At 72.0% G+C, this 57671-nt stretch carries 46 protein-coding genes and 2 pseudogenes (1 of these 48 running past the window's edge); 25 read left to right on the top strand and 23 right to left on the bottom strand.

The window, feature by feature from the left end:
* Window positions 1–267, bottom strand: partial view of an SUF system Fe-S cluster assembly regulator gene (locus AABA78_RS34480; RefSeq protein ID WP_338269731.1) — the 5' portion only. The gene continues 231 nt to the left of window position 1, outside the view; only the first 267 of its 498 coding nucleotides appear in the window; its start codon is at window positions 265–267; its stop codon lies beyond the left edge, outside the window.
* Between the two features lie 158 nt (window positions 268–425).
* Here AABA78_RS34480 and AABA78_RS34475 point away from each other — a divergent pair, with 158 nt between their 5' ends.
* Window positions 426–1625: an ABC transporter substrate-binding protein gene (locus AABA78_RS34475; protein ID WP_338269730.1), complete on the top strand. Its 1200-nt coding sequence runs from the start codon at window positions 426–428 to the stop codon at window positions 1623–1625.
* A 34-nt stretch (window positions 1626–1659) separates the two neighbouring features.
* On the opposite strand, the gene AABA78_RS34470 is transcribed toward AABA78_RS34475, so the two are convergent.
* The 6 genes from AABA78_RS34470 to AABA78_RS34445 are packed head-to-tail and all read right to left on the bottom strand — an operon-like array spanning window position 1660 to window position 6372.
* Complete coding sequence (locus tag AABA78_RS34470; RefSeq protein ID WP_253895178.1) at window positions 1660–1845, bottom strand: hypothetical protein; 186 nt, start codon at window positions 1843–1845, stop codon at window positions 1660–1662.
* The gene (locus AABA78_RS34465) at window positions 1838–2110 is read right to left on the bottom strand and encodes a hypothetical protein (RefSeq protein ID WP_338269729.1); all 273 of its coding nucleotides are present in this window, start codon (window positions 2108–2110) and stop codon (window positions 1838–1840) included. Before AABA78_RS34465 ends, AABA78_RS34470 begins: the two co-directional genes overlap by 8 nt.
* Window positions 2111–2133: 23 nt before the next feature.
* Window positions 2134–2997 (bottom strand): hypothetical protein, encoded by an 864-nt coding sequence (locus AABA78_RS34460; RefSeq protein ID WP_338269728.1) that lies wholly within the window; start codon window positions 2995–2997, stop codon window positions 2134–2136.
* Window positions 2991–4070, bottom strand: a complete 1080-nt coding sequence (locus AABA78_RS34455; RefSeq protein WP_338269727.1) for a hypothetical protein — start codon at window positions 4068–4070, stop codon at window positions 2991–2993. Before AABA78_RS34455 ends, AABA78_RS34460 begins: the two co-directional genes overlap by 7 nt.
* Window positions 4067–5605 carry a hypothetical protein gene (locus tag AABA78_RS34450; protein ID WP_338269726.1) on the bottom strand — a complete coding sequence of 513 codons (1539 nt, stop codon included), beginning with the start codon at window positions 5603–5605 and terminating at the stop codon, window positions 4067–4069. The genes AABA78_RS34455 and AABA78_RS34450 overlap by 4 nt, the downstream gene beginning before the upstream one ends.
* Entirely contained in the window at window positions 5602–6372 is a 771-nt protein-coding gene (locus AABA78_RS34445; protein WP_338269725.1) for a TadE/TadG family type IV pilus assembly protein, read from the bottom strand. Before AABA78_RS34445 ends, AABA78_RS34450 begins: the two co-directional genes overlap by 4 nt.
* A 243-nt stretch (window positions 6373–6615) precedes the next feature.
* Between AABA78_RS34445 and AABA78_RS34440 the strand changes: the two genes are divergently transcribed.
* Entirely contained in the window at window positions 6616–7269 is a 654-nt protein-coding gene (locus AABA78_RS34440; protein ID WP_338269724.1) for a hypothetical protein, read from the top strand.
* 30 nt (window positions 7270–7299) lie between these two features.
* Here the strand turns inward: AABA78_RS34440 and AABA78_RS34435 are convergent, their stop codons facing one another.
* Genes AABA78_RS34435 through AABA78_RS34420 form a run of 4 tightly spaced genes read right to left on the bottom strand, consistent with a single transcriptional unit; the run spans window position 7300 to window position 13421 of the window.
* Window positions 7300–8850: a DUF4388 domain-containing protein gene (locus AABA78_RS34435; protein WP_338269723.1), complete on the bottom strand. Its 1551-nt coding sequence runs from the start codon at window positions 8848–8850 to the stop codon at window positions 7300–7302.
* Between the two features lie 14 nt (window positions 8851–8864).
* Window positions 8865–9683 (bottom strand): tetratricopeptide repeat protein, encoded by an 819-nt coding sequence (locus AABA78_RS34430; protein WP_338269873.1) that lies wholly within the window; start codon window positions 9681–9683, stop codon window positions 8865–8867.
* A gap of 29 nt (window positions 9684–9712) precedes the next feature.
* Window positions 9713–10918 (bottom strand): radical SAM family heme chaperone HemW, encoded by a 1206-nt coding sequence (hemW, locus tag AABA78_RS34425; protein WP_338269722.1) that lies wholly within the window; start codon window positions 10916–10918, stop codon window positions 9713–9715.
* Between the two features lie 13 nt (window positions 10919–10931).
* Window positions 10932–13421, bottom strand: a complete 2490-nt coding sequence (locus tag AABA78_RS34420) for a coiled-coil domain-containing protein (RefSeq protein WP_338269721.1) — start codon at window positions 13419–13421, stop codon at window positions 10932–10934.
* Between the two features lie 195 nt (window positions 13422–13616).
* Here AABA78_RS34420 and AABA78_RS34415 point away from each other — a divergent pair, with 195 nt between their 5' ends.
* The gene (locus AABA78_RS34415) at window positions 13617–16217 is read left to right on the top strand and encodes a M16 family metallopeptidase (protein ID WP_338269720.1); all 2601 of its coding nucleotides are present in this window, start codon (window positions 13617–13619) and stop codon (window positions 16215–16217) included.
* A 78-nt stretch (window positions 16218–16295) separates the two neighbouring features.
* Window positions 16296–17162, top strand: coding sequence for a 50S ribosomal protein L11 methyltransferase (locus tag AABA78_RS34410; protein ID WP_338269719.1), 867 nt, complete (start codon window positions 16296–16298; stop codon window positions 17160–17162).
* Window positions 17163–17400: 238 nt separating this feature from the next.
* Here AABA78_RS34410 and AABA78_RS34405 read toward each other — a convergent pair whose 3' ends face one another.
* Window positions 17401–18396, bottom strand: a complete 996-nt coding sequence (locus tag AABA78_RS34405) for an asparaginase (protein WP_338269718.1) — start codon at window positions 18394–18396, stop codon at window positions 17401–17403.
* Between the two features lie 120 nt (window positions 18397–18516).
* On the opposite strand from AABA78_RS34405, the gene AABA78_RS34400 reads away from it, so the two are divergent.
* From AABA78_RS34400 to AABA78_RS34370, 7 genes are all read left to right on the top strand, one after another.
* Window positions 18517–19251, top strand: coding sequence for a 16S rRNA (uracil(1498)-N(3))-methyltransferase (locus tag AABA78_RS34400; protein WP_338269717.1), 735 nt, complete (start codon window positions 18517–18519; stop codon window positions 19249–19251).
* Window positions 19252–19360: 109 nt separating this feature from the next.
* Window positions 19361–19627 carry a GlsB/YeaQ/YmgE family stress response membrane protein gene (locus AABA78_RS34395; protein WP_120608174.1) on the top strand — a complete coding sequence of 89 codons (267 nt, stop codon included), beginning with the start codon at window positions 19361–19363 and terminating at the stop codon, window positions 19625–19627.
* A 254-nt stretch (window positions 19628–19881) separates the two neighbouring features.
* A complete protein-coding gene (locus tag AABA78_RS34390) occupies window positions 19882–21924 on the top strand; it encodes an RDD family protein (protein WP_338269716.1) in 2043 nt (680 codons plus the stop codon).
* Window positions 21925–21974: 50 nt separating this feature from the next.
* Window positions 21975–25160, top strand: coding sequence for a GspE/PulE/PilB domain-containing protein (locus AABA78_RS34385; protein WP_338269715.1), 3186 nt, complete (start codon window positions 21975–21977; stop codon window positions 25158–25160).
* 114 nt (window positions 25161–25274) lie between these two features.
* The gene (locus tag AABA78_RS34380; protein WP_338269714.1) at window positions 25275–26807 is read left to right on the top strand and encodes a sensor histidine kinase; all 1533 of its coding nucleotides are present in this window, start codon (window positions 25275–25277) and stop codon (window positions 26805–26807) included.
* A complete protein-coding gene (locus AABA78_RS34375; protein WP_338269713.1) occupies window positions 26804–28180 on the top strand; it encodes a sigma-54-dependent transcriptional regulator in 1377 nt (458 codons plus the stop codon). Before AABA78_RS34380 ends, AABA78_RS34375 begins: the two co-directional genes overlap by 4 nt.
* A 181-nt stretch (window positions 28181–28361) precedes the next feature.
* Window positions 28362–29699, top strand: coding sequence for an FAD-binding oxidoreductase (locus AABA78_RS34370; RefSeq protein ID WP_338269712.1), 1338 nt, complete (start codon window positions 28362–28364; stop codon window positions 29697–29699).
* A 3-nt stretch (window positions 29700–29702) separates the two neighbouring features.
* Here the strand turns inward: AABA78_RS34370 and AABA78_RS34365 are convergent, their stop codons facing one another.
* The 3 genes from AABA78_RS34365 to AABA78_RS34355 all read right to left on the bottom strand — a co-directional run bounded on the left by AABA78_RS34365 (window position 29703) and on the right by AABA78_RS34355 (window position 33037).
* A complete protein-coding gene (locus tag AABA78_RS34365; RefSeq protein WP_338269711.1) occupies window positions 29703–31091 on the bottom strand; it encodes a WS/DGAT/MGAT family O-acyltransferase in 1389 nt (462 codons plus the stop codon).
* 43 nt (window positions 31092–31134) lie between these two features.
* Window positions 31135–31947: a hypothetical protein gene (locus AABA78_RS34360; protein ID WP_338269710.1), complete on the bottom strand. Its 813-nt coding sequence runs from the start codon at window positions 31945–31947 to the stop codon at window positions 31135–31137.
* A gap of 94 nt (window positions 31948–32041) precedes the next feature.
* Window positions 32042–33037: a class I SAM-dependent methyltransferase gene (locus AABA78_RS34355; protein WP_338269709.1), complete on the bottom strand. Its 996-nt coding sequence runs from the start codon at window positions 33035–33037 to the stop codon at window positions 32042–32044.
* A 375-nt stretch (window positions 33038–33412) separates the two neighbouring features.
* On the opposite strand from AABA78_RS34355, the gene AABA78_RS34350 reads away from it, so the two are divergent.
* Window positions 33413–33799: a hypothetical protein gene (locus tag AABA78_RS34350; protein WP_338269708.1), complete on the top strand. Its 387-nt coding sequence runs from the start codon at window positions 33413–33415 to the stop codon at window positions 33797–33799.
* Window positions 33800–33888: 89 nt separating this feature from the next.
* Window positions 33889–35268 carry a hypothetical protein gene (locus tag AABA78_RS34345; protein ID WP_338269706.1) on the top strand — a complete coding sequence of 460 codons (1380 nt, stop codon included), beginning with the start codon at window positions 33889–33891 and terminating at the stop codon, window positions 35266–35268.
* Between the two features lie 16 nt (window positions 35269–35284).
* On the opposite strand, the gene AABA78_RS34340 is transcribed toward AABA78_RS34345, so the two are convergent.
* The 3 genes from AABA78_RS34340 to AABA78_RS34330 are packed head-to-tail and all read right to left on the bottom strand — an operon-like array spanning window position 35285 to window position 38945.
* Window positions 35285–36775, bottom strand: coding sequence for an FAD-dependent monooxygenase (locus tag AABA78_RS34340; RefSeq protein ID WP_338269704.1), 1491 nt, complete (start codon window positions 36773–36775; stop codon window positions 35285–35287).
* 1 nt (window position 36776) lies between these two features.
* Window positions 36777–37808 carry a hypothetical protein gene (locus AABA78_RS34335; RefSeq protein ID WP_338269702.1) on the bottom strand — a complete coding sequence of 344 codons (1032 nt, stop codon included), beginning with the start codon at window positions 37806–37808 and terminating at the stop codon, window positions 36777–36779.
* A gap of 30 nt (window positions 37809–37838) precedes the next feature.
* Window positions 37839–38945 carry a site-2 protease family protein gene (locus tag AABA78_RS34330; protein WP_338269700.1) on the bottom strand — a complete coding sequence of 369 codons (1107 nt, stop codon included), beginning with the start codon at window positions 38943–38945 and terminating at the stop codon, window positions 37839–37841.
* A gap of 210 nt (window positions 38946–39155) precedes the next feature.
* Here AABA78_RS34330 and AABA78_RS34325 point away from each other — a divergent pair.
* From AABA78_RS34325 to AABA78_RS34305, 5 genes and pseudogenes are all read left to right on the top strand, one after another.
* Window positions 39156–40720: pseudogene (locus tag AABA78_RS34325) on the top strand (acyl-CoA carboxylase subunit beta).
* Window positions 40721–40851: 131 nt separating this feature from the next.
* On the top strand, window positions 40852–41466 hold the full coding sequence (locus tag AABA78_RS34320) for a hypothetical protein (RefSeq protein WP_171420459.1): 615 nt from the start codon (window positions 40852–40854) through the stop codon (window positions 41464–41466).
* Between the two features lie 40 nt (window positions 41467–41506).
* Window positions 41507–43024, top strand: coding sequence for an acetyl-CoA carboxylase biotin carboxylase subunit (gene accC / locus AABA78_RS34315; RefSeq protein ID WP_338269698.1), 1518 nt, complete (start codon window positions 41507–41509; stop codon window positions 43022–43024).
* Between the two features lie 39 nt (window positions 43025–43063).
* Window positions 43064–43573: a DUF2118 domain-containing protein gene (locus tag AABA78_RS34310; RefSeq protein WP_338269697.1), complete on the top strand. Its 510-nt coding sequence runs from the start codon at window positions 43064–43066 to the stop codon at window positions 43571–43573.
* Between the two features lie 8 nt (window positions 43574–43581).
* The gene (locus AABA78_RS34305) at window positions 43582–44103 is read left to right on the top strand and encodes a YfbM family protein (RefSeq protein ID WP_338269695.1); all 522 of its coding nucleotides are present in this window, start codon (window positions 43582–43584) and stop codon (window positions 44101–44103) included.
* 23 nt (window positions 44104–44126) lie between these two features.
* On the opposite strand, the gene AABA78_RS34300 is transcribed toward AABA78_RS34305, so the two are convergent.
* A complete protein-coding gene (locus AABA78_RS34300; RefSeq protein WP_338269693.1) occupies window positions 44127–44912 on the bottom strand; it encodes a TSUP family transporter in 786 nt (261 codons plus the stop codon).
* Window positions 44913–45020: 108 nt separating this feature from the next.
* Here AABA78_RS34300 and AABA78_RS34295 point away from each other — a divergent pair, with 108 nt between their 5' ends.
* The 6 genes from AABA78_RS34295 (at window position 45021) to AABA78_RS34270 (ending at window position 51364) form a co-directional block, all read left to right on the top strand.
* Window positions 45021–45833 (top strand): hypothetical protein, encoded by an 813-nt coding sequence (locus AABA78_RS34295; RefSeq protein WP_338269691.1) that lies wholly within the window; start codon window positions 45021–45023, stop codon window positions 45831–45833.
* Window positions 45834–45939: 106 nt separating this feature from the next.
* Entirely contained in the window at window positions 45940–48699 is a 2760-nt protein-coding gene (locus tag AABA78_RS34290; protein WP_338269690.1) for a DnaJ domain-containing protein, read from the top strand.
* 27 nt (window positions 48700–48726) lie between these two features.
* Entirely contained in the window at window positions 48727–49083 is a 357-nt protein-coding gene (gene yhbY / locus AABA78_RS34285) for a ribosome assembly RNA-binding protein YhbY (protein WP_171420452.1), read from the top strand.
* Window positions 49084–49216: 133 nt separating this feature from the next.
* Window positions 49217–49489, top strand: coding sequence for a hypothetical protein (locus tag AABA78_RS34280; protein ID WP_338269687.1), 273 nt, complete (start codon window positions 49217–49219; stop codon window positions 49487–49489).
* Entirely contained in the window at window positions 49486–50376 is an 891-nt protein-coding gene (locus tag AABA78_RS34275) for a hypothetical protein (protein ID WP_338269685.1), read from the top strand. The genes AABA78_RS34280 and AABA78_RS34275 overlap by 4 nt, the downstream gene beginning before the upstream one ends.
* A gap of 130 nt (window positions 50377–50506) precedes the next feature.
* Window positions 50507–51364, top strand: a complete 858-nt coding sequence (locus AABA78_RS34270; RefSeq protein ID WP_338269684.1) for a hypothetical protein — start codon at window positions 50507–50509, stop codon at window positions 51362–51364.
* Window positions 51365–51574: 210 nt separating this feature from the next.
* On the opposite strand, the gene AABA78_RS34265 is transcribed toward AABA78_RS34270, so the two are convergent.
* Entirely contained in the window at window positions 51575–53968 is a 2394-nt protein-coding gene (locus AABA78_RS34265) for a YfhO family protein (protein WP_338269682.1), read from the bottom strand.
* 139 nt (window positions 53969–54107) lie between these two features.
* Here AABA78_RS34265 and AABA78_RS34260 point away from each other — a divergent pair, with 139 nt between their 5' ends.
* Complete coding sequence (locus AABA78_RS34260) at window positions 54108–55226, top strand: alpha/beta fold hydrolase (protein ID WP_338269680.1); 1119 nt, start codon at window positions 54108–54110, stop codon at window positions 55224–55226.
* Here AABA78_RS34260 and AABA78_RS34255 read toward each other — a convergent pair.
* From AABA78_RS34255 to AABA78_RS34245, 3 genes and pseudogenes are all read right to left on the bottom strand, one after another.
* On the bottom strand, window positions 55204–56373 hold the full coding sequence (locus tag AABA78_RS34255; RefSeq protein WP_338269679.1) for a metallophosphoesterase: 1170 nt from the start codon (window positions 56371–56373) through the stop codon (window positions 55204–55206). The two genes, AABA78_RS34260 and AABA78_RS34255, sit on opposite strands and share 23 nt — an antisense overlap.
* 96 nt (window positions 56374–56469) lie before the next feature.
* Entirely contained in the window at window positions 56470–57027 is a 558-nt protein-coding gene (locus AABA78_RS34250) for a Uma2 family endonuclease (protein WP_338269676.1), read from the bottom strand.
* Between the two features lie 66 nt (window positions 57028–57093).
* A pseudogene (locus tag AABA78_RS34245) lies at window positions 57094–57549 on the bottom strand (Uma2 family endonuclease); the annotation flags it as partial.
* Window positions 57550–57671 lie beyond the last annotated feature (122 nt).

The following is a 57671-nucleotide window of genomic DNA, read 5'->3' as shown; positions in this document are numbered from 1 at the left end:
GAGGGACACCGGCCCCTCCAGCGCGGACACCAGCTCCGCCAGCGAGATGGCCTCCGCCGGACGCGACAGGCCGTAGCCGCCGTTCGCCCCCCGGTGTGACACCACCAGCCCCGCCTGCAACAGGCCCTTGAGGACCTTGCTCGCGGAGGGAAGGGCGACATGCGTGCGCGCCGCCAGCTCTCGCGTGGTGCGGGTTTCCCCGTCCGCGCGCGCCAGCTCGGTCATCAGCACGATGCCGTAGTCGGTCATCTTGCTCATCCGGAGCATGTGGGGGGTATCTCCTCAGGGCTGTCCGCGGGCCCCATGCCCGCGACGGCCTCTTATGTAATGTGGACCTGTCCAGTCCACATTCAAATCCGGGGGCGACGGGTTAGGGTGGAGCCGTCCGCTTTCCGAGCCTGTCTCCCCCTCGAGGAGCCCTACCGATGCGCCGTCCCCTCCCCCTCCTGCTCACCGCGCTGGCCCTGGCCCTGGTGGGTTGTGAGAAGAAGTCCGCCCCGGCCCCCGCGCCCTCGCCCACCACGCAGGGTGGCAGCGCCACGGCCGCCCCGCCGGGGCCTCCGCCGGAAGGCACCATCCTCATTGGCGAGGTGGGCAGCCTCACCGGCTCCGAGGCCACCTTCGGCATCTCCGCGCGCAACGGCATCGACCTGGCGCTCCAGGAGGCCAACGCGGCGGGCGGCGTGCGCGGCCAGAAGCTGGTGGTGCGCGTCTACGACAGCCAGGGCCGTCCGGAGGAAGGCGCCCAGGCGGCCACGCGGCTCATCGCGCAGGACAAGGTGGTGGCGCTGCTGGGTGAGGCCGCGTCGTCCGTGTCCATGGCCATGGCGGACAAGGCGCAGGCGGGCAAGGTGCCCATGATTACGCCCACCTCCACCAGCCCGGAGGTGACGAAGAAGGGCGACTACATCTTCCGCGTCTGCTTCATCGACCCGTTCCAGGGCCTGGTGATGGCGAAGTTCGCGCGGGAGAACCTCAAGCTCAACAAGGTGGCGGTGCTCACCGACAACAAGAGCGCCTTCTCCGTGGGCCTGGCGGACGTCTTCAACCAGAAGTTCAAGGAGTTCGGCGGCACCATCGTCGGCAACGAGAGCTACTCCAAGGGCGACACGGACTTCCGCGCGCAGCTCACGTCCATCAAGAACATGAAGCCGGAGGCGGTGTTCGTCCCGGGCTACTACACGGACGTGGGCATCATCGCGCGGCAGGCGCGCGAGGTGGGCCTGCGCGTGCCGCTCCTGGGCGGTGACGGCTGGGACTCCGACAAGCTGTACGAGCTGGGCGGCTCCGCGCTGGAGGGCAGCTACTTCTCCAACCACTACTCGCCGGACAACCCGGACCCCGTCGTCCAGAACTTCCTCAAGAAGTACAAGGCCGCCTACGGCAGCGTGCCGGACAGCGTGGCGGTGCTGGCGTACGACGCCGGGCGCCTGCTGGTGGATGCGATGAAGCGCGCGCCGGATACGTCCGGCCCAGCGCTGCGCGACGCCATCGCGGCCACGAAGGACTTCCCGGGCGTGGCGGGCACCATCAACCTGGACGCCAACCGCGACGCGGTGAAGCAGGCCGTGGTGATGAAGGTGGAGGGCGGCAAGGCGGTGTTCGTCACCACCGTGAAGCCTTAAGCGCTCCACCCGTCCCGGCCGCCCGTCCCCGACGTCAGGGGATGGGCGACTGGATGATGTAGTAGATGGACTGGAAGTAGGTGTTGAGGGCCCGCAGCAGCTGGATGAGGAACGGCCAGCTCAGCACGGTGAAGCCGAAGAACGCCGCCGTGATGACGCCGTACTCCGACATGGCCTGCCCGCGCTGGAGGGCCTGCTTCAGACGCCTGCGCTTACTCACCGGGCGCCTCCATCGTCGGCGTGTCATCACCGCCGCCCTTCTTGCCGTTGCGGCACTGGTTCACGCACTTGTCCTTCGCCTGGCCGGCGACCTTGGTGCAGTAGGGCTGCGCGTTCTTCGCGCGCTCCTTGCACACCTTCTCGAACTTCACCTTGTCCTCCGCGCAGCGGCGCTCGCAGCTGGCGGCGGCCAGGACCGGCGTGCTCCACAGCAGCGCGCCCACACCCAGGGACAGGACCAGGACCTGCTTCTTGAAACGGCTCATCGTTCGCTCTCCACGCGCGCGACTCATGGCGCGCCCTGGGCCCGCATCAGCGACAGGTGGAACTCCACGTCGCGCTGCGCGGAAGGTTGCCGCAAGGTGGCCTGTCCGCGCAGGCCCGTGCGCGTCAGGGTCAGCTCGGTTTCCTGGAAGCCCGCCTGGCGGGCCTCGGACACGCTCCATCCCTGGTCGCGCAGGAGGGCCGCGTAGGCCTGCTCGGCGTCGGGGAGCGCGGTGTCGGGCAGCCGGCCCGTCACGGTGACGTTCGTGGCGCCCTCCATCTTGAGGGACAGGGACGCCGCGTCCTGCAGGCCCCTGGGCACCGGCACGCCCGCGGGGATGCGGCTCCCGGCGCGCTCCAGGTAGTTGCGCATGCGCGCGGAGGAGACGAAGACGATGGTCTCATCGCCCTGGCGCAGCGTGGACATCAGCCGGACCTCGTCGTCCTTCGGGACCCAGTAGCCCACGTAGCCCGCGTTGTCGTTGAAGCGCAGGCCCACCACGGGCAGGCCCTCGTCCAGGAGGAACTTGCGGTAGTGGTTCAGCACCACATCCGACGAGTCCTTCGTGGCGAACCACGACACCGCGATGGGCGTGCCCGGCCCCAGGTAGTCCGCGGCCAGCGCCTCCGGACGTCCGCCGTTGGGATAGGGCGGGAAGTACGACAGCGTGCGCGCCAGGATGGCCTCGTCCTGCTTCGAGCGCCCCGAGCCGCGCGGCGTCTCCTGGTCCAGTTCGTCCGCGGCGGCCTCCGCCCGCTCCAGCTCCGTGCGGGTGCCGCCGTAGCGCGCCTCCTCCCAGCCCATCCCGATGAGCGTGCCCGCCACCGCCACCGACACCAGCACCGCGGCGGTGCGGAAGGCGGGGTGCGTGGCCAGCGACTTCAGCACGACTCCGCGTCCTTGCAGCCCATGTACCAGTCACCGCGCTGGCCGTGCTTGTACGTGTTCTGGTTCTTGTCCTGGTCCCAGTCACGCCACTCCTGGTTGAAGTAGCGGGTGCTGCCCTCCTGGTCCACCGTGTTGGCCGGGGTCTGCATGTTGGCCAGGTGCGGGTGGATGGAGATGTACGGGTCCGAGGGCGAGTCCTCGAACATGTAGAGCATGGTGCCGTCCAGCAGGTCCTCCGTGATCTTCTGCCGGAAGTCCATCATCTGGCTGCGCATGAGGTTGTACGCGGTGACGTTCGTGTACGTGTTCTTCATGCGGTCGTACATCTCACCGCTGGAGTCGGAGGGGGAGATGTCCGCGTCCTGGGTGAGCGCCCAGGTGTCGGTGAGGATGCTCATGGTCTGCTTCTTGAGGAAGTAGGCGTTGCCGTTCTCGCCGCCGACGCCCGCCTGGGCGTTGTCGTGGACCTTCGCCACGCCTTCCTTCTTCCAATTCTCCTTGCTCAGCTTCTCCTTGCTGAACTCCGGCAGGAACTGTTCGGGCAACAGGTAGTTCTCCACCACGGCGCGGGCCTCGCAGACGATGTAGCCGCCGTTGGTGAACTCGTCCTGGTAGTCGTCCGCCAGACTGCCCAGCTTCGCGGCGCCCGTCTCTGGCGCGGTGCACGTCACCTGCTGGGCATCGTCGTTCATCCAGCAGACGTGGGCGACGAGCGCCGTGTGGTGGTCCGTGTCCTCGCAGTCCGCGTAGTTGCTGCCGGACATGACGTCCGGCCGGTCGATGCCGGACTCGTGGTCGCAGTACGTGAGGCGGGCGTTGTGCTGCACGTTGGAGTTGCCGCCCTGGGGGCCCGTACCGCCGCCGCCGCCCGGCTTGAGCCCCTTCGTGTAGTCCTGCGTGGTGAAGTCCCAGATGGTCGTCACCGCGGCCTCCTGGTTGTCCAGCGAGTAGCGCAGGAGGTCGTCCAGGAAGAGCGCGTACATGAAGATGGGGATGAGCGCGATCATGGAGAGCGCCATCTCCACGGAGGCGGCGCCCCGGCGCGCGCGGCGGGACGAAGTGAAGGGGCTCATAGGGCCAGGTCCTTGGCGCCCGCCAGCGTGGCGGCGTCCGAGTTGCCCGCGCGGTTGAGCACCTGCGAGGCCTCCTGCGCGCTGAACGGGTGCAGCTTCACGCGCCAGTAGGGGTTGAAGAGGCCCGGGGCCTCCTTCCAGCCGTTGGGGCCCAGGCGGTGGTAGTAGACGAGCGCCTTGCTGAGCGCCGCGCCCTCGCCGGGCGCGAGCCGCAGCTGCCCGTCGCCCTGGGCGCCGTGCGTGAGCGTGAAGGAGCCGGAGTCGTTGAGCTCCCAGGGCGCCTTCTTGGCGTCACCCACGAAGAACTGCTTGGTGACGTAGCTGTAGACGCGCGGCTGGCCCCAGTCGCGGTCCGGGTCGTCGCTGGCGCGGAACTTCATGAAGCAGTTGCCGCTGGCCGAGCAGCCCATCAGGTCCTTGGTGTTGATGCCCTTGAACATGTCGTGCTGGCCGGAGTGGGCACCGGAGGGCTCGTGGCTGCCGCCGTTCTCGCTGCTCTCCACCAGGGCCTTGTACGTGCCCACGCCGAAGCCGTGGCGCCACTGCGAGATGAGGGTGCCGTGCTCGTCCGCGACGACGACCTTGCCCTCGTTGCCGGTGACCTGGCCGGGGCCGTGGATGTTGCTCTTGGTCTGGGCCACCTTGGCCGTGCCCTGGTGCCCCACGATCATGTGGGTGCCTTCCTGGGGGATGTCCTTGAGCAGGTCCTTGATGAAGTCGCTTTTGTAGTAGGTGGGCAGCCCGTTCATGATGACGGGCAGGCTGCGGTTGGCCGCCCAGCCAGGACGGGACGCGTTGGAGATCTCCGTCATCACCTGCGCGCGGGCCTTGTTGCTGGAGTTGCCGGCGCGCGTGCAGTTCATCCCGTCCACCGCGCAGTCGAACTCATCCGCGTTCATCCCGCCCACGCTGGAGTTCAGCTCGCTGGCGCCGGGGACGTTCTTCTCCGTCAGCTGGGACAGGTCCGCGGACTGGCCGTCGCGCAGCGCGTTCTTGGCGGCCCGGTGGACCGTCTGCTGGGAGGTGTGGATCTGGTTCGCCATGCGATCCAGTTCCTGGATGACCTTGTTGAAGGCGGACTCGACGCCCTGGACCTTCTGGTCGTACTCGCTGGCCTTGGAGCTGTAGTCCATGGCGATCATCACCGCTTCCAGCGCGTCGAAGCAGTGCTGGAAGTTGTACGGCGGGCACTGCGCCACCTCCAGGGCGGCGATGATGAAGAAGCTCATCTGCCCGGCGCGCATCATGTCGCCGGTGGCGCTGGCCGCGGCCATGTAGCCGTGCGCGGACGTCATGCCCACGTAGGTGGACGCGATGGCCCGGTTGCTGGCCGCGTAGTAGTTGAACGCTCTCGCCTCCACGACGCCCATGGAGTACGCGAGCGCGTCGCTGTGCTGCTGCAGGCTCATCTTCTCCCGCAGGGCGTGGCTCAGGTTGAAGCTCAGCGTCGTCATCAGCGCGAGCAAGAGGAACGACAGGCACGCGAGCACCAGGGCCTGGCCCCGCTGACGCCTTGGCCGGGAGGCGGACCTCACGGTTCGAACGGGAAGATGCATTCGTTCTCCTCCGGAAGTTCCTTCTGGGTGAGGTAGAGGTTGGAGTGCATCCGCATGATGTACGTGGCGCGGATGGGCAGGATGTAGAGCTTGTTGTCCGCGGCGGAGTCGTACTTGGACATCTTCTTGACGATGAACTCGTCCCGGTCCGAGTCCTTGCCCAGCCGCAGCACGTACGGCAGGTCGCGGCCGCGCGCGATGTTGTAGATGACGACGTCCGCGAACGGGATGGGCAGGCGGTAGTTGAACGTCACCTGCACGCTCAGCTTGGTGCGCAGGCTGTCCGCCCAGCCGCCTTCACCGGAGGCGACCTTCGGATCATCGAAGTCCATCTCCTTGTTGGAGTGGGAGCCGGAGCCCAGGTCCCCCTTCAGGGGGTTGCAGATGGTGACCTCCGCGAACTTCAGGCCGGAGGCGTCGCTCATCTTGTTCTTGCCGATGTCGCCGGACTCGAACTTGGACTTGAAGTCGCTGCCGCTGGTGATGGGCGTGATGATCTCCGCGCCCCCGCTGGCGGCCGTGCTCACCATGGGCAGCAGCACCGCCAGGGCGGCCTTCTCCATGGTGGGGATGTCCGCGTTGTGGATGGAGCCGGCGCGCACGGCCTTGTAGGCCGCGTACTTCGTGAGGAGCCGGGCCTGGTGCATCAGCCCCAGCTGGAGGATGCCCAGCAGCATGAACACGAACAGGGGCAAGACGATGGCCGTCTCCACCGCCACCTGGCCTGATTCGCCGCCGCGCCTCATGCTTCGCCCCTGTACTGAAAATACCCCAAGGTGGGAGCCTTCCCGACCCATTGTGCCGCTACCTTAACGCCAGGAGACGGCCTGGCGGGAATCCGCCAAGTGGCCGGGACCGCGGGCCTGGCCACCGTGCTTGCGGACATTATCGGGAGCTCCTGGCTCCGGGGTGCTTGACGCTGTGCGCCGCCCGTGGTTGGCACGGCCATCCGCCGCAAAGGCGCATGGAGGCGAATGATGAACTGGCACGTGGCGAAGCGAATGGGCGTGGTGCTGGCGGTGGCGTTGCTGGCGGCCTGCAAGGACGACGGCGGCGACGGCGGCGGTCCCGACGGCGGCACGACCACGGCGTCCGCCGGTCCGGGGACGGGGACGTCCAAGGCGCAGCCGGAGGGCACGCCCTTCACGCTGCCGGCGGGCATCACCCTGGAGACGCCGCTGAAGAGCTTCTACGTCGAGGACCCGCGGGACTGCGACGACAAGGACAGGGACGACGCCAAGGGCAGCGGTGGCGCCGTGACCCTGTGCCTCATCTTCCGCAACACCACCGGCGGCCCCATCACGGTCACGCTGCCGCCCGGCCTCATCATCGTCTCCAAGGACGGGAGCATCCAGAACGGCCTGCTGGCGCAGCGGGTCTCCATCGAGGTGCCGCCGGGCGAGCGCTACTTCACGCCCCTGTTCCTGTACTGCGCCAACCAGGACCGCGCGACCAGCGGCGTCGGCGACGAGTACGCGCTGGGCCCCATCATCGGGTACGAGGGCTTCCAGGAGCTGTACACGCTGCTGGAGGGCAAGCAGCTGACGCGCCAGGCCGTCACGCCCATCCAGCTGGCCATCACCCACCTGACGAACGGCGAGGGGCTGTCCGACTCCGACCGCGCCGCCCTGAAGGCGCTGTAGCCGTCCCGGCCGTGCGCCCCCGGCGGGGCCTCACCTCCGCCGGGCGATCTCCTGGATGAGCGCCACGTAGCGGCGCTGCTGGGGGTTCAGCTTGAAGGCCTTGCGCAGGGCGTCCTCCGCGAGCGCCCACTGGCCCTCGCCGCGGGCCACGTCGCCCAGGAAGGCCCAGCCCTCCTCCAGGCCGGGCTCCTGGCGCACCAGCTCCTGGAGCTCCTGGAGCACGAGCCGTCCGTGCGCCTCCGGCTTCATCAGGTAGCGCGCCCAGGCGCGGTGGACCTGGTGCAGCGGCCGCGGGTCGATGTCGCAGGCGTATTCGAAGTACTCGAAGGCGCCCGCGAAGTTGCGCGCCTCCAGGCGCCGCTTGCCCTCGTCGAACTGGGTGGTGGCGTCCAGCAGGTCCGTGCGGATGCGGAACTGCTCCGCGGTGGAGGGCCGGCCGGTGTTGCTGCGCGCCTTCTCCCGCTGGGCCTGCCGGCGCTTCTTCCACAGCGCGTTCTGCTCCGGCTCCGACAGCGCGCCGTAGGCCCGCGCGTACGCGGCCAGCATCCCTTCCGCCTTCTCCTTCAGCTCCGCGGTCTGGAAGCGCAAGGGGGCGAAGCGGTCCGCGGCGGCGAGGAACGCCTTGCGCAGCGCCACCGGCTGCACGTCCTCCGGCACGTCCAGCAGCGCGAACGGATCCAGGCTGCGGTGGTTGAGGAACGCGCCCACCAGCGCGTTGCGCGCGGCCTCGTCCTCGTCCGCGAAGGGCGTGCCTGACGGCGCCTGCGACGGCACGGGCACCGGTGTGGGGACGGGCTCCGGCACGTGCGCGGGCACGGCGGGGGCCTTCTGGGCCAGCTCCTGGGTGCGCGCGTCCACGTCCTCCGCGAAGCCCGCCACGCCCAGCAGGCACAGCGCGTAGAGCCGGCGCAGCACGGCGTCCATGTCGAAGCCGGTGCGCTCCAGCAACTCGTTGAAGGTGGGCCGCTGGCGCAGGGCCTGGAACAGGCGCGCGTCCTTGGAGGACAGCTTGGGGGCGGACTCCACGCCGGGCATCTGTCCGAAGCGGCGCTCGTCGGTGAAGGTGAAGTGCGTGGCGACGGTGTCGAAGGGCAGCTGCGTGGAGACGCCGGTGAGGATGAGCTGCGCGGTGTTGGCGCGCACCGTGGCGTCCGGGCTCTCCACGTCCGCGATGAGGCGGTACTTCGCGTCCGTCCAGCGGAAGCAGTCCAAGAGCTTGTGCGCCAGGTTCGCCTGGAGCTGCTTGTAGAGGTCGAAGGGGCTGATGAGCCCCTTCTGCACGAGCAGCGCGCCCAGCTGCAGGCCCGAGGACACGCTCTCCGCCAGGGCCTTCTGGTAGTCCGCCTCCGCCAGGCGGCCCTTCTCCACCAGGTACTTGCCCAGCGTCTCGTGCAGGAGGTTGGAGTTGCACGCCACCGGCGCGCCGTCCTCGAAGGTGATGCGCTTCTCGCGCTGGCGCACCTTGAGTTCCAGCGTGCAGGTGCGCTCCTCCACCATCAGCGCGTGCAGGAGCAGCGGGAAGGGCGTGTCCGCCAGCAGGCCCTCGCGCTGGCGCAGCACCTGGGACGGCGGGGGGAACATGCGCGGAAAGCCTACTACTCCGCGTCGTCGCCGCCCATGTCGTCCGCGGCGTAGGGCTCATCGGAGTAGGCGCCGTAGGGGCCGGAGGTGTCGTGCGTGGGCAGGTAGCGGGTCAGGTACGCCCCCACGCCCATCATCACCAGGGCCACGGCGGCGTACGTGAGCGGGCGGGACGGGCGCGCCCGGTAAGCCCACCAGCGGTCGCGGCGCTTCTGGAAGCGGGGGGCGATGGCGTACTCGCGCCAGGCGGCGTCGCGGGCCTCCTTCGCCTCCACGTCCAGCCCCTGCTTGTCCAGCACGCGGGACAGGAGCACGCGGCCCTCCACGGAGCCCTGGCGTACCTGGAGGAAGCGCCCCAGGGCCTCCTGCGCGCCCTTCAGCTCGCCGCGCTGGAGGCGGAAGCGGCCGCGCTCCAGGTCGATGGAGCCCTGCCGGTAGTCGGCGTCCAGGCGCTCGGCCTCGGTGAGCAGCAGCTCCCCCCGGGGGGCGTCGCCCGCGCCCAGGTAGGCCACGCCCAGCAGGTAGAGGGTGTCCACGTCGTCGTCGCCCGCGTCCAGGTTGGGGCGCAGGAGGTCCACCGCCTCCTGGTAGCGCTTCTGTCCCACGCGGATGTCCGCCAGCTCCGCGCGGGCGCGGCGGTCGTGGGTGTTGGTGAGGATGGTGCCCGCGAGCTCGCCCGCGCGCTGCCAGCGCTTGAAGGCGCGCACGGGGCTGGGGAACAACTGGAGGGTGAAGCGGTCCGCCGCGAACATCAGCACGGCCAGCAACACCAACGACAGCAGCGGGCTGCCCGTCAGCATCGTGAGGCCCATCCACAAGAACCACTTGGTCAGCACGGTCGACTCGTCCTTCCTGGAAACGGCTACAGCAGCCGCGCGCAGATGGCGCTGTGCACGTCCGCCCCCCGCTCCGTCAGGGCCAGCCTGCGGCCGTGGCGTGTGGCGAAGCCATGGGCCACCAGCCGCTCCACTTCCGCGCGCCGGGGCTCCACGGGCTGGCCGTATCGCTCACAGACGGCCTCCCAGTCCACCCCCGACACCAGGCGCAGGCCCATGCTCAGCCGCTCGGCGAAGAGCTCCTCGGGGCCCAGGGCCTCGCGGCTGGCCTCCGGGAGCCTCCCCTCCTCCACCGTGCGCAGGTAGGCCTCCGGGCTGCGGAGGTTCACGTAGCGGTGGGCTTCCGGGGACAGCAGCATGCCGGTGGCGCCCACGCCCAGCGCCAGGTACTCGCCGCCGGTCCAGTACAGCGCGTTGTGCCGGGAGCTGAGGCCTTCGCGCGCGTGGTTGGACACCTCGTAGCGGGTGAGGCCGTGGGCGCCGTACACGTCGCGCACCACGCGGGCCATGGCCACCACGTCGTCGTCCTCCGGCAGGGAGAGCTCTCCGCGCTCCAGCTGCTTGGACAGCGGCGTGGACTCCGCCAGCACCTCGCGCTCCACCGTCAGCGCGTAGGTGGACAGGTGCTCCGGCTCCAGCGCCACCGCGCGGCGCGCGTCCGCCTCCACCTGCGCGAGCGTCTGGCCGTGCACGCCGTAGATGAAGTCCAGCGCCACCACGGGGAAGCCCGCCTCGCGCGCCGCCGCCACCGCGCCCTCCACCATGGCCGCGTCGTGCGCGCGGCCCAGCGCCTTCAGCGTCTCCGGCTGGAAGGACTGCACTCCCAACGACAGGCGGTTGATGCCCGCGGCGCGGTAGCCGGCGAAGCGCTCCGCGTCCGCGCGCTCCGGGTTGCCCTCCAGGGACACCTCCAGGCCGGGGGCGAGCGACAGGCGCGCGGCGATGCCCTCCAGCACGCGCGCCACGTAGCGGGGGTGCCACAGGGACGGCGTGCCGCCGCCCAGGAAGAGGGACTCCAGCGGCTTCGTGCGCAGCGACGGGTCCGCGGCGAGCCGCGCGTCCAGCTCCGCCAGCACCGCGTTGGCGTAGCGCTCCTCCGGCACCTGGCGCGCCACCGCCACCGCGAAGTCGCAGTAGGGGCACTTGGCCAGGCAATAGGGGAAGTGCAGGTAGAGCCCGAAGCGGGCCGCCTGCATCCCCGTCAACGGGTCCGTGGGCGCGGCGAAGGACATGGAGGTCCAACCTCTACTTCAGGGCCTTCAATTGCGCTTCCAGCCGCGCCACCTTCGCCTTGGCGCTGGCGGCCGATTCGAGCGCTGCCTCGGCCGCCATCAGCTTGCGCTTCATGGAGGCCACGTCCGCCTTGAGCTGGTCGCGCTCGGCGACCACGTCCGCGGGCGCACCCGCGCCCGTAGCAGGGGCCGCCGCGAGCTTCGCTTCGAGCGCCTGACGGGCGGCCTGCTCGGCCTTGAGCGAGGCCTGGGCCTGGGCGAGCATCGCCTCCAGCGCGGCCTTCGCCGCGTCCCCGGCCTGCGCGGCGGATCCGCCGGCCTTCGCCTCCAGCGCGGCCCGCTCCGCCTGCTCCGCTTCGAGCGCGGCGCGAAGCTCCTCGAGCTGCGCCTCCAGCGCCGCCTTCACGCCCTGCTCCTCCAGGAGCGTGACGTCGGACTGCGCGAGCTTCGCCTCCAGCAACGCCTTCGCGTTCTGCTCCGACTGGAGCGTGGCGTTGGCCTGCGCGAGCTTCGCTTCGAGCGCGGCCTTCGCGGCGTCCAGGTCCTTCACGCGGGCCGCCTGGGCCTCGGCGATGCGCCGCTTGGACTCGGAGGCCTCCAGCGCGCCCTCCACCATCTTCACGCGCTGCTGGAGCCGGTCCACCTTGTCCGCTTCCGCGCGGGCGGCCTCCAGCTGCTCGTTGAGCGCGGCCAGCTCCTCGCGCTGGCCTTCATGTCCGGAGCTCAGCGCCTCGGCGCGGCCCTCGGCCTCGGCGATGGCCAGCCGGGCGTCCGCGGCCTCGGCTTCCACCGCCTCGCGGCGGGCGCGCTCCAGCGTCAGCTCCTCCTGGGCCTTGGCGACCAGGGCCTGCTGGCGCTGCAGCTCCGCCTCGCGCTGGCCCGAGGCCGTCTCCAGCATGGACACGCGCGCGGAGTAACCCACGCGCTCCGCCTGCGTGGTGGCGAGCTTGCGCTCCACGGCGGCGAGCTGCTGCTGGTGCTCTTCCCGCGCGGCCGTGGCCTGGGCGGTGAGCTCCGCCAGCTGGGCCTCCAGCGCCGCCACCTTCGCCTCGGCCGCGTGCACCCGGCCCTCGGCCTCGTGCACCGCCTCGCCGAGCGCCGCCGCGTCCGACTCCATCCGGTCGCGCAGCGAGACCTGCTCGACCTCCGCGGCCTCCAGCACCTCGCGCAGCGAGGCCAGCTCCGACTCGGCCATGCGCGCGCGGACTTCCGCCGCCTCGACCTCGGCGCGCGCGGCTTCGCGCGCCTGGGCCACCTCTGCCTCCAGCTCGCGCACGCGCGCCTGGAGCCGGGCGGCCTCCGCGGCGCGGCCCTCCAGGGCGCTCCTGAGCGAGGGCAGCTCCGCGGCCTCCGCCGTGCGCGCGGTGAGCGCGGCGCGCAGGCCCACCGCGTCCGCGTCCTTCAGCGCGAGCGTGCGCTCCAGCTCCGTCACGTGCGTCTGGAGCGTCTTGAGCCCGTCCTCCACCACCGCGAGCTGCCGGCGCGCGGCGTCCCGCTCGCCCTCCAGCCCCTTCGCGTGGGCGTGCGCCTCCTCCAGCGAGCTGCGCGACCAGTCGCTCTCGCTCTCCAGGGCGCCCATCGCGCCCTTCGCCTCCGCGAGCGCCGTCTCCAGCTGGCTGATGGCCAGGGCCTGCGCGTCGCGCTCGGCGGTCAGCCGCTCCACGTCCGCGAGCACCGACTGGTACTGCTCCTGGACCGCCTCCAGCGCGCCCTGCGCCTCGGACTTGCCGGAGGCCAGCTCCGCCACGCGGTCCTGCGCGAGCCCCAGCGCCTCCTTCGCGCCGACCAGCTCCTCCGCCATCGCCCCGCGCGACTCGCGCTCCGCCTGGAGCTCCTCCGTCAGCCGGGGGAGCTCCGACTCCACCTCCGCCAGCGCGCGCGTGAGGTCCTTGCGGTCCGCCTCCGACGCGGCGAGCTCCGCCTCCAGCGAGGCGAGCTTCGCCTGGGCCAGCTGCAGCCGCTGCTCGTCCTGTGGAGAGCGCGCCGGAGCGCCCGCGCCGCCGCCTTCCTTGCGCGCCTTCTCCAGCGCGGCCTTGAGCTGTGTCACCTCGCCCTCGCGCTCGGCGTACAGCGCGCGCGCCCGGGCCAGGGTCTCCGTCTTCTGCTTCAGGATGCCCCGGAAGAACTCCAGCTTGTCCTCGGCCGAACCGCCCATGGGCAGCCGGGGCTCGGCGGGCTCCGCGAAGGGGTCCCCCTTGCCGGGGCTGCGCGCCGCGGCCGCCGGGGACGGCGGCGTGGTCGTGGGCAACCCGCCACCAGCGATGGGCGCGGGGGTCGCCGGCACCCGGGCGGCCGCAGCGGCGGCGGGCCTGGAGATCGGGTCAGCGGGCAAGCCTGCGGCGGGCCGGCGGGGCGGCAGGGGGGGAGGCGCGGAGGGGGGAGGCTTGGGAACCGTGAGCGGCCTGGTGGGCGCCGGAGCGGGCGTCGCCATGGGGGCGTCGCCGTCATCCAGCAGTTCCTTCAGGTCCGCGAGCGGATCCGCCTCGTCCGGGGGAGACGGCATGTGCGCGTCCCAGGTTACCGGCCACGGGGGCTTTCCACCAGTTACGCGACGGGGACCGCGCCGCTTCGCCTGCCTGGTGGGAGGCGGACGGCACGGTCCGCTCGACGTGGGAGGGGTGGGACGTTAGCCAATGGAGCAAACATCACACCTTGCCTTGCCTCCCCTCGGGAGGGCTGACAGCTTCGGACCACTTCTATGGCCATCCGCTACACCCTGCCCAACGGGCTCACCGTCGTCTTCGAAGAGCAGCACGCCGCCAAGGTCGCGGCCTTCCAGGTCTGGGTCAAGGCCGGCAGCGCGGACGAAAGGCCGGACCAGGCGGGCCTCGCCCACCTGCACGAGCACATGCTCTTCAAGGGGACGGAGCGCCGGGGGCCGGGTGAGATTGCCCGGGACATCGAGGCGCATGGCGGAGAGATCAACGCCTGGACGTCCTTCGACCAGACCGTCTACCACATCGTCATCGCCAGCCAGTTCGCCCGCACGGGCCTGGACATCCTGGGGGACGCGGTGCGCCGCTCCGCGTTCGACAAGGACGAGCTGGCGCGCGAAATCGAGGTGGTGTGCGAGGAGATCAAGCGCAGCTACGACTCGCCGTCGCGCCGCGCGTCCCGCGGGCTGTTCACCGCCGCGTTCCAGACGCACCCCTACCGGCTGCCCGTCATCGGCACCGAGGAGAGCGTGCGCAGCTTCACCCGCGAGAAGGTGCTGGAGTTCTACCACCGGCACTACACGCCGAAGAACCTGGTGCTGTCCGTCGCGGGCGACCTGAACGAGGCGGAGCTGCGCCAGTGGGTGGAGGAGATCTTCGGCGGTGACTGGGGCCGGCCCTACGCGGGCCCGGTGCAGCGCCCCCGCGACGCGGCGCCCACGGGCCGCCGCGTGCTCATCCAGACGGAGGACGTGAAGGAGGCCTACCTGCACCTGTCCTTCGCCATCCCGGAGCTGGAGCACCCGGACGTGCCCGCGCTGGACGTGCTGGCCATGATCGCAGGCCAGGGCAATTCGTCATGGCTGGTGCGCGAGGTGAAGCGCCGCCAGCACCTGGTGAACGACGTGCACGCGTCCGCGTACACGCCCAAGGACCCGGGCATCTTCTCCGTGTCGCTGACGCTGCCGCCCGCGCAGTCGCAGAAGGCGCTCACGCAGACGGCGCGCGTGCTGGAGGCGCTGCGCACCACGCTGGTGCCGGAGGACGAGCTGCGCACGGTGCAGGCCGGGGTGGAGGCGGAGTCCGTCTACCGCAAGGAGACGGTGCAGGGCACCGCGCGCAACCTGGGCTCGTACCAGACGTCCCCGGGCGGCCTGGAGTCCGAGGCCCGCTACCTGGAGGACATCCGCAACCTCAAGCCGGAGGACCTGCGCCGCGTGGCCCAGAAGTACCTGCGGCTGGAGCACGCCGTCGTCACCGCGCTGGTGCCGCCCTCGGCGGAGCTGACGGAGGCGCAGGTGCACGCCGCGCTGGATGAAGCGGCGAAGAGCCCCGGCCTCACGCCCCCGGCGCGCGCCACCCGGACGCCCCCGGACGCCCCGGTGCGTCCGTCCCGGAGCCAGGCCGCGTCCGCGCGGTCGGAGGTGGTGCAGGAGAAGCTGCCCTCCGGCGCGACCCTCATCATCCGGGTGGAGCCGCACATCCCGCTGTTCTCCATGCGCGCGGCCTTCATCGGCGGCGCGCGCTACGAGACGCCCGAGGACAACGGCATCACCACGCTGCTCAGCCGCGCCCTCACCAAGGGCACCACGACGCTCAGCGCGGATGACATCTCCCACCTGGGGGACCTGTACGCGGGCAACGTCAGCGGCCAGGGCGGCCGCAACTCCGTGAGCCTGAAGGCGGACTTCCTGTCGCGCTACTTCGAGCCCGGCTTCCGGCTGTTCGCGGACGTGCTGCTCAACCCGGCCTTCCGCGAGGAGGAGGTCGCGCGCGAGCGCTCGCTGCTGCTCCAGGACATCCTCACCCGCGAGGACAAGCCGTCGAGCCTGGCGTTCGAGCTGTTCTCACGCACGCTCTACAAGGAGCACCCGTACCGGCTGTCGCTCGCGGGCGAGAAGGCGTCCGTGGAGGCGCTGGGGCCCGAGCAACTGCGCGCGTACCACCGCGCGCACATGGACCCGTCGCAGATGACGCTCAGCGTGGTGGGCGACGTGGACGTGGCGCAGGTGCGGGCGCTGGCGAACGAGTACTTCGGTAGGTCGCGCGGCGGCGCGGTGGCCCCGAAGCAGGTGAAGCCAGAGGCGCCGCCGTCCTCGCCGCGCACGGAGAAGAAGGTGCTGGCGCGCGCGCAGACGCACCTGGTGATGGGCTTCCAGGCGGCGCGGATGACCGACCCGTGGCGCGTGGTGCTGGACGTGCTGTCCACGGTGCTGTCGGGCCAGGGCGGGCGGCTCTTCATCGAGCTGCGCGACAAGCGCTCCATGGCCTACAGCGTGAGCAGCTTCTCCATGGACGGGTTGGACCCCGGCTACTTCGCCGTCTACATAGGCACCAGCCCGGAGAAGGTGGACGCGGCGGTGGAGGGCATGCGCCGCGAGCTGGAGCGCATCCGCGACGAGCCCATCCCCGCCGAGGAGCTGGAGCGCGCCAAGCAGCACATCATCGGGACGTACGAAATCGACCTGCAGCGCAACAGCGCCCGCGCGACGCTGCTGGCGCTGGACACCTGCTACGGCATCGGGCTGGACAACTTCCTGCACTACTCCGAGCGCGTGGCGAAGGTCACGGCGGCGGACGTGCAGGAGGTGGCCCGCCGGGTCATCGACTTCGACCGCATGGCCATGGCCGTCGTCGGGCCGTAGGGCGCCCCCTTTCGCGAGCGTGGAAGCGTCACGACGACGACGCTTCCACGCCGCACCGGGTGCGGTAGAAGGGGCGCCATGTCCCAGACCTATCTGTCACTCACCGTGGATATCGCGGAGGAAGCCTCGGAGATCCTCCAGGACCTCCTCCATGAGGCCGGCGCCCTGGGCCTGGAGGTCCGCGACGCGGAGACGCCCACCATGCCGGGCGTGCGCGCCCCCGCGAAGGGTGAGTCCATCGTCGTCGCCTACTTCGAGGACCGGGAGAGCGCCGAGGAAGCCCGCGACGCCGTGGCGGAGAGCCACCCCACCGCGCGCCTGTCCCTGGACGAGCAGCCCCAGCAGGACTGGAGCAACGAGTGGAAGTCGCTCATCAAGTCCGTGCAGGTGGGCCGCCTGTGGGTGGGCCCGCCCTGGGACGCGGCGAACGCGCCCGAAGGCAAGCTGAAGGTCGTCATCGAGCCGAAGATGGCCTTCGGCACGGGGGACCACCCCACCACGTCGCTGTGCCTGGCGGCGGTGGATGACTTCATGGCCACGCACCCGGGCGCGAGCGTCCTGGACGTGGGCACCGGCACGGGCGTGCTCGCCATCGCGGCGAAGAAGCTGGGCGCGGGCCACGTCGTGGGCACCGACAACGACCCCACCTCCGTGGAGCTGGCCCAGGAGAACTGCGCCGACAACGGGACGCCCGACCTGGACATCTCCGGGCGCGAGCTGACGGAAGTTGCCGGCACCTTCGACCTGGTGCTCGCGAACATCCTGGCCAACACGCTCATCGAGCTGGCGCCCCTCATCGTGCCCAAGGCGAAGGACCGGCTGGTGCTGGCCGGAGTGCTCGCGCACCAGCGCGTGGACGTGGAGGCCGCGTACCGCAAGCTCGGGTGCACCGTGCTGGAGGGCGCGCAGCAGGGCGAGTGGGTGCGCATCGACTTGAAGCGCTAGGAACAAGAGGGGGTCGGGCCGCGAACGCGTGCGCTCGCCAACCCGACCCCATCTGGACTCGCGAGGCTTTCCCCCTTGGCGTCAGGACCCCGCGAGTCCCGCCGTGTGCGGACCTTCCCTGGTGCAGTCCGCGTGCCTGCCGCCGCGGGCCGCGTTCCCCTCGGGGCACCGGCGCGGTTGTAGCGGAGCCGGTTACGAGAGGCGTGGCGCGTGTGACCTTCCGCGCTACAGCCTGGCTTCAGGCGAACGCGAGCGTCCCGGCCGCGCGCAGGGAGCCCACGACTTCGTTGCGCGTGTTGAGGATGCGCGGCTCCGCGTGGTGCTCCAGGCCCGTCATGGGCAGGGACAGGCCCTGCTGCTCCGCGACGAGGCGCAGGACGGCGAGGAGCGCGGGCGGGGCGCAGCGGGCGTCGCCGTCCTCCACCTTGAGGGCCACGCCCAGGCGGGCCCGGGGCAGCGCGGCACAGTAGACGCCCTCCGCGCCAATCTTCACCACGGCCTCGCCCTGGAACGCGGTCATCAACTCCGTGCACGCGCGGCCCTTGCCGCCGACGAGCTCCGGGTGCGCGAGCATGGCTTCACGCAGGCGGCGCGCGGCGGGCGCCTCCGACACGCCGAAGCGGGCCCACGCGGTGGCCATGGCGCTGAGCGGCAGGCCGAAGCAGACGGCGAGGCAGCCATCCACGGCCTTCACCAGCGCGTCGCGCGGCAGGCCCGTCCACTTGGCGACTTCATCCTGGATGCGCTCCTGCACCGGGTGGCCGTCGCTGGCGTAGCCGTGCACGTCCCAGCCCTGGTGCCGGGCCAGCGCGAGCATCCCCGCGTGCTTGCCGGAGCAGTTGTTCCACCGGGGCGTGAGCACCACGCCCGCCTTGAGTGCTTCTTCCGCGACCGCGGGCGACAGCGACGGATGCGGGCCGCACGCGAGGTGACGCTCCTCGCAGCCGGACGCGCTCAGCATCTGCATGGCGAGGGCGCGGTGCACGGGCTCGCTGGAGTGGGACGCGCAGGAGAGCGCCAGCTCGCGCGGGCCGAAGCCGTAGCGGTCCGCCGCGCCGTCCTGGACCATGGGCAGGGACTGGAAGGGCTTCGCCGCCGAGCGCCAGAAGGTGACGAGCTCCGGGTTGCCCGCGAACGCGACGCGCGTGCCCTCCGCGCTCACCACCGCGACGGACACGGTGTGGAGGGATTCGACGAAGCCGGAGCGGGTGGACTCGATGACGAGGGTGGACATGGGCGTTTCGCGCGCCATAGCAGGAACGGGACGCGGCCGGGCGCTCGTGGAGCGCGGAAAGGGAACCTCTGGACGCATGGAGGGCTATCCTCCGGGCGCCCTCCCTTCAAGGAAGCCGCCGTGGTCCGCCTCTTCGTTCCCCTGCCCGACCCCGCCCCCGCCGACGTGACGCTCACGGGCGAGCGCCGCCACTACCTCGTCCACGTGCTGCGGCTGGAGGATGGCGACGCGCTGGAGGTGTTCGACGGCAAGGGCCGCGCCTTCGAGGCGCGCGTCACGGGGCTCACCGCGGAGGCCGTGCGGCTGGTGCTGGGGGCCGTGCGCGTGACGCCGCCCGCGCGCGAGATGCACGTGCTCCAGGGGCTGCCCAAGGGGGACAAGCTGGAGCTGGTGCTGCAGAAGGGCACGGAGCTGGGCGCCACCGCGTTCCACCCGGTGGCCACGGCGCGCAGCGTGGTGAAGCTGGAGCCGAAGCGCGCCGAGGAGCGCACCCAGCGGTGGGCCAAGATTGTCGAGGAGGCCGCTCGCCAGTGCCGCCGCGATGACGTGCCGCACGTGCACCCGCCCCGGCCGCTCTTGGACGCGGCGCGCTCGCTGACGCCGGGCACGCTGCTGCTGGTGCTGGACGAGGAGGAGTCCGCGGTGCCGCTGGGCGAGGCGTTCCGAAGTGTGGCGCCGGGGACGCCGGTGGCGCTGGTGATTGGCCCCGAGGGGGGGCTCGCGCGTGAGGAGGTGGACGGACTGCGGGGGCTGGGCGCGCGGCCGGTGACGCTGGGCTCGCGCATCCTGCGCACGGAGACGGCGGCGCTCGCGGCGCTCGCGGTGATGCAGCACCTGGACGGGTCGCTCGGTTAGCAGGCGGGCGGACAGTCCCTCCTCGCATCCCAGGTCACGGATCCGTGTGGGCATTCCTACGTTTCTGCCATTCGGGACCTCGCGGGTCCCTCACACGGGAGAGACTCTCATGGGGATCATCGCATTCATCATCATCGGCCTCATCGCGGGCCTCATTGCTCGAGCCATCCTGCCGGGCAAGCAGAGCATGGGCCTGGTGGCCACGACCTTGCTGGGCATGGTGGGCTCTCTGGTGGGCGGCCTCATCGGTTCGCTGTTCCAGCGCAACGGACGCCTTTTCGACCTGCACGCGTCGGGCATCATCATGTCCGTCGTAGGCTCCATCATCGTGCTCCTCCTGGTGGGAGCAGCGGGACGGCGCCGCGTCCACGCCTAGCGTGAGGCGCCCCACACGCACCGTCCCCAAAGGGCGGGTTGCCGTGGCGCCGACGAGCCCCTGACGGTTCCTCGGGCGAGGGACCAGCAGGGGCTTGTCCTTTTCTTGCTACAGGCCTGAATGCGGCCTTTCATGGCGACGGTTGTCCGCGTCACCGGGAGGATCCGTTGTCCAAGTGCCTGAAGTGCGGCGCCTCGCTGCCGCCGGTCGGAGATTGCCCCGCTTGCGCCGCGAACGCCGCGCGCCCACCAGCGGTGGCTCCCGTCCCGAGCCTGCTTGACCGCGACATCCACATTGATCGCCGCAGGCCGGGGGAACGCACTGCCCAGGACGCGGGTGGCGACCCCATCACCCTGAACAATGAACCGCTGGAGCCGGAGACGCTGCGCGGCACGCCGGCCTTCGCGATGGAGCCGCCTCGCAGCCCCGTCACTCCGCCGGGAATGACGCCTTCGGTCCGGCCGGGGATGGCACCCGTTCCGCCCGCCGCGCCGCGCGCCGCCGCGCCCCGCCCGCCCGCGCAGGCTCCGGCCGCCGCGCCGCGCGCCGCCGTGCCTCCGACGGATGGGCCCACGGTGCGCGCGTCCGCACCCGATGCGACGGTTCGTGCGCAGGCTCCGGCCGCCGATGCGAGCGTGCGCGCGCCCCATGCGGATCCAGCGGCCCGCGCCGCAGTGCCCAACGCGGCCCGTTCCGCCGTGCCTGCCGACGTGATGGGTCGTGCCTCCGCGTCCCACGCGGATCCAGCGGCTCGCGCCGTGACGGCCCCGGCTTCGCACGCGGATGCGACGATTCGCGCGGCGGCCCCGGCTTCACACGCCGATCCAGCGGCTCGCGCCATGGCGGCCCCGGCTTCGCACGCGGATGCGACGATTCGCGCGGCGGCCCCCACGGCGCGCCCTGCCTCACCGCAGGCCGATGCGACGGCCCGCGCTCCCGCGCAGCACGCGGAGGGTCAGGCGGTCCGGGCTCCCGCGCCCCATGCGGATCCGGCGGCCCGCGCTCCCGCGCCCCATGCGGATCCGGCGGCCCGCGCTCCCGCGCAGCAGGCGCCCCGGGCGGCTGCTCCTGCCCCGGTGCCTCCTCGCGCCACGCCTCCAGCCGGGAACGTGCCTTCCGGCGCCGTGCTTCCTCCGCGCCCCGCGGCACCGCCTCCGGCCGTGACGCCGATGGCCTCCGTGCCTCCGCGCGCCGCGCCCACCACGGCCCTGTCGGAGCCGGGCTTCCAGAATCCTGGCGTCGCCGTGCCTCGCGCCGCGCAGGCCCCGGCGAACCCCATGGAGCTCCGCCCGGGCTCCGCGCCCACGCCCGCCTACGGCACGGAGCCGCACATCCCGCGCCCCCACGCGCAGGCCGCCTCGGGTCAGCCGCGTGGCAATGCCGCCCCGGGTTCTCCCGGCCTGCCCCGCATGGACGCGCCCTCGCAGGCCTCCGCACGCGCCGCGCAGCCCCAGTCTTCGGGCCTGCCGCGCATGGACGCGCCCTCGCAGCCGTCCGGGCTGCCCCGCATGGACGCGCCCGCGCAGGCGGCCCAGGGCTCCGGTCTTCCCCACCCGGAGCCCGCCTCCGGACCGTCGGCCGCCGAGCATTGGGGTGCATCCCAGGCGCCCTCGGGCCTGCCGTTGATGGATGCTCGCCGGGACGCCGCTCCGGGCCTGCCTGTCATGGAGGACCCGGCCATCCTGCCCCCTCTGGAGACGCCGGCCTTCGCCGCGGCCTCCGCGCCTGCCCCGGGAGTGTCCCGCATGGAAGCCTCGCCCTCCCCCGCCGCCCCCGCGAAGTCGAAGGTCTCCGCCCCCGCCGTGGCCCCGGTCCCGGCCGCGGGCGAGGTCCACGCGCGGCCCGCCTCGCTGTGGCGCCGGCTGCTGTCCTTCACCGTCGACACCGCGGCCATCAGCGCCGTGGCGGCGGCCTACATCACCCTGGCCTCGTCGGTCGCGGGCGTGAAGGGTCCGCAGCCGGGGCTGACCGGGCTGGACGCGTTCGTCGCCTGGCTGCGCGCGCTGCACACCGTGCTGCTGCCGGGCGTGGTGCTGGTGCTGGTGCTCGCCACGGTGTACTGCGCGGTCGCGGCCTTCCTGTGGAATGGCAGGACCCTGGGACGCTTGCTCCTGGGGCTGCGGCTGGTGGATACCCACGGCATGGCGCCCACCCCGGGCCGGGCCATCTTCCGGGCACTGCTCGCCGGGCTTTCCTTCGTTCTCTTCCTGGGCGGCTTCTGGATGGCGCTGTTCGACCGACGCGGACAGACGCTCCATGACAAGCTGACGTCCACCTTCGTCGTCCAACCGAGCTGAATCAGGCTCATTGTGCCTTGCGGCCGCGGCCGTAAGATGCCGCGGCCTTCATGCCTTCGCGTCTTGCCCAGCACCTCGTCTCACGCGCCCTCCTGACCCAGGAGCAGGCCGGGGAGTTGTTGCGTCTGCATCAGGCCCAGGGCGGCCACCTGGACAGCGCGCTCCTGGAGCGCGGCTTCACCGAAGCGGACGTCCTCGCGATGCTGGGCGAGGTCTCCGGCTTCCGGCCCGTGAACCTGGTGGACTTCGAGCCCAACCTCGACGTCGCCAGCTTCATCCCCCCGAAAATCGCCGAGCGCCTGAGCGTCGTCCCCCTGTCGCTGGACGGGAACACGCTGCACGTGGCGTGCGCCTACCCGGTGCCCAAGAAGGAGCTGGACGAAGTCGGCTTCCTCCTGGGCAAGCCGCTGGAGCTGTGGGTCGCCATCGAGCTGCGGGTGCGCGAGTGGATCTCCATCATCTACCGCCAGCCGCTGCCGCCCCGCTTCGTCCAGCTGGCGGAGGCCGTCGCCCAGCAGGCCGGAGCGCTCACGCCGCCCCCGCCTCCGCCGCCGGATGACGAGTCGATGTCGGTGGACATGGTGGAGCAGCTGGCGCGCTCCGTGGCCCAGGAGCCCATGCCCGCGGCAGGCCGTCCCGCCGCCTCGAGGGAGCCCGAGCCCGCGGACATCCCGCCCCCGGCGTACGTGCGCGAACCGCTGCGCCTGAACACCTCCGCGGGTCCGGTGACGACGGCCCGCGCGGTCCAGCGTCCGACCCCGCCTCCGGCGCCCACCGACATCCCGCCCCCCGCGTACACGCGCGAGCCCCTGCGGCTGAACATGCCGGGCACGCCCGCGCGCGCCACGCCTCCCGCGCAGGCCCCGAACCCCGCTCCGCCGGGTGCCGCCGCGCCGCCGACGCTCTACCCGCCGGGAGAGCGTCCCCTGCCGCCGCCGCAGACCGCGCCGGTGCTGTTGCCCGTCGACGGTGGCCCGGCATCGCAGGGCGGTCGCCCCGCCGCGCCGGGTGCGTACGCCCAGCCGCCGCAGGCAGGCCGTCCCGGAACCACCGTGCAGGCCTCGTCCAACACGGGTGCGCAGGGCTTCGGCGGACCCGGGCCCGCGACCCAGGGCTTCGGCGGACCGGCGCCCACCGCGACGACGGTCCAGGGGGCTCGACCGGGGCCCCCCGCGCAGGCGTCGGCGCAGGGGACCCGCCCAGGCGCGCCCGCGACGGGAGCCACCGCACCGTCCACGCAGGGCACGGCGACGACGGGCGCCCAGGGAAACACCGCCTCCGTGCAAGGCAGGTCCGCCCCCGGAGCACAGGGCGCCACCGCCCCCGCGCAGGGCCCCGGCCGACCGGGAGCCACGCAGGGCGCATCCGCTCCGGGCACGTTCCCCCCGGCCCCCCAGCCCGCGCAGGGCGGGACCGCCACATCGCCTCAGCCCGCGAACCGGACTGGCGCCCCCGCCCAGCCTCCGGGAGCCCGTCCCGCCGTGTGGCCTCCCGCGCCCGAGCAGCAGGCCCGCGAGGCCCGGACCAGCACGCCGACCCCGCCGCCCGTTCCCCCGGCGCCGCGGGGCGAGCCGTCGTTCATCATCTTCAGCAACCCCGCGTCCAACCCGGGCGCGAACCGCCTTCGCGCGTCGGAGCCCGCGCCCGTCCCGGGTGCCTCCAGCGCGCCGGATGCCGCCGTGCCGGAGTGGACGCTGCCCCAGGCGCGCTCCGCGCTGCGTGAGGCGACGCGGGACCTGGACCGCCTGCTGGACGTGGCGCTGCGCTTCGGCCGCCGCACGTTCGACTACGTGGCCGCCTTCGCCGTGGTGCGCGGCGCCGCCGGCGGCTGGGACGCGCGCGGCGAGGGCCTGGACGCGAACGCGCTGTCCCTCGTCTCCATCCCGCTGGACGCGAGCAGCGTCTTCCGCACCGTCGCCGTCACGCGCGGCAGCTACGCGGGCCCGCTGCCTCCGGACGCGCTCACGCGGCACTACCTGGAGCTCTTCGGCCGCCAGGCCCCGCGCACCGTCTTCCTGTACCCGGTGGAGGTGAAGGGCCGCCTCGTGGCCATCCTCTACGGCGACTGCGGCCAGAAGCCGATGAGCCAGCGCCGGCTGAGCGACTACATCCTGTTCTGCCAGGACCTCCCGGCCGCCTTCCAGGAGCTCATCCTCTTCCGCAAGCAGCGCGTGTCCGAGCTGCGCGCGCCGGAAGAGGACATCACCATCGACGTGGACGTGCCCGGCTTCCCGGCCCCCGTCCCCCCCGCGCCCGCGCCCGCCGTGGTCGCGGGCCTGGGCTGGAACCCCGTGTTCGGCCGGGGTGGCGTGGCCAACCTGGGCCGCGCCGCCGCCCTGCCCCCGCGCGTGATGTCGCCGGAGGAGCGCCCGCCCCCGGACTTCGCGCCCCTGCTGCGCCGGCTCACCGGCCCAGACGCGTCCCAGCGCTCCAGCGCCATCGCGGAGCTGGCGCGCTCGCCGGAGGCCAGCGCCCGGGTGCTCGCGCAGCACTTCCCCGGCCCCACCGCCTGGAGCCGCCTGCCCGTCGTGGAGCTGCCAGAGGCGGACGAGCTGGGCCCCATCCCCGCCGCGATGTCGCGCCTGGGCCGTCCCGCGGCCCTCGCGCTGGCGCCGCTCCTGGACTCGAACGACGCGGACACGCGCTACCTGGCGCTGCTCACCGCGGGCAACCTGCCCTACGCGGAGCTGGTGGACGGCGTGCTGCGCGGCCTGTTCGACATGGAGCCGGACATCTCCAGCGCCGCGCGGGTCGCCGCCGCCGCCCTCAAGCACCTGCCGCGCCTGGACGCGTCGTTGCGCGACCTGCGCCAGGAGCTGGCCAGCCGGGACGCCCTGCGCCGCTCGCTGGCGGCCCGCGCCCTGGGCACGCTGCACGACCGCGACGCCATCGAGGGCCTCATCAACCTCACCGGCAGCGACGACGCGATGTGCGCGCAGGCCGCGGCGGAGGCGCTGCGCGAAGTGACCCGCGCCACGCTGGGCCTCCAGCCTCGCCAGTGGTCGGCGTGGTGGGCGGAGAACCGCAGCCGCCGCCGCGCGGACTGGCTGGTGGCCGCGCTGCGCCATCGTGAGCTGGACGTGCGGCTCGCCGCCATCGAGGAGCTCAGCCGCGCCCTGCACGACACGCTGGGCTACTACGCGGACGCGCCCGACGCGGAGCGCGAGGCCGCGGTGCGGCGCTGGGAGTCCGCGGCGGTGGACCCCGCCAATGCCCGCCGGCTGGGCATGCTCTGAGCCACGGAGGCGCGCGATGACGGGCGCCATGTGGCCGAGCCGGCGGACATGCGCGGGGCAGCGGCCCCTCGCCGGCATCGCACCTACCCGGGTGCCGAGCCACGAAGGCTCGCGATGACGGGCGCCATGTGGGTCAGCCTGCTGGCTTGCGCGGGGCAGCTTGCCCTTGCCGGCATCGCGCTCGCCCGAGTGGGAAAGAGCCCCCTCGCGCTGCCGCTGTCGCTCCTGTCCATCGCGCTGTCCTCCTGGAACTTCTCCGCCTTCGGGCTGGCGCGCTCTGGAGATTCCGGCTGGCGGTTGATGGGCTTCGCCGCGGCGCTGATGACGCTGCCGTGCGCGGTGCACTTCATCCTCGCGTTCGTGGGCCGCCGCCGCCGCTCCGCCTGGGCCATGTACGGCACCTACGCGGTGATGGGCGCGCTCGCGCTGACCATGCTCGTCGCCATGGGCGTGCCCGCGCTGGAGGAGCGCATCAACACCTTCGGCTTCGGGCTCGCGGTCGCCGTCGGCGTCATCCCCATCCTCACCACGGGCTTCGTGCTGCTCACGCGGCACCTGCGCCGCACGGGCTCGCAGGAGGAGCGGGCGCGAGCGGGCCTGGTGGTGCTGGGGCTCACGCTGCTCGTCGCGCTGCTGCTCACGGACCTGGCGGCGGACATGGCCCTGCCCGTGCCGAAGCTGGGCAACGTGGGCACGCTGCTGGGCCTGCCGGTGATGGCCATCGTGTCCCTGCGCTTCCAGCTCTTCGGACAGGACGCGCGCGCCACGAGCGCGGCCATGCACGCCGTCGTGCTCGCGCTGGTGGGCGTGCTGGCCTACCTCACCCTCTTCCGCGTCTTCGCCGCCGAGTCCGGGGCGCTCGTCGTGGGCACCACCGCCATCACCTTCGCGCTGCTCGCGGCGGCCCGGCGCGTCGTCACCGGCTTCGTCACCCAGCGCGAGCGCCTGGAGCAGCTGGCCACGCTGGGGCGCTTCTCCGCGCAGATGGCGCACGACCTGAAGAACCCCATCGCCGCGCTCAAGGGCGCCGCGCAGTACTTGAAAGAAGAGCACGCGCGCGGCCACTCCTGGGACGCGCACGGGGACTTCCTGGACCTGCTGCTGGAGCAGGTGGAGCGCCTGGACCGCGTGGCGGGCACGTACCAGCGCCTCGCGCGCGTGGAGCCGCTGCGCCGGCCGTTGGATTTGAACCGGCTGGTGGAGGGCGTGCTGTCGCTCCAGGCCTTCGCGACCCCGGGCGCGGTGGAGCTCCAGAAGGACCTCGCCCTCGGCTTGCCCGAGTGCGCGGGCGACGAGGACCTGCTCGCCAACGCGCTGGAGAACCTGGTGCGCAACGCCTTCGAGGCCATGCCCGCGGGCGGCACCCTCACCGTGCGCACGCGGCAGGACGGCGACGCGGTGGTGGTGGAGGTGCAGGACACCGGCAGCGGCATGGACGCGCGCACGCGCGAGCGCGCCTTCGACGACTTCTACACCACCAAGGCCACGGGCAGCGGCCTGGGCCTGGCCTTCGTGCGGCGCGTGGCGGAGGCGCACGGCGGCACCGCGTCCCTGACGAGCGGCGAGGGCCGTGGCACCATCCTCCGCCTGCGCCTGCCGGCAACGCCCGCCCCGGCGGCGCAGTCATCCGAGGGAGAAGCCGCGTGAGCGACGCACTGAAGGGCCACGTCCTGGTGGTCGACGATGATCCCGCGCTGCTCAAGGTGCTGGGCGCGCTGCTCACCCAGGCGGGCCTCACCCCGCACCCGGCGTCCAGCGCGAAGGACGCCCTGGCCCTGCTCGCGCGCCGGCCCATCGACGTGGTGCTGAGCGACGTGCGCATGCCGGGCATGAGCGGCATGGAGCTGCTCGCGGAGGTGGGGCGCGGCTGGCCGGACGTGCCCGTGCTGCTGATGACCGCGCACGGCACCGTGCCGCTGGCCGTGGAGGCGATGAAGGCGGGCGCGGCGGACTTCGTGCTCAAGCCCTTCGACCGCGAGGAGCTCCTCTTCACGCTGAAGAAGGCGCTGCTCCAGGCGAGCCACACGCCCGAACCCGCGCGCGCCGGGGGCAAGGCGCTGGACGGCCTGCTGATGGGCTCAAGCCGCGCGATGACGGAGGTGAAGGCCCTGCTGGTGAAGGCCGCCCAGGGCACCGCCACGGTGCTGCTCCGCGGCGAGTCCGGCACCGGCAAGGAGCTGGCCGCGCGCGCCCTGCACGAGGGCAGCCCCCGGCGCGCGGGGCCGTTCGTGAAGCTGCACTGCGCGGCGCTCCCGGACACGCTCCTGGAGAGCGAGCTGTTCGGCTACGAGAAGGGCGCCTTCACCGGCGCGGCGACGCGCAAGCCCGGCCGCGTGGAGCTGGCGCACGGCGGCACGCTGTTCCTGGACGAGATTGGCGACGTGTCCCCCGCCGTGCAGGTGAAGCTCCTGCGCGTGCTCCAGGAGCGCGAGTTCGAACGGCTGGGCGGCACGCAGACCGTGAAGGTCGACGTGCGCTTCGTCGCGGCCACGCACCAGGCGCTGGAGGACGGCGTGCGCCGGGGCACCTTCCGCGAGGACCTCTTCTACCGGCTCAACGTGGTGCCCCTCTGGCTGCCCACGCTGCGTGAGCGGCCGGAGGACATCGCGCTGCTCGCCCGCCACTTCCTGGACGTGCACGCCAGGACCAACGGCCGGCCGCCCTTCAGCTTGAGCGACGACGGGCTGCGCGCGCTCCAGGCCCAGCCGTGGCCCGGCAACGTGCGCCAATTGCAGAACTTCCTGGAGCGGCTGGTGGTGCTCTCCGACGGGCCCGTGCTCACCGGCGCGGACGTGGCGCGGGAGCTGTCGCGCCAGCCGGGAATCGCGCCGCCGCCCGTCGCCGCGCCGCTGCCTCCGTCCGACTCCGTCACGCTGGAGTCACGGCGCAAGGACGTGGAGAAGGAGGCGCTGGTGGATGCGCTGAAGCGCGCGGGCGACAACCGCACGCTGGCGGCGCGGCTGCTCGGGGTCAGCCGGCGCACGCTCTACAACAAGCTGGAGGAGCACGGCCTGTCGTAGGGGTGGCGGGAGGCCGGCCCTCTGAAGCCCGGGCCGTGTCTTCACGGAGCGCTTCCGTGTACGAACCGGACTTCCAGGTTTATGCTGCTTCGCGCTCGTACTCCCTCGACGTGGCACCGCACCTCACTCGAGTCCCCCTCCCGACCCGCAAGGGTTGGCTGACACGAAGGAGCAACGCCCCATGACCCAGACCCTCGCCAGCCGCGTGAGCGGCCCCGTCTACACCCCCAGCGACGCGGGCTATGGCCCGGAGTGCGCCGGCTTCAACGTGCTGGTCCAGCACACGCCGCAGTACGTGGTGGCGGTGAAGTCCACGCAGGACGTGGCGGAGGCCCTCCGCTTCGCGCGGGAGAACCGCCTGCCCGTCGCGGTGCAGGCCACGGGGCACGGGACGTACGCGTCCGTCACCTCCGGCGTGCTCCTCTCCACGAAGGCGCTGAACCAGGTGAGCATCGACGCGGCGGCGCGCACGGCCACCATCGGCGCGGGCGCGCGCTGGGAGCCGGTCATCGCGGAGGCCGCGAAGCACGGCCTGGCGCCCGTCGCCGGCTCGTCCACGAACGTGGGCGTGGTGGGCTACCTGCTGGGCGGCGGCCTGGGGCCCCTCGTCCGCAGCCACGGCGTCAGCTCCGACTACGTCGTGGGCTACACGGTCGTCACCAGCGACGGAGAGACGGTCCAGGCGAGCGCCGCGCACCACCCGGACCTGTTCTGGGCGCTGCGCGGCGGCAAGGGCGGCTTCGGCATCGTGACGGAGGTGAAGCTCAAGCTGGTGGAGCTGCGCTCGCTGTACGCGGGCAGCCTCTTCTTCGAGGAGCAGCACATCGAGGCCGTGCTGCGCGGCTGGGTGAAGTGGACGTCGGAGGCGGACGCGCGCGTGTCCACGAGCATCGCCGTCATGCGCTTCCCGCCGTTCGACTTCATCCCGCCCCCGCTGCGCGGCCGCACGGTCATCAACCTGCGCTTCGCGTACCCGGGCTCCGTCGAGGACGGCGCGAAGCTCGCGGCGCCCCTGCGCGCGCTGGCCCCTGTCTACCTGGACATGCTGGGCGAGTTGCCCGCGTCCCAGATGGCGCGCATCCACAATGAGCCGGATCAGCCCACCCCCGTGTGGACCAACGGCATGATGCTGACCCACGTGGACCAGGACTTCGCGGCCACGGTGCTGCGCCACGTGGGCGCGGGCGTGCAGACGCCGTACTTCATGCTGGAGATCCGCCACCTGGGCGGCGCCAGCTGGAGGGACGTGGCGGGCGGCTCGGCGGTGGGCGGCCGCGGCGGCAACTTCATCATCGGCCTGGTGGGCATGCACCCGCCGCTGTTCGACACGGTGCTCCCCGGCGCCACGCAGGGCCTGCGCGCGGAGCTGAAGCCGTGGCTGTCGCCGGAGATGACCATCAACTTCATGGGCAAGGTCCAGTCCGCGGAGCACTTCGACAGCGCGTGGCCGGACGCCATCCGCGCGAAGCTCAAGGACGTGCGCGGCAAGTACGACCCGAGCAAGCTCTTCGCGAAGTAGGGCTCAGGGGACCGTCGTCTCCAGCGCGGCCAGCTCCTCCTGGAACGCGGAGACGAGGGCCCCCGGGTCCGGGACGCGTGACGCATCCGAGGCCACGCCCACGGTCACCTGCCCCGCGTAGCTGAAGAGGCTCACCCCCAGGCCCACGTGGCCGGCCTGGGGGACCCAGAACGTGAGTCCCTCCAGCCGGGTGCCCGCGAGCGCCACCGGCTGGCGGGGCCCGGGCACGTTGGTGGCGACGAGCGACGCCTTGGTGCCCATCACGTCCACGACGGCGCGCTCCAGCGCCGCGGGCGTGTGGCCCAAGAGCTCCAGCATGCCCGACGTCAGCACGGCCTCCGGCGAGCGCTTGAGGTGCTCCATCCGCTTGGCCACCTCGCGGAGCCGGCGGCGGGGCTCCGCCAGGTGCACGGGGAGCCGCAGGAACACCACGCCGAAGCGGTTGCCCAGCTCGCGCGGCACCGGCGCGTCCAGCGGCCGCAGGTTCACCGGCACCAGCGCGTGCACGTCCTCCAGCGGCGCGTCCCGCGTGGCCAGGTAGCGCCGCAGCGCGCCCGTCACCGCCGTGAGCAGCACGTCGTTCACCGTGCCGCCCAGGGCGCGGCCCACCGCCTTCACCCGCTCCAGCGCGATGGGCTCCGACCACGCGGCCCGCTTCCGGGTGCCCAGCGGTCCGCGCAGCGGAGAGCGCGGGTCGGGAGGCAGCACCAGCAGCTTGCCCAGCGCCGCCGCGCCCTTCGCGCCCTCGCGCACGAGGTCCCCCGCGAGGATGGGCTCGCGCACCAACTCCGCGCCCTTGCGCAGCGCCGAGCGTGCGCTCCGGGCGAGCCGCATCCATCCCGGAGCCTGGGGCTGCCGAGCCGCTTCGGCCGGAGCGCCTTCACTCCAGACCTCCGGGGCCTCCGTGCTCTCGGGGGTCCCCGCCGCGTCCACCGGATCCGTGAGCGACAGCAGCACCCGCGCCAGCGCGATGCCGTCCGCCATGCAGTGGTGCAGCCGCGCGAGCAGCACGTCGCCGCCCCGCGCGCCGTGCACCAGGTGGAACTGCCACAGCGGACGCGAGCGCTCCAGCGGCACGCCCATCCAGTCCCCGACGAGCGCCTCCAGCCCCGCGAGTCCCGTCGACGCCGGCACGCGCAGCGTGGACAGGTGCTCCTCCAGCTTGAAGTCCGGAGCGTCCTCCCAGTGCGGCGCGCCCAGGGGCCCGGGCACCACCCGCTGCCGGAAGCGCGGGTAGCGCTCCACCAGCCGCTCCCGCAGCACCGTGAGCAGCCGCTCGCGGTCCACGGCGCCGTCGAACCACAGCACCGCGGTGATCATCATCAAATTCGCGGGCTCCTCCATCTGGAGCCACGCCGCGTCCATGCTCGCCATCCGCTCGCGGCCTGCCATGGCGTCCTTCTCACCCGTGCGCCCCGTGGGGGCAAGGTCCTCCTCAAGGCTTGGGTTGAGGCTCCGGCGCTTCCTGCTTCTCCCGTTCGAACTGGAACGTCTGCCGCGTGGCGCCCGGCACCGTGAGCACCAGCGAGTCCTTCTCCTCGATGGCGTACGTGAACTCGCCACCCTTGAACTTGCCGCTGGCCAGGGGCACCACGCGCTCCTTGCCGCACACCGGGCCCACGGCCTGCCCGTCCTGCGTGCGCAGCGCCAGGTGCTTCTTGTCCTTCACCTCCTTCACCTCCACCCTGCCCCACGCGCGCACGTCCAGCGTGCTGCCGCGCCCGAGCGTCGCGTCATCCAGCTTCGTGCGCAGCACGAAGCACCCGTCGGGGGTCAACTGGAGCGCCCGCGCGTAGTCGGACCGGGGCTGCACGTCGATGCGCTCCTCCCGGCCCTGGTCCACGTCCGGGATGCTCGCCGCGGACAGCACCCACGTGCCCACCAGCTCCTTGGGGACCGGGGTGCCCCTGGGGGCCTTGTCGCCCTCGCACGGGTTGGCCACCAGCTTCTCCGGGCTCTTGGGCGCGGGCTCGAAGGACTTCTGGCAGGTGAGCCCGCACGACTTCGCCGCGCACGCCGTGTCGTCCGGCGCGCAGGCCGCCTTGCTGGTGCAGGCCTTCAGCCGCTTGAGCGCGTCCTCGCACCCTTCGCGCAGGCACTTGTCGACGCACTCCGCGTCGATGCACTCCGACACGCAGACCCAGTTGGTGCGGCCGCACACGCCCGCCACGGTGCGCGGAGCCTGGGCCGCCGCGGGCAGCGCGGCGGCGGACACGAGGAGCAGGACGAGGAGCCGGTACGGTCGCATGTGGAGTGCAAGCTAGGCAGTGCGCCCACCTGCGGCGACACCCGGCGGCGGCAAGGCTGTCCACCGGGCATCACTCCAGGCTCCGGCACTGCCGTCAGGTGAACTGCCACCGCCAGGTGCGCGGGTCGGACGGATTGGGCAGCTCCAGTTCGAAGTCCAGCGTGTCGTAGCGGCTGAACTCGCGGGGCTCCACGCGCAGCAGCGTCATCGCCGTGGTGTTGCGCTCGCGCAGCGGGGACACGTCGAAGGCCAGCTCCGCGTCGAAGGCGACCTTGTAGAACAGGCAGAAGCCGTCCACCCGCCCGTCCTCCTCCACCGGCCGCCGGATGTGCACGCGCGAAGGCAGCGCGTCCGCGCGCATCGTCTCCAGGTCGAACCCGAACGCGGGCTCCGGCTCGCACAGCAGGTGGTCCACCTCGTAGGAGCGGACCAGGCGCGTGAAGTACGACGGGCTCATCGCCTCGCGCAGGGACTGGAGGCAGCGGAAGTCCACGTGGGGCAGGTGCTGCGTCCAGATGAACGGGACGCACGCCTCCTCGCGAAGCTGCACCGGCTCCACGAAGACCTCGAAGCGGTTGGGGAGGATGCGGCCCCCCGGCTTGAGCAGCCGCGAGCGCAAATCCAGCATCCGCGGCACCAGCCCCGCGTCCAGCAGCGCATCCCCCAGAAGCTCGTGAAGCAGCACGTCCGCCTTCTCCGGCGGCTGGAAGTGCCAGGTGGGCTCGCGCACGAAGGCGATGCGGTCCAGGCCGTTGCGGCGGGCCACCCACTGCGTGGTGTCCAGCAGGCGCGAGTCATCCACCGCGTACAGCTTGCGAGGCTGCTGGTGCGCGGCCAGGAAGGTGCGCAGGCCGGTGCCGGTCTTCACGTCCACCACCACCTGGTTGGGGCGCACGTAGCGCTCCACCGCGCGGCGCCACATCTCCACGCGCTGCGGGTCCGCCAGCACCGAGTCCTGCGGCGCGGGGCTGGACAGGGCCAGGCTGTTGGGCGCGTGCCGCCGGTGCAGGTGGGACACGAGCGGCAGGTGGCTGAGACGCGAGCGCAAATCCATCAACGCCTGACGCGGCAGGTCGAGCAGGTTCGACATGGATGGCTTCCCCCCGGAAGGCCGTGACGGTTCCGGCAAGGACGCGGCCGACGACCCCGCCCCCCGGAACCAGGACTCCGAACGATGCGGGAAATCCGGGGTCCGGCCCAATCCGTCCCCGGGGCCACCCACTGTCCCCGGGAAGACATCCGCCCCCGCCCCCCGTCCCCGAGCCACGCGGGACCCCTTCCGACAATTCCCTCAAAGCAGACCTGACGGAGGTGTCCGCGCATGACAGTTCGAACGTCCCTCGGGGCCGTCAAGAAAGCAGGACCAAGGCGTTTTTCCAGCAAAGCCTCCAGCCCGCGCGGGGTGCGGAGGCCCGACGCCGGTCATGCCCGAGGACGGACCCTGGTCCTGGAAGAGGGGGCGCTGATGCTGCAAGCGATGGAGTCGCGGACACAGGGTGGGCCCGAGCCCGTGGGCACCGGCGGGGCGCGGTGGGAGGCGCAGCCGTGGCGGCGCCAGCTCCAGGACGGGCGGTCGCGCGAGCACCGGGTGCCCAGGTCCGCGCTGGTGGCGGCGCTGCTGGCGGAGGGCTGCGCGGTGGAGGCTGACGTGGCGCGCTTCGCGGGGGTGCTGGAGGACCGGGCGTCGCTGAGCATCGGGCAGGTGCTGCGCTTCGTGGACAGCGTGCGGGTGCGCATGGCGCTGGCGTGCACGGACGACGAGGTGCTGCAGCTGGCCTACCTGCGCCGCAACGCGGAGGAGCTGGCGGAGCGGATGATTGACTGGGCCAACACGGGGCGGCTGCCCGCGTAGGGCGGGCGGGGCGCCTTGCGGACGTTGGTGGTGGGCGTCCCGGGTGGGAGTGCCTTGACAGGGACGGTGGGGCGCTTTCAGGTGGGGGCATGCTCGCCCTCGCTCTTGCCGCCACGCTGGCGGCCGCACCCGCGCCTCGCGTCGCCGCCTCGACGGTGACGGTCCTCCACATCCCCCAGCTCGACCAGGTGCAGGGGTTGAACGCGTTCCTGACGCGGGCGGGGGCGTACTCGCAGATGCTGAGCCCGGCGTCGTGGAGCGGCGAGCTGCACCCCATCCTCCAGCTGGACCTCTCGAAGCCGGAGGCGCTGGAGGCGCTGGGCATCGACGCGACGGGGCCGCTGTCCGTGTCCATGCGGCAGGACGGCCGCATCGCGTGCACGCGGGTGAAGGACCCGAAGGTGTTCCAGGAAGCGGCCGCGAACGTGCTCGCGCGCAACGGCGACGTGAGGGCGGGCACGGTGAAGGGCGTGACGACGCTGCGCGCACCCAGCGCCACGGGAGGCTTCGGGGGCTACGTCATCAAGGGCCAGGAGGCCTGCGCCTTCCTGAGCACGGACTCCGACGAAGCGCTCCGCAAGGAGGCCGCGAAGCTGGTGGCGCTCAAGGCTCCGGCGGCGGACGCGCGGATGGCCACGCTGCCGGGGGTGCTGTTCGTGTCCACGAAGGACGGCGTGGTGGCGCTGGACGGCACGGCGACGGGGCTGAAGGTGGAGGGCACGGCGACGAAGCTGCCCCTGCCGCCCTTCCAGGCCAGGGGCACCAGCCCCTACGGCGCCATGGCACCCGCGGGACTGCTGTTCGCGCGCGCGCAGGTGGCGCCGACGGGCGTGGCGCAGGCGGTGGAGTCCGTGGCGGGCGCGGTGCGGTCGGTGTGTCCCGCGTGCCCCGCCGACGACGTGAAGGCGGTGACGGACGCGCTGGCGAAGCAGATGACGGGGCAGGTGTTGTTCGGGGTGGACTCGGTGGCGGTGAAGGGGTCGCTGCGCAAGCCGGAGGTGCGCTTCTTCGCGGCGAAGCAGGCGCTGGCGGCGGAGGTGACGGACGCGGCGGCGGTGAAGGCGGCGCTGGCCCCGCTGGCGAAGTTCCCCGGCGTGAAGGCGCTGGAGGACGGCTACGCGATGGAGGCCAAGGGCGGCAGCGTCTACGTGCGGCTCAAGGGCAAGCAGCTCGTCTTCGGCAACGACTCCACGGTGACGCAGGCGATGCTCGCGGCGCTGCCGGAGAAGGGCGGGCCGCTGAAGCGCGCGGTGGAGTTCACGTTGGATCCGAAGAAGGTGGCGCGCGGCCTGTCCCAGGTGTCGCTGATGGACGTGATGGGAGACCAGCAGCTGGCCGCGTTCTTCGGCGCGAGCACGGAACTGGGCCCCCTGCTCGCGAAGAGCGACAGCATCACCGGCTGGCTGGACAGCGCGCCCAATGGCTCGCACCGCTTCCAGCTGAACTGGTCGCTGCCGGAGAAGAACTGAAGGGCCGTGCTGCTTGTCAGCCGCGGCGCGCGAACCACCTCGCCGCGGCGTCCGTGACTTCCTCGGGCTGGGAAGTTGTATCGCTCGCCCAGGCGACGAACCCATCCGGCCGCACGAGCAGCGCGCTCACTCCACGGCGCTCCCTGGCGTCGCCAGCCACATACCGGACCTGCTCGCCCCAATGGCCATCCAGCGCCTGGAGCGGCGCTTCACGGCCGAAGTCCAACAGCAGACCGCGTCCATCCCGAAGCAGCGTGCCGAGCCTCGTTCCATCCTCCAGCTCGAAGTCCGGGCAGCTGCGGCCCACCAGCGGGTGTTCCTCGCCGAGGCCGTAGCGAATGGACACACCCCAGACACGCTCCGCGAAGTAGGTCGCGCCGTCGCGCGTGTCGATGAGGTCGCGGAGGATGGCTTCGAGCGCGCGGGAAGCAGGCTGGGGTCGCATCAACGCGACCTGGGCCCGCGACCAATCCAGGATGCGCGCCCCCACCGGGTGCCGCTCCAGGGTGTAGCTGTCGAGCAAACCCTCGGGGGCATCCCCCCGGAGGGTCGCGGCGAGCTTCCACCCCAGGTTCATCGCGTCGCCAAGTCCCAGGTTCAAGCCCTGGCCGCCCAGCGGTGAATGAATGTGCGCGGCGTCGCCCGCCAGCAACACCCGTCCCTTGCGGTAGGTCGTTGCCTGATACGCGCGGTCGGTCCAGGTCGTGGCGACATGCATCGCCTTGACGGTCACGTCCGTGCAGGACACGCGTCGAAGGACCGCCTGCACGTGCTCGAGCGTGATGGGTTGGGTGCGATGGAACGCGCCGCCGTCGAAGTCGGCCATCGCGATCACCCCGGGCTGCCCCTGGGTGTACATGCCGGTCGGCGTGTAATGACGGCCCGGCCGGAGCTTCTCCGGATCCGCGACCTCCACGTGGACCGAGTACCCCGTGAACTCAGGCTCGGTCCCGACGAACTCGAAGCCCCCCTGCTTGCGGACGATGCTGCGGCCGCCGTCGCACCCCACGAGCCAGCGCGCGCGAAACCGCTGCCCACCGGCACGGACGGTGACTTCATCTTCCGAAGCCTCGAAGCCTTCGACCTCCTGGCCGCGCTGGATCTCGACCCCGAGGGCGAGCGCATGAGCGGCGAGGACGCGCTCGAGCTGCTCCATCTCGCTCCCGAACTGGGTGTCGGCCGGCCCCGGGAGCCGGTACGTCCACCGCGACGAATCGATGTGGCTGAAGTCGAACGGGATGCCCGCGAAGTGGCCCGCCGGCCCGCGGAGGTTGGCCGCGGTTCGCGGCGCGAGTTGCTCCAGCAGTCCGCGCCGGTAGAACGCTTCGATGCTCGGACCCCAGAGGCCTCGCCTTCCAAACGGGAACCGCTTCAGGGGTGAGTGCGGATCCTCCAGGCGTTCAAGCACCAGCACGGAGCGCTTCGCGAGCCGCAGCTCGCAGGCGAGGAACAGGCCGACCGGCCCGCCCCCCGCGATGATCACGTCGTAGACCACGGCGTCCGCCACCCTACGCCTCCCGGATCGTCACCGTGTGGGAGAGCTGGCCCTTGGTGCACGTCCACACGACCTTGTTCGCCTTCTCGATGCTGCTGGACTGGTGCGCCTGCACGCGCAGGTCCACCAGGCGGTAGTTCAGGATGTCACCCAGCGCCTCCGCGTTGCGCTCCAGCGACTCCGCGAACTCCGCATCCGTCGCGGCGATGCCCTCCGCCAGCTGCAGGAACTCATGGCGGAAGGACTCCTGGAGCTCGGCGGAGGTCACGTTCTCGTCGGAGACCTCGTCCTCCTTCAAGGCATACACGCTGGTGAAGCACATGCTCCAGAGCGGCATCGGCTCCGTCGAGTCCAGGTTGCTCCAGAACGCGTAGCCGCGCGCGTACTGGTTGCGCGCCAGCTCCTCCGCCTGCTTGAGCCTGAACTTGCGCAGCTGGCTTTGCTCCAGATTGGCCTTGAGGTGCCCGGAGTCCCCGATGCTGACCGGGGTGAAGTTCGCCTTGAGGGTGAAGTCCGGAAGCTTCTTGCGCAGCAGCCGGGCCAGCTGACCGGCCATGCTGTCCTCCACGTCGCTGTCCTGGGTGACGCGGTCCGCGTAGCCGGTCTTGGGCCTCGCGGCGAAGCAGACGCACAGGGAGAGGGTCCATTGGATCCACTGTCCCTGGAGCGCGGAGGTGATGCGCTGGACGTGCTCGGCGATGCGCTCGTTCGCCACGCCGAGCATCGTGCCGCTCGCGCCGCCCTGGACGATGCCGCGGTTCTCGTTGAACTGACCGTGACCCGCGATGAGGATCTTCACCTGGCTGGTGCGGATGCTCGAAAGCCGCCCCTTGATGAACTGGATGGCGTCGTGGAGCGCCTTGAGGGGCTGCCTCATGTCGCAGACGAAGCCGACGGGCTCCGTGGCCCTGTACGCGTTGAAGTACTTGGTCCCATGGGCGGCCCGGGCCTTCGCCGTCACGTACCCCTTCAGGTGGGGCGTCATGACGCTGGACAGCTGGGTCTCCAGCGCCGAGTAATCCAGAACGATGTACGCGTCCTTCATGGGCGCCAGGATACAGGAACGCCCCGGTCCCTACGCCGTCCGCTCGCGCGGCCACCCCGTCCGCGACCCGTTGCGCTCCGCCGCCTCCGCCCGCGTGAGGCCCCGCTGGATGTCATTCCAGCCCAGCGTCCCCGCGAGCAGCCCCTCCTCGTCCACCACCGCCACCAGCGGCACGCCCGCCTCCGCCATCCTCCGCAGTGCCGTCCATCCGTCCTCGGAGAGCTCCGCCACCACGCCGTCCTCCATCGCGTCGCGCACCATGTAGCCCCCACGCTGCGCCTCCGGCACCGCCTGCACCGCCGCCCACGTCACGTGCCCCACCGGTCGCCCCGCGCTCGTCACCGGCAGCATGCCCAGGTGCTCGCGCCTCATGGCCTGGTGCGCGTCCTGCATCGACAGGTCCAGGTCCACGCCCACCATCCGGGGCGTCATCAGCGCCTCCACCCGCTCGCGCTCCAGCAGCGCCTTCATCCGCACCTGCCGCGACTCCCCTTCCGCGCCCATCAACACGAAGAAGGCGACCACCAGCGTGAACGGGTTCAGCGTCACCAGGCCCCACACGCCGAACGCCACCGCGAACACCCGCCCCAGCCCCGCCGCCACCTTCGTCGCGCGCACCATGCCCAGCCGGGGCGTCAGCGCCGCGCGCACGATGCGCCCCCCGTCCATGGGGAACGCCGGCAGCAGGTTGAACACCCCCAGCACCGCGTTGAGCATCGCCAGCGTGAAGAGCGCGAACTGCACCTGGAACAGCCCCAGGCCGTGCACCCCCCACGTCAACACGCCCAGGAGCGTCGCCAGGCCCAGGCTCGTCAGCGGCCCCACCAGCGCCATCAGGGCCTCGTCCCGGGGACGCTTGGGCACCTCCGCCAGCTCCGACACGCCCCCGACGATCATCAGCGTGATGCCGTGCACCTCACCGCCATGCCGGAGCGCGTAGAAGGTGTGCGCCATCTCGTGCAGCAGCACGGACAGGAACAGCCCCACCGCCACCGCCAGCCCCCACGCCCACGGGTGCCCGCCCAGCGCGGCCGGTGGCACGTCCGCCGTCTCCGCCGCCTGCTGGAGCGCCGCGCTGAACGACAGCGCCAGCAGCGGCAGCGCCACCAGCAGGGAGAAATGGACCCGGATGGGCACCCCCCGGAACGCTCCCACCCGCAGTGTCCCCGGCCTCGCACGCATCGCCAGCCTCCCTGGTCCCCCGCGCCTGCCCCGGACGCGGTGTCGGAAATCCTGAACTTCCGTCCCGTCTCCACCGCGTGCACCCGGGGCATGGCCGTCCGTCCCCCCCTCCAGAGGCAAGGGAAGCGCTGCCACCGACTTCCAATCGTGTTAGAGCGCCGTCCCATGGCCACGACCCCCGAGAACGATCCCTTGCGCGCACGGCTCCAGCAGATGGAGCAGCAGGCCGAGCAGGGCGGCGGTGCCGACCGCATCGCCAAGCAGCACGAGGCCGGCAAGCTCACGGCCCGCGAGCGCATCGACCTGCTCCTCGACCCCGGCTCCTTCAGCGAGCTGGACAAGTTCGTCACCCACCGCAGCCACGACTTCGGCATGGGCGACAAGAAGATTCTGGGCGACGGCGTCGTCACCGGCTACGGCACGGTGGAGGGCCGCCAGGTCTTCGTCTTCGCCCAGGACTTCACCGTCTTCGGCGGCTCGCTCTCCGGCGCCTACGCCCAGAAGATCTGCAAGATCATGGACCTGGCCACCCGCGTGGGCGCGCCGGTCATCGGGCTCAACGACTCCGGCGGCGCGCGCATCCAGGAAGGCGTGGAGAGCCTGGCCGGCTACGCGCGGACATCTTCCTGCGCAACACGCTGGCGTCCGGCGTCGTCCCCCAGATTTCGCTCATCCTGGGGCCGTGCGCGGGCGGCGCGGTGTACTCGCCCGCCATCACGGACTTCATCATGATGGTGAAGGACACGTCGTACATGTTCATCACCGGCCCGGACGTCATCAAGACGGTGACGCACGAGGAGGTCTCCAAGGAGTCCCTGGGCGGCGCGCTCACGCACAACCAGAAGTCCGGCGTGGCCCACTTCGCCGCGGAGAACGAGCAGGCCGCCATCGCGATGACGCGCGAGCTGCTCTCGTACCTGCCCTCCAACAACCAGGAGGACCCGCCCGCCCAGCCGTGCGAGGACGACCCGTTCCGCGCCGAGGAGTCGCTGAAGACCATCGTCCCGGCGAACCCGAACAAGCCCTACGACATCAAGGAGATCATCCGCGCCATCGTGGACTCCAAGCACTTCTTCGAGGTGCAGGAGCACTTCGCGAAGAACATCGTCGTCGGCTTCGCGCGCATGAACGGCAAGAGCGTGGGCATCGTCGCCAACCAGCCCGCGGTGCTCGCCGGCTGCCTGGACATCGACGCCAGCGTGAAGGCCGCGCGCTTCGTGCGCTTCTGCGACTGCTTCAACATCCCCCTGCTCACCCTGGTGGACGTGCCCGGCTTCCTCCCCGGCACCGACCAGGAGTGGGGCGGCATCATCACCCACGGCGCCAAGCTGCTCTACGCGTACGCGGAAGCCACCGTCCCGAAGATCACGCTCATCACCCGCAAGGCCTACGGCGGCGCGTACGACGTCATGGCGTCCAAGCACATCCGCGCGGACATCAACTACGCCTACCCCACCGCGGAGATCGCCGTGATGGGCCCGGAGGGCGCGGTGAACATCATCTTCCGCAACGAGCTGCTCAAGGCCCAGGACGCCAACGCCGAGCGCAAGAAGCTCACGGACGACTACCGCGACAAGTTCGCCAACCCGTTCAAGGCGGCGGAGCTGGGCTACATCGACGAGGTCATCCGCCCGGAGGAGACCCGCGCCAAGGTCATCCGCGCGCTGGAGATGCTCAAGGACAAGCGGCAGGAGAACCCGCCCCGCAAGCACGGCAACATCCCTCTGTAGAAGTAGTCCCGGAGAAGTCCGGCGCCCGCCCGCGGGCCTCCCGCCGTCTGGAGAGCAGGCGGGCGTCGCTTCTTCCGGAAATTCTGAGGTAACGCCGGGGCTTTCACGGGGCCACTCAAGGAGCCCCCCACGTGTCCCAGCAGCGCCGACTCGTCCTGTTCCTCTCCGACGTCGAAGGAAACCTCACCGCCCTGCGTCAGACGCTGAAGGGCGTGTGCGAGGGGCTGGACCTGCCCACGCCGGAGGTCAAGTGGGTGGAGTCCCGTCCGGAAGCCCTGGCCGACTGTGGCTGGCACGTGGCGGAGATTCCCCTGGTCTCCGGCAAGACGTCCGGCAAGGTGTCCTCCCCCGAGGAGCACCTGGACGCCATGACGCAGGCCCTCTCCAAGGACTTCCGCGACCGTTCCATGGGCATGTACGTGGACCGGGAGCACAGCTACGCGCGCGTCTGCATGGCCGCCCCCAGCCGTCCGCCGCGCGCCATGGAAGGCGAGTACCTGGACGTGCTGCGCCAGGCCGCGCGCTGGCTGGACGTGGAGACGACGGCCCTGGCCCGGCTCTTCAGCGGGAATGCGGCGCGCAACCTGCTGGCCGCCGCGGTGGACTTCGGGCCGGACGGCAAGCCCGTGGAGGCCCCCGCGCACCCCGCCACGCCCCCGGAGCCGGACGAGGACGACCGCTTCGTGGAAGCGAAGCTCGCCCAGGCGAAGCAGCTGATGGATGAGTACCTGAACCTGCGCAAGTAGGGGCAGGCAATCCCGGGCGCCCCATGCTAGACGGGCGCCCATGCCCAAGATCCGCAAAGTGCTCGTCGCCAACCGCGGCGAGATCGCCATCCGGGTGATGCGCACCTGCAAGGACCTCGGCATCGCCACCGTGGCGGTGTACTCCGAAGCAGACCGCTCCGCCCTGCACGTGCGCACGGCCGACCAGGCCTTCTTCGTCGGGCCCCCGCCCTCGCGCGAGAGCTACCTCGTGCAGGAGCGCATCCTGGAGGTCGCGAAGCAGTCCGGCGCGGACGCCATCCACCCTGGATACGGCTTCCTGTCGGAGAACGCGTCCTTCGTGCGCGCCTGCGAGAAGGCCGGCATCACCTTCATCGGTCCGCCGGCCGCCGCCATGGACGCCATGGGTGAGAAGACCCGCGCCCGCGCGAACATGATCAAGGCGGGCGTGCCCGTCGTCCCCGGCACCACGGAGCCCATCGCCACCATCGAGGAGGCGCGCGAGTACGCGCAGAAGATCGGCTTCCCCATCATGCTCAAGGCCGCCGGCGGCGGTGGCGGCAAGGGCATGCGCCGCGTGGAGGGCATGGCCGACTTCGACTCCGCGTGGCGCTCCGCCAAGAGCGAGGCGATGAGCTCGTTCGGCAACGACGCGGTCTACATCGAGAAGTACCTGGAGAAGCCCCACCACGTGGAGATCCAGGTCTTCGCCGACCAGTACGGCAACACCATCCACCTGAACGAGCGCGAGTGCTCCGCGCAGCGCCGTCACCAGAAGGTGGTCGAGGAGACGCCCAGCCCCATCCTCACGGCGGAGATGCGCGCGAAGATGGGCGAGGTCGCGGTGAAGGCGGCCAAGGCCGTCAACTACGTGGGCGCCGGGACGGTGGAGTTCCTGGTGGACGTGCACCGCAACTTCTACTTCCTGGAGATGAACACCCGCCTCCAGGTGGAGCACCCGGTGACGGAGTGGGTCACGGGCCTGGACCTGGTGGCCATGCAGATCCGCGCCGCGGAGGGTGAGAAGCTCCCCCTCTTCGAGGCGCCCGCGCCGCGCGGCCACGCCATCGAAGTGCGCGTGTACGCGGAAGACCCGGCGCGCAACTTCATGCCCAGCCCCGGGAAGATCCACGCGCTGCGCGTGCCGAGCGGCCCGAACGTGCGCGACGACTCGGGCGTGTTCGCGGGCTTCACGGTGCCCAACTTCTACGACCCCATGATTTCCAAGCTGTCCGTGTGGGGCGCCACGCGCGAGGAGGCCATCGCGCGGGCCAAGCGCGCGCTGTCCGAGTACGTGGTGAAGGGCATCACCACCAACATCCGCTACCTGCACGGCATCCTGTCCCACCCGGAGTTCGTGGGCGGGGACTACGACACCAGCTTCCTCACCCGCCAGCATACGGAGCTCCTGGGCGAGGAGGACCCCAAGCTCAGCGAGGTGGCGCTGCTCGCGAGCACGCTGCACGCCTTCCAGCGCGACCAGAAGCGCGCGAAGACGCTCCCGTCGCGCAGCGGTGGCGGTGACGCCAGCGGCCGCATCAGCCCGTGGCGCCTGGCGCTGAAGAGCCGCCGCCGCTGATCCACTTCCTGCCCAAGCCCAAGGAAGGACCTTTCCTCCATGCGTTACTTCACGAAGCAGCAGGGTCAGAAGGAGTCGGTGCCGGTGGACCTGGAGTCACTGGGTCAGGACCGCTACCGGCTCACGGTGAACGGCAAGGAATACCACGTGGACGCGCTCTCCGTGGACCAGGGCACGCTGTCGCTCCTGGTGGACGGCCAGTCGTACAACGTCGAGTTCGAGGAGAACGGCGACGAGATTGGCACGCTGGTGCGCGGGCAGGTGAACCGCACCGACGTGGCGGATGAGCGCAAGCTGCGCATGCGCGCGGCCGCGGGCAGCTTCTCCGTGGAGGGCCGCCAGCTCATCCTCGCGCCCATGCCCGGCAAGGTGGTGAAGGTGCTGGTCAAGGTCGGCGACGAGGTGAAGGAGGGCCAGGGGCTCGTGGTCGTGGAGGCCATGAAGATGGAGAACGAGCTCAAGAGCCCCAAGGCCGGCAAGGTCACGGAGGTGTTCGCCAAGGAAGGCACCGCCGTGGAGAACAACGCCAAGCTCGTCGTCGTGGAGTAGGCCGCCCCATGGAGATGCTCTGCACGCTGCGCAGCACCACCGAGACGCAGCGCCAGGCCTTGCAGAAGGCGCCGGAGTCGCTGGAGCCCTTCCTGGAGGACGAGGAGGACTTCGGCGACGCGAAGGGCGCGGCGTTCCTGGAGCTGGACATCGGCGAGGCGTGGCACGGCCTCCAGTACCTGCTCACCGGCACCGCGTGGGAGGGCAAGCCGCCCCTGGACTTCCTGGTGCGCGGCGGCGAGGACGTGGGCGACATCCCGTCGGATGAAGGCACCGCGCGCGTGTTCGACGCGCCTTCCGTGAAGGCGCTGGCGGAGGCGCTGAAGAAGACCTCCGTGGAGGACCTGCGCAAGCGCTTCGACCCGGCGCGGCTCCAGGCGGAGGACATCTACCCCGGCACCTGGGACGAGGAGGAGCCGGCGGAGGACGTGGATCCGCTGGAGGAGCTGCTCTCCTACTTCGTGGAGCTCCAGAAGTTCACCGCCGCCGTGGCGAAGCGGGGCCTGGCGCTGCTGGTGCACATCGGCTGAAGGCCGGGGCGGGCGCGCCTGCCTCAGGCCGCCCAGCCCAGCCACACGTCGCGCCCCAGCTTCAGCACCAGCGCGGCCACCACGCCCAGCACCACGACGCGCACCAGCCTGTCGCCGCCCTTCACCGCCATGTGCGCGCCCAGCCACGCGCCGGTGAACTGCGCCGCGGCCATGGGCAGCGCCACCTTCCACAGCACGACGCCCCGGAGCGCGAAGAGCGTCACCGACGCCAGGTTGGAGGCGAAGTTCACCACCTTCGCGTCCGCGGACGCACGCGCCAGCCCGTGGCCCAGGAGCGACGAGAACGCCACGATGAGGAACGTGCCGGTGCCCGGGCCGAAGAAGCCGTCATAGGTGCCGATGCAGAGCGCAATGAGCGCGCCGATGGCCTGCGCGCGCGGCCGGGGCGAGGGCTCCACGCCGTCCCGCTTCGGCGGCGCGCGGCGGAAGGCGAGGAACACCGCCACCGCGATGAGCAGCACCAGCACCAGCGGCTTGAGCACCTCCGGCTTGAGCAGCAGCACCAGCGCCGCGCCGCCGAACGCGCCCATCAGGCCGAAGGGGAACGTCGCCTTGGCCAGTTGCTTGTCCACGAGCCCCGCGCGCGCGAAGCGCACCAGCGCCGCGCCCGAGCCGAACACGGACTGCCCCTTGTTGGTGCCCAGCGCCACGTGCGCGGGCAGGCCCGCAGTCAGCAGCGCCGGCAGGGTGATGAGCCCGCCGCCTCCCGCGATGGCGTCCACGAAGCCCGCGCTCAGCGCGGCGACACACAGCAGCACCAGCTTCAACGCGCTGACGTCCAGGTCCACGGTGGGGCCCGCCTCCTCGCCGCGGGTGGCGCCCGCTTATCACCCGGACGGCGCGCCGTCCCGGCCGGTTGCTTGCGTCGCGCTGAAGCTTGGGGGTCAATGCGGTCCATGCTCGCGACCCTGATGACCGTGCTGGCGTTGACGCTCGCCGCGCCGCCCTCGCAGCCCGACGCGACCACCGCCACGTGCCGCTCCATCGACGGGCACGTGTCCTGTGGCTATGCGTGCAAGTCGGATGGACAGCGCGTGCGGTGTGCCCAGACGCTCCAGGGCAAGTGCACCGTCATCGACGGTCAGGCCGTCTGCTTCGACCCGCCCGCCTACGTGGTGAAGGCCTTTGGCGCTGGGCTGCCGGAGCCGGAGTGCAAGACCATCGACGGGGTGGTGGGCTGCGGCTACGGGTGCGTCACCGACTTCGGCAAGGTGCAGTGCGCGAAGACGCCCATGGGCGTGTGCCGCAGCCAGGGCGGCAACGTGACGTGCTTCGACCCGCCCGCCGCGGTGTTCGCGGTGTTCGGCCGGCAGGTGCCGCGCGCGCAGTGCGTCAGCAACGGCGTGCAGCTGGCGTGCGGCTTCAACTGCGTGAACGCCTCCGAAGGCGTGCGGTGCGCGAAGACGCCCATGGGCGTGTGCAAGGCGCAGAACGGCCACGTCACCTGCTTCGACCCGTCACCTGGAGCGCTCTGCGCGTGGGGCAAGGGCCTGGCGGCGCCCCAGTGCAAGCTGAGCGAGACGGGCCCGGTGTGCGGCTACAACTGCACCACGGCCTACGGCAAGGTGGCGTGCTCGGGGACTCCGGCGGGCATCTGCAAGGTCTTCGACAGCGAGGTGTACTGCTTCGACCCGCCCGCCGAGCAGCAGGCCGACGCGGCCTGTCTCGCCAGCGTGGGGCTGGCGGCCATCGAGGGCGCCACGCCCTGAAACGCCTGCCCGCCCGCTCGCGGGAGGTCGTCCGCTTGGACGCGGGCGCGGGCAGCGATAAAATTTCGGCTTCCCGGCGCTAGAGGGAATGGGAGCAGGACGGCACATGGCGGAGGGCGAGGTCCGGCAGTACTGGGTGCGGAACGATCGGGGCACCACGTGGGGGCCCCTGACGGGTCCGACCATCGAGCTGCTCATCGACAGCGGCTCCATCCAGGGCAAGCTCCAGGTCTCCAGCGACGGTCTGCAGTTCGCCTTCCCGTGGCGCTTCCCGGAGGTGCGGGACGCGTTCCCCCGTGAGCTGTGGGGGGACGGCGCGCCCGCGTCGCTGGTGCAGTCCGCGCCCGCCGCCATCGTTCCGCCGCCGCCCGGCCCTGGCCCCGCGCCCATGGCAGGCCCGGGAGCCGCGCCCATGGCGGGTCCCGGAGCGCCCCTCGTCGCGGGTCCGGGAGCCATGCCCATGGCGGGTCCTGGCGCGATGCGGGGCCCCGGACCTGGAGCAGCGCGTCCGGCCGTCGACGCGGCGGGACGTCCTGTCGCCGCCGCGCGGCCCGCGGGGCCTCCTGTCGCGGCGGCCCGTCCACCGGGTGCACCCGCAGGGGCGCCCGCGGCGGCCCGTCCTGCCGCGCCCCAGACGCCGCAGCCTCCGGCGGATGACGGGACCAACACGGTGCCGCCGCAGGGGCAGCTCCAGCAGTGCTCGCCCATGCAGCTGTATGGGCGCATCGCCGCGGGCGAGCAGACGGGCCTGCTGACGCTGGGGCTCTCGGACCGCACGCTGTCGATCCACTTCCGCAAGGGCAGCCCGGAGTTCGTGGACTCGTCGCACGCGGAGGACGCGCTGGGCGTGTCGCTGCTGGGGGCGCGGCTCCTGACGGCGGAGCAGCTCCAGCAGGCGGAAGGGGCCAAGGACCGCTTCGGGGGTGATCTGCTCGCGGCGCTGTTCGGGCTGGGGCTGCTCCAACCGGCGACGGCGTTCACGCAGCTGGCGCAGCGGGCGCTGGGCATCCTGGGCAAGGCGCTGCGAGCGGAGTCCGGGACGTTCTCCTTCGAGGCGCGCGACCTGCCGGCGCAGAAGGCGATGCCGCTGGGCAACCGCTGGGCGTTGCTCAGCGACCAGGTGCGCCGCATGCCGACGGCGGACCTCAAGCGGCGGCTGGGCTACGTGCTGCCCATGCCCATCATGAAGTCCGGGGGCCGGGTGCCCTCCAGCGACCTGCGCCTGACGCCGCACGAGGTGCGCGCGCTCTCCTTCATCGACGGCGTGCGGTCGCTGGGGCAGCTGCTCCAGGACGTGCCGCAGGACGCGGAGCACCTGCTGCGCGTGGCGTTCCTGTTGAAGGAGCTGAACGGCGTCTCGTTCGCGGCGGCCTCGCGCACACAGGCGGCGGCCGCGCCTCCCCCGGCCTCGGGCCCCACCGCCGCGCCTGGGGCCCGTCCGCCCGGCGCCGCGCCCACGGCGGGCCCGGGTGCCCCGACCCGTCCGTCCGGCAGCGTGCCCACGGTGGGTCCAGGGGCCGCCGGTCCTGGCGCGCCCGTCGCGGGTCCAGCCGCCGCGCCCGGTGCGCCTGCCGCGGGTCCTGGAGCCAGGCCCATGGCCGGACCTGGAGCACCGGTCGCGGGTCCGGGTACAGCGCACGGTGCGCCTGTCGCGGGCCCCGGAGCCAGGCCCATGGCCGGACCCGGCGCGCCCGTCGCGGGTCCAGGCGCCACGCCGATGGCTGGACCTGGAGCACCCGTCGCGGGCCCGGGTGCCACGCCGATGGCCGGGCCCGGTGCGCCTGTCGCGGGCCCGGGCGCTCCCGTCGCGGGTCCCGGTGCGTTCGTCGCGGGCCCGGGCGCTCCCGTCGCGGGTCCCGGTGCGTTCGTCGCGGGCCCGGGCGCTCCCGTCGCGGGTCCCGGTGCCGCGCCCCGCCCTGCCGGTGCCCCTCCCACGGGTGCCGCGCCCGTCGCGGGGCCCGGTGCCGCGCGTCCCGGAGCCGCGCCCACGGCGGGCCCCGGTGCGGCGCCGCGTCCTCCGGGCGCCGGAGCCGCCCCCACCGCTGGCCCGGGCGCACGGCCCCCGGGTGCTCCCGCCGCAGCCGCCCCCACCGCTGGCCCGGGCGCCGCGCCCACGGCGGGTCCGGGCGCACGGCCCGCTCCTCCCGTCGTCGCGGCCCCCGCGGCTTCGGGCTCCGCCCCCGGTTCGGACGAACTGCCCGCGCTGCGCCAGCTCGCCGCGACCATGAAGGGGCAGAACCACTTCCAGCGGCTCGGCCTCACCGAACAGACCGACGGCAGCGCGGTGAAGATCGCCTACTTCCGCCTGGCCAAGCTCTACCACCCGGACACCCTGCCCCCCGGGGCCCCGGCGGAGCTGGAGAAGCTCAAGGCGGAGGTCTTCGCGTACATCGGCGACGCCTACCGCGCCCTCTCCGACGACAAGAACCGCGCGGCCTACCTGGAGGACCTCAAGAACGGCGGCGCCGACGGCGGCGTGGACGTCCAGGCCATCCTCCAGGCCGAGGAACTCTTCCAGAAGTCCTGCATCCTGGTGAAGGCGCGCAAGTACCCGGAAGCCGTGAAGATGCTCAGCGACGCCATCGCCCTCAACGCCGAGGAGCCGGAGTTCTTCGCCTGGCGGGGCTACGCGCGCTTCCTCGCCTCACCCGACAAGAAGGCCGCCCAGCCGGAGGCCTTCCGCGAAATCCAGGCCGCCATCAAGCGCAACGAGCGCTGCGCCCCCGCCCACTACTTCCTGGGCGTCATCGCCAAGCTGTGCGGCGACGCGGCCGGGGCCCTCAAGCACTTCAAGCGGACGGTCGAGCTGCAACCGGACCACATTGATGCGATGCGAGAGGTCCGCATGGCGTCGCAAAAGAAGTAGGGTGCGCGCCTTTTCAAGGAGACACCCATGCCCCTCACCGGGAAAGAACGCCGCCACCTGCGGGCCCTCGGCCACCACCTGGAGCCGGTGGTCATCGTCGGCTCGTCCGGCGTCACCGAGGGCGTCATCGCCGCCGTCGAGCAGGCGCTGAACGACCACGAGCTCATCAAGGTGAAGATCAACGAAGGTCCGGAAGGCCGCCACGAAGGCGCTGACCACATCGCCGAGGCCACCGGCGCGGAGATCGCGCAGCTGCTGGGCCGCACCGCCCTCTTCTTCAAGCGCCGCAAGCAGAAGTCCCGCTTCGAGGACGTCCTCAAGGGCCCGCATGAGCCCCGGCCGGCCCCCAAGGCGGACGAAGAGAAGAAGCCCCGCCGCCGCTAAGCCGCACCGCTTTCCCAGAGGTTTCGGGGAAATCAGGCCAGCGCGAGCATTTTGTCCGGGTCCGAGGGCCGCTGGCCCTCGTACCGGGTTCGAAATGTCCCTACGCTGGGGGTCTTCCCCCCGCGGAGGTGACGTGCAGACACCCTCGTCCTCCCCTTCATCCGCTCCTGGCTGGCACGACCTGCTGATGCATCACCTGGAGCCACTGCTGGGTGACTTCACGGCCAAGATGGCCATCCACACCGCCGCGCTGCGAGCCCTCAAGCGCCCACCCGAACAGGTAGGCCTGCAGGACGTGCCGCAGGTGCTGGAGGGCCTCAAGCCCATGCTCAACGTCTTCATCGGCGCGCTGCGCACGACGAACACGCTCACGGAGATTTCGAAGGCCATGGAGAAGCTGCGATGACCGCCCCCCGTCCCTCTTCGGGGCACGCGACCCGGAAGGTGGCGCCCTGGCTGGGCGCAGTCGCGGTGCTCCAACTCGTGCACCTGGGCGCGGTGGCCACGTCCTTCCCGGACGCGCACCGGCTGGCGCTCGTGGGTGACGTGGCGGGCTGGACCGTGGGCCTGCTCGCGGTGCTGGGCACGGCGGCGGCGGCGCTGTCGTTCGGCGCTGGCGACTACCTGCGCCGCGTGTGGGGGCTGCTGACGGCGGGCGCGGTCCTGTCGCTCGTCAGCACGGCCCTGCGCAGCTACTGGATGCACGCGGTGCCGGACGTGCCGTTCACGGAGTCGCCGCTGTTGCCCGTGCGCATGGGCGTGGTGGTGCTGGCGAACGTGAGCACCACGTTCGCGCTGGTGCTGCTGTCGCGCACGTACCGGCAGTCGGGCCTCCAGCCGCCGCCCAGCCCCCGCGCGACGCTCCTGTGGGGGGTGGCGGCGCTGGCGGCGCTGGCGGTGGGTGGGCCGGCGCTCATCGCGGCGGTGGGGCACCTGGGCCAGGGCTTCGCGGCCACGTGCACGGCGGTCATCGCGCTGGCGTCCACGCTGGCGGACATGACGACCATCCTGCTCGTCGCCCCCATCCTCCGCGTCGCGTACATGCTGCGAGGCGGGCGGCTCGCCTGGGTGTGGTGGGCCATGGGCATGTCCGGCGCGGTGTGGCTCTTCTACGACGCGCGCGAGTGGCTGGCGCCGCTGCTGCCCGGCAACCCCGCCGAAGCGGTGGAGCTGCTGCGCACGCTGCGCACCTCGGGGCTCGCGATGCTGGGGCTCGCCGGGTGGCTGCAGCGCTCGGCGCTCGCGTCGGCCCGGCGCCAGTCGCACGCCGAGGTCGCCATCCCCACGGCCTGACCCGGCCCGCCGCGCTGACGCACGTGGCCACGGCCCGCTCCCTGTCCGGAGCGGGCCGTTCTATTTTCCGGGGAGCGCGGGGCTGGAGGAGACTGGGGCACCCCGTTTCCGCCCAGGAGGCTCCACCCCCATGCGACTTTCCCCGCGGTCCCTGCTGTTGGTCACCTGTCTGCTGGCGGGCTGCCGGACGGCGCGAGAAGCCCCGGCGACGCCCGCGAAGGCGGACTGCGGCCCGGTGATTCCCGGCATGGAGGCGGTGCTCAAGCCCGCGGCCTTCGTCGTGCTGGGGGAGATCCACGGAACGCAGGAGCTGCCGGCCTTCGCGGCGCGGCTGGCGTGTCACGCGGCGGCGGCGGGCCAGCCGGTACGGCTCGCGCTGGAGATGCCCGTGGAGGACCAGGCGCGCCTCGACGCGTTCGTCGCGGGCGAGGCCGAGGGGCCTCCCGACAGCGCCTTCTGGCACCGCGAGGCGCAGGACGGCCGTGGCAGCCTGGCGATGCGGGGCTTGCTCGAGCGCGCGCGGGAGCTGCGGCACGCGGGGCTGCCAGTGCGGGTGGTGGCGTTCGATCCGGGCGGCAAGGACCGCGACGACACGATGGCGGAACAGCTCCGTCAGGCGCGGAGCCAGGCGCGCGAGGACACCTTCATCGTGCTCGTGGGCAACCTGCACGCGCGCCGCGACGTGGGCGCGCCCTGGGACGAAAAGCTCCAGTTCATGACGCACCGGCTGCTCGAAGCGGAGCCCGGTCTGGTGTCGCTCGACGTGGTGAACGCCGGAGGCTCCGCATGGGTCTGCCGAGGCATGACGGCGGACACCTGTGGCCAGCAGCCCCTGCGAGGCCAGGGCGAGGCGCAGGCCCCGGGAATCCGCCTCCAGAAGAAGGCGGATGATCCGGACGGCTACGACGGCACCTACTCCGTGGGAGCCCTGAGCGCCTCGCCGCCCGCGTTCGACACCACCAGCACCGCGACGCCCGCGCCCCGCTGAGCCCCCTCCCCTCCCGCCCGGCGTGGCCCAACTGGTCCGACTGTCGGACCAGTTCATGCGGTCCGCCGCCCACGGGGAGCCCTCCGGCCCGGCGTGGTCCAACTGGTCCGACTGTCGGACCAGTTCGTGCGGTCCGCCGCCGACGGGAGCCCTACGCGGTTCTCACCTTCTCAGCCCTGGGGACGGCCTTCGTGTCCGAAGGACGGGCGCTCAGCTCCGGGGACGGCGCCGCGACACGACCATCGCGGCGACCAGCGCGACCAGCGTGAGCGCGCCCAGCCACAGCCCGGGGACCAGCCCCGGCGTGCGGTAGCGCATCACCACCGTGTGGATCCCCGCCGGCACCGCCACCGCGCGCACCGCCACGTTGGCGGCGAGGATGGGCGCGGGCTCGCCATCCAGCGTCGCGGTCCAGCCGGGCAGGTAAGCATCGTTGATCACCAGCACCGAGGGCGCCGCCGCCTCCAGGTCCACCGTGAAGTGCTCCGGCGATTCGCGCGAGACGCGCACGCCTCCGGTGCCGGACGCGGCCTCTACCGGCAACGGCGCCGGGCACTCCACGAGGACGGTGCCTGACGCGGGCGGCTCGGGCTCCGTCATCCGCGCCAGCGCCTCATCGAACGTGGCCACGCACTCCGGCCGGGCCAGGTGGATCCGCGCGGGCGCTTGCGGATGCGCCAGCAGCGTTGTCTCGAAGAGCGGCTCCTGCGCCAGCACGCGCGCTCCCGGAGGCAGGCCCGCTCCCAGGTCCCGCGTGTGGGTCACCGTGAAGGGCGTGGACAGGCGCGGGGCCAGCTCGAAGGACCAACGTCGTGCGTCGCCCATCAGCCGCAGCAGGCGCGTGCTCCGCCCCGGCAGGTAGCTGCCCGCGCTCTCGATGTCCCAGAACACCGACGTGTCCGGCGCCAGCACCGCCACCTGCCCCAGGCTCAGCCGATCCTTGAACTCGTAGCCGGGCAGGGGCGGCGCCCCGTAGCCCTTCACCACCGTGTTCACCCGCACCGGCTCCTCCGCCGGCGCGGACGCGCGGATCCGCTCCGCGAACGGAGGCGGCGTCTCCAATATCTCCGCCGGGGACACCTGGTAGAGCGGCCCGTTCTCCAGGAAGAGCGCCGCGCCCTGAAGCGCCACCAGCCCCACGCCCAGCCGGGGCCGCCACGCCAGGACCGCGCACACCAGCGCGAGCCCCGCCGCCGTTCCCCCCATGCGAACCACGTTGTTCGACAGGCCCTCAATGGCTGCGGAGGGAGCATCCGGCCAGTGCGGCAACACCCAGCCCCGAGTCCACAGCCCGCCCACCGCCTCGCCCAACGCGACCGCCGCGCAGAGGGCCGCCACGCCGATGCCCGCGACGATGACCGCGCGCGGAGCGCCGCCCGGCCCCAGACACCGTCGCCAGCCCAGGCCCGCGCCCACCGCGAGCCCCAGCACCAGGAAGGACCCCAGTTTCTCCGGGTAGCGGAAGGGCCGCCACAGCGGCAGCAGCCGGTACACCCAGCCGTACACGGGCAGGGCCGACCCCAGCACCAGCGCCAGCAGCAACAGCCACGCGCCCACGAACACCCAGGTGCGCCGCCGCCGCCACGAAGCCATCAGGCCCGCCAGCGCCAGCACGCACGCGGGCGTCCCCACGTAGAGCGAGTCCACCCACGCGCGCGTGAAGCTCCCCATGCGGATGAGCTTGCGCACCGCGATCTCCGGGATGCCGCGCACCCCGACCGGATCCGTCAGGAACGGGCCCAGCACCAGCTCCCCCACGCGCAGCGGATGCAGGGAGAAGTTCTGCGCCTCCGCCAGCGACCGGGCCCCGGGCTCGCCCGTCGCCACCAGCGCCGCGGCGGGGAGCAACTGGGGCGCGGCCAGCAGCCCGCCCGTCGCCACCAGCAGCAGACACGCCCCCACGCGCCGGCCCCACGTCCCCGGCGCCGTCACGGGCTCCGTCAGCGCCACCAGCACCCCGAGCGCCTGCGTGACGGCGAACGCCTGCGCATCCCCGCCGAACGCGACCAGCGCCAGCAGTCCCCCGCCCACCGTGAGCCGGGCCGCCGTGGGGCGCCGCACGAAGCGCAGCACGCCCCAGAGCGCGGCGGGGACGGTGCTCGCGGGCAGCAGGTACGTGGGGTTGTTCGTGATGCAGACCAGATAGCCGCTGAAGGTGAACGTCAGCGCTCCGAACAGCGCGCCCGCGCGGGGGACGCCCCACTCGCGCAGGAGCGCCACCGTGCCCAGCAGCGCGACCGGGAAGCACAGCAGCACGGTGAGCTTCACCGCCCCGCCCAGGGGCAGCACCAGGTGCAGCAGCGTCGTGGGGTGGAACACGCCGGAGATGAAGATGGCGGGGAACGACTGCCCGAAGCCGTCGTAGGGGAACCAGTCGGGGAACTCGCCCCGCGACACGCGCGAGGCCCAATAGGCCCGCATCGGGTAGAAGGCCCGCAGCGTGTCGCCCGCCAGGAAGATGTCGCGCGTGAACGTCGCCCGGAAGAAGAAGAGCGCCGGCAGCACCAGCGACAGCCCCCCGACAATCCAGCGCCAGCCGGGCCGGACCTCGTCCACCCGCCGGGAGTCCGCCTCGGGAATCGGTGCGCCAGGGTTCGTGTCCACGTGTGCGCGGCATCGTCGGTGACGCCCGCCCCCAAGCCAAGTGTCGTCTGCCCACGCCGGGCCCACCGCGCGGGGTGGCCGTCCTCCCACCGGGCGCGCTACATGCCGGGCTCCACTCATGCGGCACGAGGAACCTGGAATGCTCGCACGCACCTGGCGCGGGGTGACGAAGGCGGAGGACGCCGACGCCTACCTCACCTATCTCCACCAGACGGGCCTCACGCACTACCGGCGCACGCCGGGCAACCTGGCCGCGTACTGCCTGCGCAAGGTGGCGGACGGGCGCGCGGAGTTCCTTCTCGTCACCCTCTGGGAGTCGATGGACGCGGTGAAGCGCTTCGCGGGCGACACGCCGGAGCGCGCCATCTTCTTCCCGGAGGACGACCGCTACCTCATCGACCGGGACCTGCACGTCACCCACTACGAGGTCCCCTTCGCGGAAGGGCAGGCCTTCGAACCCCAGCGCGTCCGCTTCGACGACTTCCGCGTGGCGGGGCCCGCGGGCGACCTGCGGCTGGTGGACACCGGCGGAGGGGGGAAGGCCCTGCCCGTCGTCTTCGTGCACGGGCTCGCGGGCAACACTTCCCACTGGCAGGCGCAATTGGAGCACCTGGCCCGGCAGGGCCGCCGGGGCATCGCGCTGGAGCTGCGCGGCCACGGCGGATCCACGTACCCGGAGCCGGAGGACTTCACGCTGGAGTCGCTGACAGGCGACATCGCCGCGGTCGTGCGCGCGCTGGGGCTGCGCCGCTTCGTGCTGGTGGGGCACAGCATCAGCGGGGGCGTGGCGCTGGCGTACGCGGGGGAGAACCCCCGGCAGGTGGCGGGGCTGTTCCTGGTGGATCCGATGACGGACTCGCGCCGGTACCCAGAGGAGCAGGTGACCGCGTACCTCGCCTCGCTGGACGCGCCGGACGTGGCGCAGGCGGTGCGGCAGGACTGGGCGCAGATGGCGGGGGAGCGCTCGGACGTGCGCGAGCGCCTGCTGGCGGACCTGGACGCCACGCCGCTGTCCGCGGTGGTGGCGGTGCAGCGCTCCAGCCTGCGCTTTGATTTGGCGGCCGCGCTCGCGCGCTACCCGGGGCCGAAGTTCTCGCTCGTCGCGCCGGACAACGACGCGCCGCACAGCCTCCACCGGCTGGGGGAGGGCGTGGCGCACCAGGTGGTGGAGGGCGCCGGCCATTGGATCCAGCTGGACCATCCGGACGCGGTCAACGCCGCGCTGGACGCGTTCCTCACGAAGTCAGCACCAGCTTGACCAGCTCCGGGGGGCTGCCCAGCCGCATGGGCGGTCCCCAGAAGCCGCAACCCCGGCTGACGTAGATGTGCGAATCGCCGTGCCGGTAGTGGCCGGCGGAGTGCTCCCAGCTCAGCCCGATGAGCGCCGTCATGGGGAAGAGCTGGCCGCCGTGGGTGTGGCCGGAGATCTGGAGGTCCACGCCCTGCTCTGCGGCCACCTTGAAGTTGGCGGGCTGGTGCGCGAGCAGCACCGCGGCGCGCTCCGGGTCGCGGCCCGCGAGCGCCTGCTCCAGGTCATAGCCCTTCTGGCCCAGGCGCCGACCGCCGTGCCAGTCGTCCACGCCAACCAGGTCGAACGCGCCGCCCGCGTCCCCGATGCGCACGTGCCGGTTGCGCAGCGAGGGAATGCCCAGCGAGTCCAGGTGCGCCACCCACGCCTCCGCGCCGGACGAATAGTCATGGTTGCCGGTGACGAAGAAGCGGCCGTAGCGCGCCTGGAGGTTGCCGAGCGCCGCGACGAAGCCGCCCAGCCGGGGCACGGTGCCGTCCACCAGGTCGCCGGTGATGGCGACGAGGTCCGGCTTGAGCGCGTTGGCCCGCCGCACCAGCTCGTCCATGAAGCGCCGCTGGATGAACGGGCCCACGTGCAGGTCGGTGAGCTGCACGATGCTGAAGCCGTCCAGCGCGCGGGGCAGCCTGGGGATACGGACCACCAGCTCCGTGACCTCCGGAGCCGTGAACGCGCGCCAGCTGCCATACCCCGCCAGCCCCCCGCCCAGCGCGAGCGCCCCACCCGCGGTCGCCTGCGACAGGAAGCGCCGCCGCTCCACATCCACGGAAGGCGCGGCGGGAGCAGGCCGGACCCGGCGTCGCAGGGCGAGCACGGCCCGGCCCACGTCGAGCCCCGCGAGCGCGAGCACCAGGCACAGCGCCACGCCCATCCACGAATAGGACACCAGCTCCACCACGTCGCCAGGAGCCTCCGGCAGCGTGCGCTGAAGGTAGCGCCGCGCAATCAGCACCACCGTCATGAAGCCCAGCAAGAGCGCGGCGACAAGCCGGGGCCCGCGACGGGACGTGAGGTTCCACACGAGCCGCCGGAACAAGTACAGGTGCCCGAGCACGGCACCCAGCGCGATGAGGAGCGAGAACGGAGACAGCGGCATGGGCTCAAGCCTCCCGCGCCTCCCGCCCACGCGCACCTGAATCCGTGCTCGTCTGGCCGCCAGCCGTGACCCAGCGCAAGGAACCGAACTTCCCCGTCAGTCCAGCTGCTCCCAGAGATAGGAGCAATCCAGGGTCAAAGCTTCGAAGGGTTCAATCCTCACGGGTTCAGCATCCAGCGAGATCGCCCTCCGCTCATAGCGACCCGCCTTGAGCAGGAAAAGCTCCAGCAGCCGGGACTCCCGTTCGATGAACCAGACATGCGGAATTCCCGCGCGCTCGTACAGCGGCAGCTTCAGCTCCCGATCCAGGAGTTCCGTTTCAGGCGTCAGCACCTCACCTACCCAATCAGGCGTCGGAATGATGGGATCAGGCTCCGAGATCCTTGGCGCCCGCTCCCGTCTCCAGCCAAGAAGATCAGGGACCAGGATGTCGCCGCCCAGGCCCACTTCGGCCTTGCGCACGATGAGCCAACCACCAGCCCCACGCATTCTCTTGTCGAAGAACTGTATGAGCTCCACCAAGAAGTAGGACGCAAAGAAGGAATCCAGTGGTTTGAGCAAGGGGCTCACGTGCAGCTCCCCGTTGATGATCTCTCCCACCTGGGTTTCGGGCAGTGCATCCAGGTCCGCGGTAGTCGCGGGCTTCTTCTTCATGCGGTCCCCTTCGTCATCGCACGTGAGCCCATCCGGAGCCGATGCCATGACAAGCCCATTCAATCCTCAAGGTTGAATCAAATCAACGCGACCTTTCAGGTCCACCCCTTCAGATTGCTCTGCGTCCCAGATGAACGCGAGATCCAGTTCCACCGCGTCGAAGGGCTCCGCGCGCACGGAAGCAGTCCCGGAATGCGTGAGCAGCGCCGAGTACCGTCCATCCTTCAGGACGAAGACCTCCAACGTGCGCGTCCGAGGATCCATCAACCAGACATGCCGCACTCCCTCGCGGGCGTACACCGGCATTTTCGCCTCGCGGTCCAGCTTCCGGGTGGATGGAGACAGCACCTCGCAGACCCAGTCCGGCGCGAGAGTCGTCGCTGCTGTTTCGGGAACATCGGGCATCCGTTCCAACAGCCATCCCGCGACATCCGGAACCAGGACGTCCTCTCCGAGATGCAGCTCCGGCTCCTCCATGAGGAACCACCCGCCGGGCCCACCCCGCCCCCGCTCGAAAGGGCCTAAACCCCTTCAGGGAAGTCCGGTAAGGCGCAGGCCCGCGTCATCGAAGAAGGCGGCGAGGACATCGTGACGGTAGCCCAGGCGCACAAATGAAGCGCGTGCCTGGGCGCGCAGCTCGGCGA

It is taken from the genome of Corallococcus caeni (assembly GCF_036245865.1).
Classification (GTDB): domain Bacteria; phylum Myxococcota; class Myxococcia; order Myxococcales; family Myxococcaceae; genus Corallococcus; species Corallococcus caeni.
Note: the sequence above shows the minus strand (reverse complement) of the source record. Positions and strands in the feature narration are given on the sequence as shown.

Bases quoted from the DNA above. Each gene is read 5' to 3' on its own strand.
- AABA78_RS34475 (WP_338269730.1), top strand. From the start codon at position 426: ATGCGCCGTCCCCTCCCCCTCCTGCTCACCGCGCTGGCCCTGGCCCTG.
- AABA78_RS34465 (WP_338269729.1), bottom strand. From the start codon at position 2,110: ATGAGCCGTTTCAAGAAGCAGGTCCTGGTCCTGTCCCTGGGTGTGGGC.
- AABA78_RS34455 (WP_338269727.1), bottom strand. From the start codon at position 4,070: ATGAGCCCCTTCACTTCGTCCCGCCGCGCGCGCCGGGGCGCCGCCTCC.
- AABA78_RS34445 (WP_338269725.1), bottom strand. From the start codon at position 6,372: ATGAGGCGCGGCGGCGAATCAGGCCAGGTGGCGGTGGAGACGGCCATC.
- AABA78_RS34435 (WP_338269723.1), bottom strand. From the start codon at position 8,850: ATGTTCCCCCCGCCGTCCCAGGTGCTGCGCCAGCGCGAGGGCCTGCTG.
- hemW (WP_338269722.1), bottom strand. From the start codon at position 10,918: ATGTCCTTCGCCGCGCCCACGGACCCGTTGACGGGGATGCAGGCGGCC.
- AABA78_RS34420 (WP_338269721.1), bottom strand. From the start codon at position 13,421: ATGCCGTCTCCCCCGGACGAGGCGGATCCGCTCGCGGACCTGAAGGAA.
- AABA78_RS34415 (WP_338269720.1), top strand. From the start codon at position 13,617: ATGGCCATCCGCTACACCCTGCCCAACGGGCTCACCGTCGTCTTCGAA.
- AABA78_RS34410 (WP_338269719.1), top strand. From the start codon at position 16,296: ATGTCCCAGACCTATCTGTCACTCACCGTGGATATCGCGGAGGAAGCC.
- AABA78_RS34405 (WP_338269718.1), bottom strand. From the start codon at position 18,396: ATGTCCACCCTCGTCATCGAGTCCACCCGCTCCGGCTTCGTCGAATCC.
- AABA78_RS34395 (WP_120608174.1), top strand. From the start codon at position 19,361: ATGGGGATCATCGCATTCATCATCATCGGCCTCATCGCGGGCCTCATT.
- AABA78_RS34385 (WP_338269715.1), top strand. From the start codon at position 21,975: ATGCCTTCGCGTCTTGCCCAGCACCTCGTCTCACGCGCCCTCCTGACC.
- AABA78_RS34380 (WP_338269714.1), top strand. From the start codon at position 25,275: ATGACGGGCGCCATGTGGGTCAGCCTGCTGGCTTGCGCGGGGCAGCTT.
- AABA78_RS34370 (WP_338269712.1), top strand. From the start codon at position 28,362: ATGACCCAGACCCTCGCCAGCCGCGTGAGCGGCCCCGTCTACACCCCC.
- AABA78_RS34365 (WP_338269711.1), bottom strand. From the start codon at position 31,091: ATGGCAGGCCGCGAGCGGATGGCGAGCATGGACGCGGCGTGGCTCCAG.
- AABA78_RS34360 (WP_338269710.1), bottom strand. From the start codon at position 31,947: ATGCGACCGTACCGGCTCCTCGTCCTGCTCCTCGTGTCCGCCGCCGCG.
- AABA78_RS34355 (WP_338269709.1), bottom strand. From the start codon at position 33,037: ATGTCGAACCTGCTCGACCTGCCGCGTCAGGCGTTGATGGATTTGCGC.
- AABA78_RS34350 (WP_338269708.1), top strand. From the start codon at position 33,413: ATGCTGCAAGCGATGGAGTCGCGGACACAGGGTGGGCCCGAGCCCGTG.
- AABA78_RS34345 (WP_338269706.1), top strand. From the start codon at position 33,889: ATGCTCGCCCTCGCTCTTGCCGCCACGCTGGCGGCCGCACCCGCGCCT.
- AABA78_RS34335 (WP_338269702.1), bottom strand. From the start codon at position 37,808: ATGAAGGACGCGTACATCGTTCTGGATTACTCGGCGCTGGAGACCCAG.
- accC (WP_338269698.1), top strand. From the start codon at position 41,507: ATGCCCAAGATCCGCAAAGTGCTCGTCGCCAACCGCGGCGAGATCGCC.
- AABA78_RS34310 (WP_338269697.1), top strand. From the start codon at position 43,064: ATGCGTTACTTCACGAAGCAGCAGGGTCAGAAGGAGTCGGTGCCGGTG.
- AABA78_RS34305 (WP_338269695.1), top strand. From the start codon at position 43,582: ATGGAGATGCTCTGCACGCTGCGCAGCACCACCGAGACGCAGCGCCAG.
- AABA78_RS34295 (WP_338269691.1), top strand. From the start codon at position 45,021: ATGCTCGCGACCCTGATGACCGTGCTGGCGTTGACGCTCGCCGCGCCG.
- AABA78_RS34290 (WP_338269690.1), top strand. From the start codon at position 45,940: ATGGCGGAGGGCGAGGTCCGGCAGTACTGGGTGCGGAACGATCGGGGC.
- yhbY (WP_171420452.1), top strand. From the start codon at position 48,727: ATGCCCCTCACCGGGAAAGAACGCCGCCACCTGCGGGCCCTCGGCCAC.
- AABA78_RS34275 (WP_338269685.1), top strand. From the start codon at position 49,486: ATGACCGCCCCCCGTCCCTCTTCGGGGCACGCGACCCGGAAGGTGGCG.
- AABA78_RS34270 (WP_338269684.1), top strand. From the start codon at position 50,507: ATGCGACTTTCCCCGCGGTCCCTGCTGTTGGTCACCTGTCTGCTGGCG.
- AABA78_RS34260 (WP_338269680.1), top strand. From the start codon at position 54,108: ATGCTCGCACGCACCTGGCGCGGGGTGACGAAGGCGGAGGACGCCGAC.
- AABA78_RS34255 (WP_338269679.1), bottom strand. From the start codon at position 56,373: ATGCCGCTGTCTCCGTTCTCGCTCCTCATCGCGCTGGGTGCCGTGCTC.
- AABA78_RS34250 (WP_338269676.1), bottom strand. From the start codon at position 57,027: ATGAAGAAGAAGCCCGCGACTACCGCGGACCTGGATGCACTGCCCGAA.